At 54.9% G+C, this 57,671-nt stretch carries 40 protein-coding genes (1 of these 40 only partly in view); 18 read left to right on the forward strand and 22 right to left on the reverse strand.

Annotation, left to right across the window (positions count from 1 at the left end; genetic code table 11):
• The 6 genes from C8275_RS00240 to C8275_RS00265 all read left to right on the forward strand — a co-directional run.
• Nucleotides 1-1,231, forward strand: the 3' end of a protein-coding gene (locus C8275_RS00240) for a TonB-dependent receptor (RefSeq protein WP_106483634.1). 1,802 nt of this gene lie to the left of the window's left edge; 1,231 of the gene's 3,033 nt are visible here — the last part of the coding sequence; its start codon lies off the left edge, out of view; it ends in the stop codon at nucleotides 1,229-1,231.
• 24 nt (nucleotides 1,232-1,255) lie between these two features.
• Nucleotides 1,256-2,938: a RagB/SusD family nutrient uptake outer membrane protein gene (locus tag C8275_RS00245; protein WP_106483635.1), complete on the forward strand. Its 1,683-nt coding sequence runs from the start codon at nucleotides 1,256-1,258 to the stop codon at nucleotides 2,936-2,938.
• A gap of 58 nt (nucleotides 2,939-2,996) precedes the next feature.
• Nucleotides 2,997-4,142: a SusF/SusE family outer membrane protein gene (locus C8275_RS00250; RefSeq protein WP_106483636.1), complete on the forward strand. Its 1,146-nt coding sequence runs from the start codon at nucleotides 2,997-2,999 to the stop codon at nucleotides 4,140-4,142.
• Nucleotides 4,143-5,019: 877 nt separating this feature from the next.
• A complete protein-coding gene (locus C8275_RS00255) occupies nucleotides 5,020-7,194 on the forward strand; it encodes a TonB-dependent receptor (RefSeq protein ID WP_106483637.1) in 2,175 nt (724 codons plus the stop codon).
• A 25-nt stretch (nucleotides 7,195-7,219) separates the two neighbouring features.
• Entirely contained in the window at nucleotides 7,220-8,440 is a 1,221-nt protein-coding gene (locus tag C8275_RS00260) for a DUF4374 domain-containing protein (protein WP_369860747.1), read from the forward strand.
• 13 nt (nucleotides 8,441-8,453) lie between these two features.
• Nucleotides 8,454-9,551, forward strand: a complete 1,098-nt coding sequence (locus tag C8275_RS00265; RefSeq protein WP_106483639.1) for a PepSY domain-containing protein — start codon at nucleotides 8,454-8,456, stop codon at nucleotides 9,549-9,551.
• 157 nt (nucleotides 9,552-9,708) lie between these two features.
• Here C8275_RS00265 and C8275_RS00270 read toward each other — a convergent pair whose 3' ends face one another.
• The 4 genes from C8275_RS00270 to C8275_RS00285 all read right to left on the reverse strand — a co-directional run bounded on the left by C8275_RS00270 (nucleotide 9,709) and on the right by C8275_RS00285 (nucleotide 15,667).
• Entirely contained in the window at nucleotides 9,709-10,926 is a 1,218-nt protein-coding gene (locus C8275_RS00270; RefSeq protein ID WP_106483640.1) for a 3-deoxy-D-manno-octulosonic acid transferase, read from the reverse strand.
• A 12-nt stretch (nucleotides 10,927-10,938) separates the two neighbouring features.
• Nucleotides 10,939-12,456: a glutamate--tRNA ligase gene (gene gltX, locus C8275_RS00275; protein WP_022385075.1), complete on the reverse strand. Its 1,518-nt coding sequence runs from the start codon at nucleotides 12,454-12,456 to the stop codon at nucleotides 10,939-10,941.
• A gap of 136 nt (nucleotides 12,457-12,592) precedes the next feature.
• The gene (locus C8275_RS00280; RefSeq protein WP_106483641.1) at nucleotides 12,593-13,210 is read right to left on the reverse strand and encodes a rubredoxin-like domain-containing protein; all 618 of its coding nucleotides are present in this window, start codon (nucleotides 13,208-13,210) and stop codon (nucleotides 12,593-12,595) included.
• 141 nt (nucleotides 13,211-13,351) lie between these two features.
• Nucleotides 13,352-15,667, reverse strand: a complete 2,316-nt coding sequence (locus C8275_RS00285) for an outer membrane beta-barrel family protein (protein WP_157948108.1) — start codon at nucleotides 15,665-15,667, stop codon at nucleotides 13,352-13,354.
• A 257-nt stretch (nucleotides 15,668-15,924) separates the two neighbouring features.
• Here C8275_RS00285 and C8275_RS00290 point away from each other — a divergent pair, with 257 nt between their 5' ends.
• The 5 genes from C8275_RS00290 (at nucleotide 15,925) to C8275_RS00310 (ending at nucleotide 25,302) form a co-directional block, all read left to right on the forward strand.
• Nucleotides 15,925-17,964, forward strand: a complete 2,040-nt coding sequence (locus tag C8275_RS00290; RefSeq protein WP_106483643.1) for an HD family phosphohydrolase — start codon at nucleotides 15,925-15,927, stop codon at nucleotides 17,962-17,964.
• 99 nt (nucleotides 17,965-18,063) lie between these two features.
• Nucleotides 18,064-20,529 (forward strand): primosomal protein N', encoded by a 2,466-nt coding sequence (gene priA / locus C8275_RS00295; protein ID WP_106483644.1) that lies wholly within the window; start codon nucleotides 18,064-18,066, stop codon nucleotides 20,527-20,529.
• Nucleotides 20,530-20,869: 340 nt separating this feature from the next.
• The gene (locus tag C8275_RS00300) at nucleotides 20,870-21,721 is read left to right on the forward strand and encodes an OmpA family protein (protein WP_106625684.1); all 852 of its coding nucleotides are present in this window, start codon (nucleotides 20,870-20,872) and stop codon (nucleotides 21,719-21,721) included.
• On the forward strand, nucleotides 21,718-24,672 hold the full coding sequence (locus tag C8275_RS00305) for a PEP/pyruvate-binding domain-containing protein (protein WP_106483645.1): 2,955 nt from the start codon (nucleotides 21,718-21,720) through the stop codon (nucleotides 24,670-24,672). Before C8275_RS00300 ends, C8275_RS00305 begins: the two co-directional genes overlap by 4 nt.
• A gap of 390 nt (nucleotides 24,673-25,062) precedes the next feature.
• Nucleotides 25,063-25,302: a CD225/dispanin family protein gene (locus tag C8275_RS00310; protein ID WP_234395670.1), complete on the forward strand. Its 240-nt coding sequence runs from the start codon at nucleotides 25,063-25,065 to the stop codon at nucleotides 25,300-25,302.
• Nucleotides 25,303-25,426: 124 nt separating this feature from the next.
• Here C8275_RS00310 and C8275_RS00315 read toward each other — a convergent pair whose 3' ends face one another.
• The gene (locus C8275_RS00315) at nucleotides 25,427-25,900 is read right to left on the reverse strand and encodes a low molecular weight protein-tyrosine-phosphatase (RefSeq protein ID WP_106483646.1); all 474 of its coding nucleotides are present in this window, start codon (nucleotides 25,898-25,900) and stop codon (nucleotides 25,427-25,429) included.
• A 111-nt stretch (nucleotides 25,901-26,011) separates the two neighbouring features.
• Nucleotides 26,012-28,456 (reverse strand): heavy metal translocating P-type ATPase, encoded by a 2,445-nt coding sequence (locus C8275_RS00320; RefSeq protein WP_106483647.1) that lies wholly within the window; start codon nucleotides 28,454-28,456, stop codon nucleotides 26,012-26,014.
• A gap of 157 nt (nucleotides 28,457-28,613) precedes the next feature.
• On the opposite strand from C8275_RS00320, the gene C8275_RS00325 reads away from it, so the two are divergent.
• Nucleotides 28,614-29,015, forward strand: coding sequence for a DUF2752 domain-containing protein (locus tag C8275_RS00325; protein WP_106483648.1), 402 nt, complete (start codon nucleotides 28,614-28,616; stop codon nucleotides 29,013-29,015).
• 111 nt (nucleotides 29,016-29,126) lie between these two features.
• Here the strand turns inward: C8275_RS00325 and C8275_RS00330 are convergent, their stop codons facing one another.
• Nucleotides 29,127-30,659, reverse strand: a complete 1,533-nt coding sequence (locus tag C8275_RS00330; protein WP_106483649.1) for a Fic family protein — start codon at nucleotides 30,657-30,659, stop codon at nucleotides 29,127-29,129.
• A gap of 1,128 nt (nucleotides 30,660-31,787) precedes the next feature.
• On the opposite strand from C8275_RS00330, the gene C8275_RS00335 reads away from it, so the two are divergent.
• A complete protein-coding gene (locus tag C8275_RS00335) occupies nucleotides 31,788-32,213 on the forward strand; it encodes a hypothetical protein (protein WP_022385208.1) in 426 nt (141 codons plus the stop codon).
• A gap of 157 nt (nucleotides 32,214-32,370) precedes the next feature.
• Here C8275_RS00335 and C8275_RS00340 read toward each other — a convergent pair whose 3' ends face one another.
• The 3 genes from C8275_RS00340 to C8275_RS00350 all read right to left on the reverse strand — a co-directional run bounded on the left by C8275_RS00340 (nucleotide 32,371) and on the right by C8275_RS00350 (nucleotide 38,566).
• A complete protein-coding gene (locus C8275_RS00340) occupies nucleotides 32,371-32,910 on the reverse strand; it encodes an AraC family transcriptional regulator (RefSeq protein ID WP_106483651.1) in 540 nt (179 codons plus the stop codon).
• Nucleotides 32,911-32,980: 70 nt separating this feature from the next.
• Nucleotides 32,981-34,294: an acetylxylan esterase gene (locus tag C8275_RS00345; protein WP_022385210.1), complete on the reverse strand. Its 1,314-nt coding sequence runs from the start codon at nucleotides 34,292-34,294 to the stop codon at nucleotides 32,981-32,983.
• Between the two features lie 12 nt (nucleotides 34,295-34,306).
• On the reverse strand, nucleotides 34,307-38,566 hold the full coding sequence (locus tag C8275_RS00350; protein ID WP_199881826.1) for an ATP-binding protein: 4,260 nt from the start codon (nucleotides 38,564-38,566) through the stop codon (nucleotides 34,307-34,309).
• Nucleotides 38,567-39,014: 448 nt separating this feature from the next.
• Between C8275_RS00350 and gdhA the strand changes: the two genes are divergently transcribed.
• Nucleotides 39,015-40,352, forward strand: coding sequence for an NADP-specific glutamate dehydrogenase (gdhA, locus tag C8275_RS00355; RefSeq protein ID WP_022385212.1), 1,338 nt, complete (start codon nucleotides 39,015-39,017; stop codon nucleotides 40,350-40,352).
• A gap of 102 nt (nucleotides 40,353-40,454) precedes the next feature.
• On the opposite strand, the gene C8275_RS00360 is transcribed toward gdhA, so the two are convergent.
• On the reverse strand, nucleotides 40,455-40,886 hold the full coding sequence (locus tag C8275_RS00360) for a thioesterase family protein (protein WP_106483653.1): 432 nt from the start codon (nucleotides 40,884-40,886) through the stop codon (nucleotides 40,455-40,457).
• A gap of 39 nt (nucleotides 40,887-40,925) precedes the next feature.
• Complete coding sequence (locus C8275_RS00365) at nucleotides 40,926-41,930, reverse strand: N-acetylmuramoyl-L-alanine amidase (protein WP_369861201.1); 1,005 nt, start codon at nucleotides 41,928-41,930, stop codon at nucleotides 40,926-40,928.
• Between the two features lie 124 nt (nucleotides 41,931-42,054).
• On the opposite strand from C8275_RS00365, the gene C8275_RS00370 reads away from it, so the two are divergent.
• A complete protein-coding gene (locus C8275_RS00370) occupies nucleotides 42,055-43,335 on the forward strand; it encodes an O-acetylhomoserine aminocarboxypropyltransferase/cysteine synthase family protein (protein ID WP_106483655.1) in 1,281 nt (426 codons plus the stop codon).
• 76 nt (nucleotides 43,336-43,411) lie between these two features.
• Here C8275_RS00370 and C8275_RS00375 read toward each other — a convergent pair whose 3' ends face one another.
• A complete protein-coding gene (locus C8275_RS00375; protein ID WP_106483656.1) occupies nucleotides 43,412-43,867 on the reverse strand; it encodes a cupin domain-containing protein in 456 nt (151 codons plus the stop codon).
• 180 nt (nucleotides 43,868-44,047) lie between these two features.
• On the opposite strand from C8275_RS00375, the gene C8275_RS00380 reads away from it, so the two are divergent.
• On the forward strand, nucleotides 44,048-44,428 hold the full coding sequence (locus tag C8275_RS00380) for a helix-turn-helix domain-containing protein (RefSeq protein ID WP_106483657.1): 381 nt from the start codon (nucleotides 44,048-44,050) through the stop codon (nucleotides 44,426-44,428).
• Nucleotides 44,429-44,766: 338 nt separating this feature from the next.
• On the opposite strand, the gene C8275_RS00385 is transcribed toward C8275_RS00380, so the two are convergent.
• Nucleotides 44,767-45,666, reverse strand: a complete 900-nt coding sequence (locus C8275_RS00385; RefSeq protein WP_022385229.1) for a diaminopimelate dehydrogenase — start codon at nucleotides 45,664-45,666, stop codon at nucleotides 44,767-44,769.
• A 97-nt stretch (nucleotides 45,667-45,763) separates the two neighbouring features.
• Here C8275_RS00385 and ruvA point away from each other — a divergent pair, with 97 nt between their 5' ends.
• Complete coding sequence (gene ruvA, locus C8275_RS00390) at nucleotides 45,764-46,360, forward strand: Holliday junction branch migration protein RuvA (RefSeq protein WP_022385230.1); 597 nt, start codon at nucleotides 45,764-45,766, stop codon at nucleotides 46,358-46,360.
• 10 nt (nucleotides 46,361-46,370) lie between these two features.
• On the opposite strand, the gene C8275_RS00395 is transcribed toward ruvA, so the two are convergent.
• From C8275_RS00395 to C8275_RS00430, 8 genes are all read right to left on the reverse strand, one after another.
• Nucleotides 46,371-46,946: a DNA glycosylase gene (locus tag C8275_RS00395; RefSeq protein ID WP_106483658.1), complete on the reverse strand. Its 576-nt coding sequence runs from the start codon at nucleotides 46,944-46,946 to the stop codon at nucleotides 46,371-46,373.
• Nucleotides 46,947-47,181: 235 nt separating this feature from the next.
• A complete protein-coding gene (locus C8275_RS00400; protein WP_106483659.1) occupies nucleotides 47,182-50,226 on the reverse strand; it encodes a DUF4906 domain-containing protein in 3,045 nt (1,014 codons plus the stop codon).
• A 16-nt stretch (nucleotides 50,227-50,242) separates the two neighbouring features.
• Entirely contained in the window at nucleotides 50,243-51,238 is a 996-nt protein-coding gene (locus C8275_RS00405) for a fimbrial protein (RefSeq protein WP_157948109.1), read from the reverse strand.
• Nucleotides 51,239-51,259: 21 nt separating this feature from the next.
• Nucleotides 51,260-52,198 (reverse strand): FimB/Mfa2 family fimbrial subunit, encoded by a 939-nt coding sequence (locus tag C8275_RS00410; protein ID WP_106483661.1) that lies wholly within the window; start codon nucleotides 52,196-52,198, stop codon nucleotides 51,260-51,262.
• A 135-nt stretch (nucleotides 52,199-52,333) separates the two neighbouring features.
• Nucleotides 52,334-53,443: a hypothetical protein gene (locus C8275_RS00415; protein ID WP_106483662.1), complete on the reverse strand. Its 1,110-nt coding sequence runs from the start codon at nucleotides 53,441-53,443 to the stop codon at nucleotides 52,334-52,336.
• Nucleotides 53,444-53,500: 57 nt separating this feature from the next.
• Nucleotides 53,501-54,955 carry a DUF3868 domain-containing protein gene (locus C8275_RS00420; RefSeq protein WP_106483663.1) on the reverse strand — a complete coding sequence of 485 codons (1,455 nt, stop codon included), beginning with the start codon at nucleotides 54,953-54,955 and terminating at the stop codon, nucleotides 53,501-53,503.
• 14 nt (nucleotides 54,956-54,969) lie between these two features.
• Nucleotides 54,970-55,548, reverse strand: coding sequence for a DUF3575 domain-containing protein (locus C8275_RS00425; RefSeq protein ID WP_106483664.1), 579 nt, complete (start codon nucleotides 55,546-55,548; stop codon nucleotides 54,970-54,972).
• Between the two features lie 1,108 nt (nucleotides 55,549-56,656).
• Nucleotides 56,657-57,148, reverse strand: a complete 492-nt coding sequence (locus tag C8275_RS00430) for a hypothetical protein (protein WP_106483665.1) — start codon at nucleotides 57,146-57,148, stop codon at nucleotides 56,657-56,659.
• A gap of 112 nt (nucleotides 57,149-57,260) precedes the next feature.
• Between C8275_RS00430 and C8275_RS14530 the strand changes: the two genes are divergently transcribed.
• Nucleotides 57,261-57,455, forward strand: coding sequence for a hypothetical protein (locus C8275_RS14530; RefSeq protein WP_199881828.1), 195 nt, complete (start codon nucleotides 57,261-57,263; stop codon nucleotides 57,453-57,455).
• The last annotated feature ends 216 nt before the right edge of the window (nucleotides 57,456-57,671 follow it).

A 57,671-nucleotide genomic window follows, 5' to 3' on the forward strand; every position in this document is an offset into this window, starting at 1 on the left:
TTTCTCGGACGACAACCGCTGGGGCAAGTTCCCCTCGGCAGCCTTTGCATGGAAGATGAAGGAGGAAGGCTTCCTGCGCGACGTCGAGGCCCTCTCCGACCTGAAGCTCCGTCTGGGCTGGGGTATCACCGGGCAACAGGCGGTCGTAGACCAGGACTTCCCGTACCTGCCGACTTATAACATCAGCAACCAGTACTCGCAGTACCTCTTCGGTGACGAGGGTTACAACACCCTGCGCCCCAACGCCTACAACCAGAACCTGAAGTGGGAGCAGACCACCACGTGGAACGCCGGATTCGACTTCGGCTTCCTCAACGGACGCATCTCCGGCAGCCTCGACGGATACTACCGCGAGACCAAGGACCTCATCAACAAGGTGAAGATTCCCGTGGGCACCAACCTCAGCTCCAGCCTCATCAAGAACATCGGTTCGCTGGAGAACTACGGCGTGGAGTTCAGCATCAACACCAAGCCCGTCGTGACCAACGACTTCACGTGGGACCTCTCCTTCAACGCCACCTGGAACCACAACGAAATCACCCGGCTGACCGATGCCGACAACGACTCCTACTACGTGGACAGCGGCGACGACGCCCCGCGCGGCAACGGCAACAAGGCACAGGCACACAAGGTGGGCTACCCTGCCGGCTCGTTCTACGTCTACCAGCAGGTGTATGACGCCGACGGCAAACCCATCCAGGGCATGTTCGTCGACCGCAACGGCAACGGGGAAATCGACCTCGACGACCGCTACATGTACAAGAAACCGGCAGCCGACGTCCTCATGGGCCTCACCTCGAAGATGCTCTGGCGCAACTGGGACTTCAGCTTCGCCCTGCGTGCAAGCCTCAACAACTACGTCTACTACGGACGCCTGGCAGAGAACGCCAACGTGGCAGCCGACGGTCTGTTCGCCAACAACACCTACGTAAACGTCATCAAGGAAGCCATCGACCTGGGCTGGACCGACTTCAGCAACTACCGCTCGGACTACTTCGTGCAGAACGCTTCCTTCCTGCGCTGCGACAACATCACCCTGGGCTACTCGTTCAAGAACCTCTTCAAGAGCATCTACTACGGAGGAGCCACGGGCCGTCTGTATGCCACCGTGCAGAACCCCTTCCTCATCACCAAGTATGACGGACTCGACCCGGAAGTATCCAGCGGCATGGACAAGAACCCCTATCCGCGTGCCACGACCTTCCTGCTCGGTCTGAGCCTGCAATTCTAACCACCCCAAAAGCACATCATGATTATGAAACAAAGGTACTTCAAGCATATCCTTCCGGCTGTCCTCCTTACGGCGGCCGGACTGGGGATGGGCTCCTGCGTCAACGACCTCGACATACAGCCCATCGACCCCCAACAGCCTGCCTACAACATCGACCAGAACTTCGCGTTCGCCTACTCCCTGCTGGGCAGCGAGGGAAACCTGGGACTCAGCTCCGACGAGGACAAGGCAGGCTTCTACCGCACCGTGTTCTCCCTGCAGGAGTATCCTGCCGACGGCGTCATCTGGCAGTGGCAGGAGAATGCCGGCATCCCCGCTCTGACCAACCTCAGCTGGGACAACGGCACGAACATCCCCGAGTGGGCATGGCTCCGCCTCGGATACGACGTGACGCAGTACAACCTCCTGCTCGGCAACCTCGCCGGGAAGGACGATGCCGAGAGCGTGAGACGGCGTGCCGAGGTGCGCTTCCTCCGCGCCCTGCACTACTGGTACAACCTCGACCTCTGGGGCGTGGCTCCGGTGAAGGAGGTCTTTGACAACAACAACCCCGTGCCCAAGGCAGGACAGGAGCTCTTCGACTACATCGTGGCAGAGCTGAAAGCCGTCGAGCCGGACCTCTATGCCCCGGGACAGGCTCCCTTCGGACGCGCCGACCGGTCAGCCTGCTGGCTGCTCCTGGCACGCCTCTACCTGAATGCCGAGGTCTACACCGGTACCGCCCACTGGGCAGAAGCCCGCGAGTATGCCAACAAGGTGCTCACCGACGGCTACCACCACCTGACGAACAACTACAAGGCGCTCTTCATGGCGGACAACGATGTCAACATGGCGGTGCGTCCGGAGATTGTCTTCCCCATCCGTCAGGACGGAACACGGATGAAAGAGGCGAGCAGCGCCGCCAAGTTCCTGGTCTGCGCCTCGCGCGACGGTGCCAAGCCGGTCATGCCCGACCTCAGCTCCAGCACGTGGAACTGCCTCCTGCTGAAGAGCTCGACCCTCCTCAAGTTCTTCCCCACGCTCGACGACGTCCCTTACCTCAAACCCGACGACTTCAAGTCGGACTATGAGAACTTCAGCCGTCAGGAAGTCATAGCCTTCGACCGGGAGCACGGCATCGGCACCGACGACATGGTGGCGAAAGCCGGCGACGACCGCGCCCTCTTCTACGGCGGTGTCGGTGGCGGCAAGCACTCGGTGAGCAACGACCGCAACGGCGCACAGCCGACCGACAACTTTGCCGGCGACAAGGGACTGCGTGTCGTGAAGTGGAGCAACCTCCGCAGCGACGGCAAGCCCGCCAGCGACCCCTCGGACCCCGATACCGACGTACCTCTCTTCCGCACGGCAGAGGCACAGCTCATCGTGGCGGAGACCTACTTCCGCGAGGGCAACAAGGCAGAAGCCGTCAAAGCCATCGCCGCCCTGCAGCAGATGCGCAACCGCAAGGACCTCGTGACGTCCGCCAAGCTCGACGCCGACTACCTGCTCGACGAGTGGTGCCGCGAGTTCTACTGGGAAGGCAGACGCCGCAGCGACCTGCGCCGCTTTGGCAAGTTCACCTCGTCCGACTACCTCTGGGAGTGGAAAGGCGGCGTGAAGGAAGGCCGCGGAGTGGACGACAAGTACAACACCTACCCCATCCCCGCTCAGGACTACAAGGACAATCCCAACTACCAGGGCTTCGGAGGAGTATGGTACAAATAAGCAGGCGGGCGCACAACGCCCCGTCAGCTGAATACTAATCCCTAAAAAACAACAAGCAATGAAACGCATCACACTCTATACCCTGCTCGCGGCAATGACACTGGGCGCACCGCTCTTCACGGCTTGCGACTCCGACCGCGACGACAACCCCATCCTGCGAACGGATGCCACGACCTTCACCGTCGACGAACTGGGCACAGCGCCCTACGTCCTCACGGCTGAAGGCGACAACCAGCTCACCCTGAGCTGCACCCAGCCGGACTATGGCTTCCCGGCTGCCGTTACCTACAGCGTCGACATCTGCCTCAACGACCGGTTTGAGGAAGGCAAGACGCAGGCCCTCGGCGAGTACAAGGGACACAGCTTCACCCTCAAGAACAAGGACCTCAATGCCGCCGTGGTCAAACTCTGGCAGGCTGAAAACGAAGGCGACTATGCCGGGAAGGACGCCACCGTCTACTTCCGCGTGAAGGCACGCCTCTCTGCCAACAACAGCGGCGAGACGACCGGCAACCTCGTGCACGCCACGGTACGGATGTTTGCCATCCCCGTCACCGTCGAGCTGCCCGAAGCGATGTACCTCGTCGGGGCTGACATCGGCACGGCATGGAGCACCTGGCAACCGCTGGTTGCCGTCACCGGACTGCCCGGCGAGTTCTGGGGCATGTTCTACTTCAGCGAAGGCGGCGAGTTCAAGTTCGGCAAGTTCGAAGGCGACTGGACCGGCTACGGCGCCATCAAGAGCCTGAAGGACGAGGCGGACGCCGGCGTGACAGGCTCCGACAACATCAAGGTGGGCAAGGCTGGATGGTACATCGTCTGCATCACTGCCAAGGCGAACGCCACGGGCGACAACCTCGACTACACGATGACCTTCCTCCGTCCGGAAGTCTACCTCATCGCCGCCCCGAACGGCACGTGGGGCTACGACGACGCCTGGAAGTTCACGGTGCCTGCGACCAGGGACGGCGAGTTCGTCTCCCCTGCCCTGGCAGGTCCCGACATGCTGCGCATAGCCGTCAAGGCGGGACAGGACTGGTGGCGCACCGAGTTCACCCTCAAGAGCGGCAAGGAAATCGTGTACCGCGCCAACACCGGCGTGGGCGACAACCTCAGCGAGCTGGGTCCCGAGTATGCTGCCAGCGGAAGCAAGGGCAACAAGGTCTACCTGAACTTTGCCAACGGCACAGGTTCCATCAAATAGCAAATACAACTAAAATTATTCTTTCAATAGGTATTCATTCTATAGATTGACCGACGGAGGGCGAGCGACCGGATGCAGACAACCGGTTGCCGCCCTCCGTCCCTTTTTCCCCCGCACCGTCCGTCCGCTCCTGTCATTTTGTCAAAGTGTCAAACGAAGCCGCCGAGAAGGGCCTTCGTTGCGCCAAAATACGGAGGGATGACCGGGAAGGGAATTCTCAGGCGATTCGTCCGGTGCACCTTGACGGCATTTTCGTCCGTTTCCTGTCCTCCTGCACTGTTTTTCTCTTCCTTCGTTCCCTTCCGTTGGTCTTTTCACACGGACGGGCACAATTTCACACCTGCGGAATCGTGTCCCTCCGGGCGCTGAAAAATGAAAACAGGTCCCTGTTTTCGTACGGACGAACGACTACGACGGTGCGGACACGTCGGTACGGTGGTACGGACGCGTCCGTACGAAGCCAATCACAGGTGCTTTTGACCGTGTGTATGGGTGCGGAAGATGGTTTTTTCGCGTTAGAAAGAGTGTAATTATACAAACGTATGTTTATTCTGATGTGTTCTGACGGACATCTCTTAAAATATTTAACGCGCGTTTTTCTAATTGGGACAAATTTGCAGATTTGTGCGTTACCTGAAAACGTTGAATTGGGGAAATGTGATGTTAAAACCGGGAAAACGGTGCCGTTTTGACAAACGGGGAAAAATCCATTGTCCATTGTCCATTGTCCATTGTCAATTGACAATTGTCGCCCCTACATTCACTGCCCGATGGGTTCGGGCAGAAAATCACCATTTTTAGGTATTTCATACCGTCCTGTACGCCTGTACCTTTGCATCCGCAAAAAAGAACGATTATCAACACACACAAGCTCAATATGGACAACGCATTCAAGCGGATGGTTCCTGCGACGTTCGCCGCAGCCCTCTCCCTCTCCGTGTCAGCGCAGACCGACACGCTCATGTTCGGCAACCAGGAGTTGCAAGCCATCGAGATTGTAGCAAAATCGAAAGCACGCAAGCTACAGGAACAGGCTTACGCCATCTCCGTGGTCGACCTGAAGGCGAACCACGCCACCTCCACCCCGATGAACAAGATTCTCAACACCGTATCCAGCGTCCGCATCCGCGAAGACGGCGGTGTGGGCAGCAATTACACCTTCGCCATGAACGGCTTCTCCGGCAACCAGGTGAAGTTCTTCCTCGACGGTATCCCCATGGACAACTTCGGCTCCAGCTTCAACCTGGCAAACCTCTCGGCAAACCTCGCCGACCGCGTGGAAGTCTACAAGGGCGTGCTGCCCGTCCACCTGGGAGCCGATGCCCTGGGAGGCGCGGTGAACATCGTGTCCCGCATCAACGCCAACTACCTCGACGCCACCTACAGCGTCGGTTCGTTCAACACCCACAAGGCGAGCGTCAACGGGGCGTACACCAACACACGGACGGGATTCACCCTGCGTGCCAACGCCTTCTTCAACTACTCCAAGAACGACTATAAGGTCTTTGCCCCCATCGTCGACCTGTCGACGGGACGGAACCTGGGCGACCGCTGGGTGCGCCGTTTCAACGACGACTACCACTCGGCGGGACTGAAGATGGAGACCGGACTCGTGGGCAGGCCCTGGGCGGACCAGATGCTCGTGGGCGTCATCCTCTCCGAGAACGACAAGCACATCCAGACGGGAGCGACGATGGACGCCGTGTATGGCAAGGTGAAGTCGAGCAGCTTCAGCCTCATACCTACAATTAGGTATAAGAAGACGAACCTGTTCACGCCGGGACTGGACCTGAGCCTCTACGGCACCTACAACGTGGTGAACACGCACAATGTCGACACCGCCGCCGTGGCATACAACTGGCTGGGCGAGTCCGTCCCTGCCACCAGCCGGGGTGAAGGCTACCTGACCGACGCCCTCATCCAGGAGCGCCAGTGGCAGGGGAACGCCAACCTCAACTACGTCATCAGCGACCACCAGAGCGTGACGCTCAACCACGTCGTGACCGCCATGCGGCGCAAGCAGGACGACAGGGAGTATCCCGACTACCCGATGAACGGGCAGGCACAGCACCTCACCAAGAACATCACCGGACTGGGCTACCAACTCCGCTTCGACCGCTGGAACATGAACATCTTCGGCAAGATGTATGCCCTCTACTCCTCGTCGCACAAGCTGCGCGACCAGTTCCTGGAGACCGAGCACTGGGAGCAGGTGTCGGAACGCAAGCGGCAGTTCGGCTACGGGGCGGCGGCGACCTACTTCTTCCTCCCCTTCCTCCAGGCAAAGGTGAGCTTCGAGCAGGCATACCGCATGCCGGAAGCCATCGAGATGTTCGGCGACGGCTTTATCCAGAAGAGCAACCCGGACCTGCAGCCGGAGAACTCGAAGAATCTCAACATCGGCGTGGGACTGGACAAACGCTTTGAGTCGGGGCACCGCGTCACCGCGGAGGTGAACTACATCTACCGCTACACCAAGGACTTCATACTCAAGGGCGTCAGCCTGACGAGCGACCCGACGACCTCCTACGAGAACATCGGCAAGGCAGTCACCCATGGCATCGAGGCGACCGCCCGCTACGACTACGACGACCGCTTCCACGTGGGCGGCAGCCTGACGTACCAGGACATCACCGACCGCGAGAAGACGGCGCGTACCACCGACAGCTACGTCGAACAAGGCTCGACGGAGAACGTCTCGTACGGGCAGCGGATGCCGAACATCCCCTACTTCTTCGTCAATGGCGACGCGGGCTACAGCTTCCGCGACGTCCTGGCGCGCGGCAACACGCTCTCCATCGACTACTCGTGCGACTATGTCTACAAGTACTACCTGAGCTTTGCCGGTCTGGGACGGCCGACGAGCAAGAAGTATATTCCGACCCAGTTCGCACACAATGCCTCGGTGAGCTACACGATGCACGACGGACGCTACAGCGTCAGCCTGGAGTGTACCAACCTCACCAACGAGAAGCTCTACGACAACTACCGCCTGCAGAAGCCCGGACGCGCCTTCAACGTGAAGTTCCGCCTGTATTTGTCCAACCTCTAACCCCCTTTCCACACACATGAACGCAATGAAACCATTCAGACTACAGATAGCCGGCTGGGCACTCGCCTGCACGGCACTCGCCGCAACCTTCACCGCTTGCGACGACGACATGGGGAGCCTCGAAGTCCCCAACGAACCCTATGTACTCTCGCTCGGCATCACCTCGGGCAACACGACCACCTACTACGTCGTCACCACCGACGACCTCATGGGCGAGCGGCCCATCAACGCCTACAGCAAGGGCATCGAGCAGAACGGCTACCGCGACTACCAGCAGGCGGAGCAGACGGTCTTCTCCATAGGCGGACTGGGTGTGACCAGCGCCACGGGCATTCAACGGGATGCCGAGGGCTACCTGCAGGAGACGGGCGACTTCGTGTTCGACAACACACCCATCGGCTTCTGTCAGGTGGACGGGGAGAAGATGGCGGCACTGGAACTGCCCAAGTCACCAGGCAAGGGTCAGAACCTGACGTTCTACACGGTCAACATCCGTACCCTGGAGCTGGAGAGCCGCGTCACCACCACTCCCGTGGCACCGCTGGACGCAGTTGACTGGCCGTCGGTCACCGGCATGACGTATGCAGGAGGAAACCTCTACGTGAGCTACGTCCCCATGAACCCGAACACGTTTGCCACCCCGGCGGTGGACACGGCCTACGTGGCGGTGTACAGCTATCCGGACTTCCGCTTCAAGACGCTCATCAAGGACACGCGACTGGGAAACATCGGCAGCTGGAACGCCTTTAACGGCTTTCAGAAGGACGAGCAGGGCGACGTCATCGCCATGTCGAACACGAGCCTGACGAACGGGTTCTCACAGAGCAACGGCAAGTCCGGCTTCCTGAAAATCAAGGCGGGCGACACGCAGTTTGCCGACGACTACTTCTTCGACTACGAGGCACTGACGGGCTACAAGGTCGCCCACTGGCTCTACGTCGGCGACGGCAAGGTGTATGCCGAGGTGTCGACCAACCAGCAGGCAGGTGCCTGGAGCGATGCCGAGGACCTGAGCGTACTCATCGACCTGAACAAGAAGAGCCACACCGTCATCCAGGAAATCCCGCTGCACAGCGGACAGGGCGGACGCCGCTTCGTCGCCTACGCGGAAGGAGGCTACGTCTATGCCCCGATAGCCACCGCGGACGGCGTGTACATCTACCGCACGGAGATTGCCACGGGAAAGGCGGTGCGCGGCGCCAAGATTTCAGCCACCTTCGTAGGCGGACTCTTCCGCCTCGACTAACCGCCTGCCGACCATGAAGAGACTATTCAGCCTTCTGCACCGCTGGCTCGGACTCGTGTCGGGCCTCATCGTGATGGTCGTGTGCCTCACGGGCAGTCTCTATGTGTTCAGGGACGAGGTGGAGGCAGTGTGCGAGCCTTGGCGACGGGTGCCCGTCCGCGACGCGGAGATGCTTCCCCCTTCGGCGCTGCTGAAGGCTGCGGGCGATGCTTCCGCCCTCACGCTGGGCACTGCCGGCGAAGCGGCACGGCTCGACGCCTATGCCCCACAAGGCACGACAACGACCTATGCAGACCCCTACACGGGAGAAGTCCTGAAGGTCATCCGGCGCGAGCCGGGCGATGCAGGTTTCTTCGCCTTCCTGCTCGACGGTCACCGTAACCTCTGGCTGCCGCGCTCCATCGGCGGTCCGTTGGTGTCCTATGCCGTCCTCGTCTTCTTCCTGGCACTGGTCACGGGGCTGGTCGTCTCCTGGCCGAAACGTTGGAACCGGAAGGCGGTGCAGAGCCACTTCACCTTCCACCGTCCACTGCGAGCCGCCCGTTTCCGCCTTGACCTGCACAACGTGTTGGGCTTTTATGCCACGCTGCCCCTGCTCGTCCTCTGCCTGACGGGGCTGCTCTTCGGACTATCATGGTTCTCCGGAGGGCTCTATCGCCTGGTGTCGGGCGGACAGGTCATGCAGGGTTACAGCCTGCCGTCGTCCGACAGCACGAACGCCGGAGCGGACACCCCCTCCATCGACCTCCTGCACGCCCGCCTGAAAGCGGAGGAGCCCGATGCCGTGCAGTTCTACTACGCGCTGCCGCAAACCGCGTCCGGGGTCTACCGTGTGAGCATCGTCCACGAACGGGGCAGCTACTACAAGCAGGACAACCGCTTCTTCGACCGGTACACCCTCCGCGAGCTGCAAGGCACCGGCCCGTGGGCAGGCAGATACACCGACGCCTCCCCCGCCGACAAGATGATGCGCATGAACCTCGACATTCACGAGGGCCGTATCTGGGGTATATGGGGCAAGATGCTGATGTGTCTGGCATCGCTCGTCGGTGCCAGCCTTCCCGTGACGGGATATATCTTGTGGTGGAAAAAGAGACGGAGGAAAGCCTAAGGAACAGTTCTCCCGGCCGTGTATCCTGGAACCGGAAAACACATGGCGGTCACTGCCGCCTCCTGAAACAAACAAAGCGCGGATGATGCCGATTCTCACATCGACATCATCCGCGCTTGCTATACCTTATATATAAGGTGAATCGGACACCGGCTACTTACAGCCCGACCGCCTGCAGCACCTTGTCGGACGCCCCGGCACGACTGTGCACGTACTCTCCCGAACGCCTGCCGCAGTCAGACAGGTAGGCGGCGTCGGTCAGGAAGCGGTCCATCCGACTGTCGAACGACGCGGCGTCGGTGACCTCAAAGCTACCTCCTGTGGCAAGCAGCTGACGTGCCTCCTGGAAGCGTTGGTTGTTCGGACCGAACAGGACGGGAACACCGTAGACTGCCGCCTCCAGCACATTGTGGATGCCCACGCCGAAACCGCCGCCCACGTATGCCATCTCGCCGTAACGGTAGATGGACGACAGCAGGCCGAAGCAGTCGACAATCAGGCAGTCGGCAGCGGCTGCCGTCTCAGGCGTTGCCTGGGTGTAGCGGACGCAGGGACGGCGGAGCTTCCCAATAATCTCCGTGAGGTGACTCTCCCCGATGACGTGCGGAGCGATGATGAGCTTCATCTCCGGATGCGCGTTGAAGTAGGGGATGAAGATATCCTCGTCGGGGTGCCACGAACTGCCGGCAACGAGCACGGGACGGCCCTGCTTGAACGCCTCGACGAGGGGAAGCTGCTTCGCCTGCTCGAAAATCTCGATGACGCGGTCAAAGCGCGTGTCGCCCACGACGGTCACGTTGTGGATGCCGAGTGTGGCAAGAAGCTCCCTGGACACTTCGTTCTGCACGAAGAGATGGGTGAAGCGCGTCAGTACCTTATAGTACCGTCCGCCGTACCAGCGGAAGAACACCTGGTTCTTGCGGAAGATGGACGACACGCTGTAGGTGGGGACACCGCGGCGCTGCAGCCCCTTGAGGTAGTTCTGCCAGAATTCGTACTTGATGAAGAACGCCATGCAGGGATGTGCCAGCTTCAGGAACCGGCGGACGTTGCGCGGCGTGTCAAAGGGCAGGTAGCAGATGACATCGGCCCCGGCATAGTTCTTGCGCACCTCATACCCCGAGGGGGAAAAGAAGGTGAGCAGAATCTTATACTCCGGATGGTCGCGCCGGATGCGTTCCATGAGCGGACGCCCCTGCTCGAACTCTCCCAGCGAGGCGGCATGGAACCAGATGTACTGCGCATCCGGCTCAATGTGCTCACGGAGTATCCGGAAGACCTGTGCGTGGCCGCGCACCATGAGCCGCACCTTCTTGTTAAAGAGCGACACCAGCTTGACAGCCATCAGATAGATGCAGATAACGAAACTATACATGGGCGCGGACGGTTATTTCAGGACTTCAATGGCGCGGCGCATGCGGGCGATGGTCTCCTCCTTGCCCAGCACGGAAGAGATGTCGAACATGTGGGGACCCTTGCCTTCGCCCACGAGCGTGAGCCGGAAGGCGTTCATGATGTTGCCCGTGTGATAGCCGTTGTCTTCAATCCACTTCATGACCACCTGTTCCTGGTGTTCCAGCGAGAAGTCGTCGAGGCTCTCCAGCAGGTCGGCAAGACGGGTCATCATCTCGGCGGAGTCCTCCTTCCAGCGTTTCTGCACGGTCTTGGGGTCGTATTCCGTCGGGGCTACGAAGAAGAACTTGCAGGTCTCCCACAGTTCCTTGACGAAGTTGACGCGGCCCTTCATCATGCCGACGATTGTGACCACCTTGTCCATCGGGGCGTCGATACCGTGCTCGCGGAGGATGGGCATGAACTGTTCCGCCACTTTCTCATCGCTCATCTTCAGGATGTACTCGTGGTTGAACCAGATTCCCTTGACGTAGTCGAACCGGGCGCCAGCCTTGCTGCAACGGCGGATGTCGAAGAGCTGCACCATCTCGTCGAGCGTCATCAGCTCCTGGTCATTGCCGGGGTTCCAGCCCAGCAGGGCGAGGAAGTTGAGGACGGCTTCGGGCAGGTAACCGGACTCACGGTAGCCCGAGGAGACTTCGCCGGTCTTGGGGTCGTGCCACTCGAGCGGGAAGACGGGGAAGCCAAGGCGGTCTCCGTCGCGCTTGCTGAGCTTGCCCTTGCCGTCAGGTTTCAGCAGGAGCGGCAGGTGGGCGAACTCGGGCATGGTGTCTGCCCAGCCGAAGGCACGGTAGAGCAGGACGTGGAGCGGGGCGGACGGCAGCCACTCTTCTCCGCGGATGACGTGGGTGACCTCCATCAGGTGGTCGTCGACAATGTTCGCCAGGTGGTAGGTAGGCAGCTCGTCGGCAGACTTGTAAAGCACCTTGTCGTCTAGGATTGAGGAGTTGATGACTACATCACCGCGGATGAGGTCATTGACGTGTACGTCTTCATTCGGCTCAATCTTGAAGCGGACGACGTACTGCTGCCCTTCGGCGATGAGTCGGTCCACTTCCTCCTTGGGCAGGGTCAGGGAGTTGCGCATCGTGCCACGGGTGTGGGCGTCGTATTGGAAATTGGGGATCTCGGCGCGCTTGGCTTCCAGTTCGGCAGGCGTGTCAAAGGCGATGTAAGCCTTGCCTGCGTCGAGCAGCTGCTGCACGTATTTCTTGTAGATGTCCCGGCGCTCCGACTGGCGGTATGGTCCGTGGCTTCCACCGAAACTGACGCCCTCGTCAAACTGGATGCCGAGCCACTTGAATGATTCGATGATATAGTCCTCCGCCCCGGGAACAAAGCGGTTGGAGTCAGTGTCTTCAATGCGGAAGATGAGGTCGCCCCCGTGTTGACGGGCGAACAAATAGTTGTATAATGCGGTTCGGACACCTCCGATATGCAACGCCCCCGTAGGACTGGGAGCGAAGCGCACTCTTACTTTTCTTTCTGCCATGCTATAAGTATTATGTAATTAATGCGGCAAAAGTACGACATTTTTTTGGAAGAAGGGTAGTAGCAGCGGACGAAAAAGCCCCGCCGTGCAGGGAGCAGAGCGGGGCGCAATCAGTTCAAGTTGAAGGACGGACCGGTCAGCCGGCGACGTACGGCCCGAATTTTCCGGCAAACAGGTGGGAACCCATCTTGCCCAGCACACTGGCGAGCACACTGGATGCCACACCCAGGAGCACCACCAGCAGGGCATTGCCGCTGCTCACCCCGTAGGCGTAGGCGACGTAGCACTGGAGGAGGGTCACGATGAAGTAGAGGACACTCAACACGATCTTCTGCTTCAGGATGGGTGCCTTCACGGTCTTGTAGCGCAGCTTGCCGCCGACATAGCCGGTCACGGCGCCCAGGATGGACAGCAACGGCAGGACCAGACTGATCATCCAGGTCGCGTCGTACAGACGGTCGTCGAACGTGTCGGGCAGGAAGGTCAGGAAAGGAACAATCAGTGCCACCACGGGCAGGACAAAGGTCATGACGCTGCCGACGATGGGGAAGTGTACGGCAATGGGGTGAATGTGCAAGTCGAGCAACTTGCGGCGGGTTTCATTGATCCGTCGGGGTTTGTATTCCATCCATACGGTCTTCGGATAACCGCAGGCGGGGCATACCTGGTCAATCTTATCGGCTGTGTCAATATAACCACATACACGACAAATGATGTACCCACTCTTCTTGGCTTCAGGTTTTGGCTCTTCCATATGATTCGTTTATTTGTTAGTTGTTAAGGTTTCGTGCAAAAGTACGCTGAATCTGATTCATAGCCAAAGAAGCCACCGACTTTTTATCATCCTTCCGCTCTTCCGGTACCTGCAACGGCACGGGGCGAGGGTAATCGGGTTCTACATACGCTCGATTTCCGAGTTGCCGGCTCCCTTACCTTTATATTTGTTTTTGGCAGCATTGAACTTATAGCGGAGGGTGACGGTGCACTGACGGCTGTTGATGCGGTTCAGCTGGTCGACGAACAACCGATCGGCACGGACGACGCTCTTCTCTTCTGACCGGAGCAGGTCCCGTCCGCGCAACTCCACACTCAGTGCATCCCCCATCCACGACTTCCGGAGCATGAGGTCAATGCCGTAGACGTTACGCCCCGCATGGACGTTCTGGTAGTAGCCTTTTCCCCGGAAGGAGAGGTCGATGCCCAGCCGCCACTTGCGGGGAAAGGCGAACACATTGCCCCATTGGACGGTAGGCATGAGCTTGTCCATCGCACAACGCCCGGTGGAGGTGTCCAGGGTCAGCCATTGCCTGCGGACACCCACCATGATGTTGGGATTCCACCAGCCCACGACGGGAGTAGCACCGATGTATGCCGCCAGCACGGGAAGGACGGCAATGTTCTTGTTCCTCACCATGGTGACGGCGGAATTGTCGGCGAGCGGCTCGCTCCAGTAAAGGATGTCATCACGCCGCCGCTGGTAGCTCACCATGGCGGTGAAGAACTTCCACGCTGCCGTGAGCGAGACATCGTGTACCACCGCAGGTTTCAGTGCCGGATTGCCGGTCTGGTAGGTGAAGCGGTTTATATAGCCCACGTTGTTGCTCAGAGACTGATAGTCGGGACGTTCGGTCTTGGCCGTATAGGATGCCTGCAACTGGAGGTCGCCCAGAGCGAGGCTATAGGACACGTTGGGGAACCAGTCGTCATAGTTGCGGCACTGGTCATCCATGCGACGACCGTTCTGAAAGTAGTCAAAGCCGACATGCTCGAAACGCAGTCCGGCGGTGAGCATGCCGAGGGGAAGGGCGTGGCTGTATTCCACATAGGCAGCCACGTTCTGTTCACGGATACGGCTGCGGGACGTAGGCAACACCTCGTTCTCGCTCAGGTAGTCATCGTGCCGGCGTGTGTAGGCATACTCGCCCCCGAAAGCCAGCGTCCCGCCTGCCAGCGGATGGGAAAGTGCCAGCTTCGTCGCCCAGAGGCGGTTGTCCACGTGATTGGCAGAATTGACATCCCGGTCGTCCTGTGCCTGACTGTCCTCATGGGTCGTGGAGTGGCTGTCGTTCCGGTTCGTGTAGTAGTCGGCATCCCAGTCGACGGAGAGATTGCCGAACCTGCCGCTATAATAGACGTTCAGGCGGTGAGCGGGTCGGTAGTCTCTTTCGTTACGCATTTGCGACTTCCACCGGTCGTAAAAGGCATCGTTTTCCCAGACATCGCTGCCTGTCTGCGCATGTGTCCAGGCATGGGGAGTCGCCTGCATACTGTAGCGCGCACCGGCTGAGTGGTCCTCGGAGAATACGTAATTCAACCCCGTCTCGGCATCAATCCGCTTGTTCCGGTTCGTGATGGTCATATCATTCACCTGCTGCCACACACTGCCGGAGTGGGTCGTCTGTGCGATGCGGGACTCCTGTACATGGTAAGTGTCACGGAACGTCAGCTTCCCGAACACGTCGAGACCGTCATGTCGGTAGTTCAGGTTCGCCTGTTCGTGCCACTGGCTGCGGTCGGCATACGTGTACGTGGAACGGAGGTCGAAGCCGAATCCGTCCCCCTTCTGACGACGTGTACGAATGCGGATGACGGACTTCACCGAGGCGTCGTAACGTGCCCCGGGATTGGTGACCAGCTCCACCCGGCGAATATCGGAGGAGTTAAGCTGCTCCAGTTCGTCGACGTCGCGCACTTGCCGTCCGTTGATGTAAATCGTCGGCGTCCCTTTGCCAAAGACTTCGAAATTCTCGTCCTTCCGGGTCACAGCCGGGATGTGCTCCAGCACGTCGCCTGCCGAACCAGCCTCGGCAAGCAGGGTGCCCTCGACCGTCGTGACAAAGGCGTCGCCCTGAATGCGTGTCTTGGGCAGCCGGCTCATCACCACCACTTCGTCCAGCAGACGGGCATCATGCACCAGCATCAGGACGCCCAAGTCGGAGTATGACGGCAGACGCCGATACAGAGTCGTATATCCGACCGACGAGATGCGCAACAGGCTGCCGCGCAACGTGTCTGCCGCCAGAGAGAAACCTCCGTCAGAGCGGGAGACGGTTCCCGTGACAAACGTGGAGTCGGGAAGGGAGAGCAGGGCTACATTGGCGTAAGGGAGGGGATTATGCCGTTCGTCGACCAGTCGTCCGGTAATGGTTTGCGCCGGCAACGGGAGCGACAATGCGGCGCAGAGCAGGGAAAGGATGTGTACGTGTTTCATAGATTGTGTTTTAACAGGAGGTTTACAAGCTGTCCGTCGGGTTCTGCTACCCGGTCTGCCTGACGGCATCCATACGGGGAAACAGTTGACGGACATTTCTATAGACGGAATAACGGCCCGTTTTGTTGCGTCAAAGCCTCCCAAAAAAGCAAAAGGAGAGCTTTCCACCGCACATTTCTTCATTCTCTGCGCCTCATCCTTCACCGTGTACGACTTTTTGTCTATATTCGCGCCTACTAACCTACAACTTATCAAGTATGCAACTAAAGACCTCTTCGTACAAGGATATCCTCTACAAGTGCATTGTCTACCTTGCCGCCGTCGTCCTCATCGTGTCATTTATGCCAAGCGACGGGCGGTTCAACTACCAGTTCGACAAAGGGAAGCCCTGGCGATACGGGCAACTGGTGGCAACGTTCGACTTCCCCATCTACAAGGATGAAGCGCGCGTGAAGCAGGAGGAGGACAGCGTGCTGCGCCAGCTCCAGCCCTACTTTGACCTGGATGCGTCGGTGGCCGACCAGCAGCTGCTGAAGCTGAACTCCAACAACGGCTACGCCTTCCGCCTGCCCACCACCGCCTACCTGCGCCACATCGAGCGCACACTCCGGGACATCTACCAGCACGGAGTCATCTCCAACGCCGACGCGTCGCGACTCGCCGAAATGCAGGTCAGTCAGGTGCAACTGGTCGAGAAGAACCTGGCACGTGTCATGGAGGCTGACAGGCTCCTCACCGTCAAGGCGGCGTATGAGTACCTTGTCAACGCCGACACACTGCGCTACAACAAGTCCGTCCTCCAGCAGTGCAACCTCAACGACTACATTGTCCCCAACCTCACCTACGACGAGGAGAAGTCCGAGACCGCCCGGCAGGAACTCCTGGGCAGCATATCCGCCGCACAGGGCATGGTGCTCCGCGAGGAGAAAATCGTGGACCGCGGCGAGATTGTGACCGATGACATCTACAACAAGCTGCTCTCCTACGAGAAGGAGTCGCTCAAGCGCAGCGACACGACGAACCAGCAACGGCTCATCTGGCTGGGGCAGTTCCTCTTCGTGGGCATCTTCATGGGCGCCCTCTTCATCTTCCTGGAACTGTTCCGCCGGGACTACTTCGCCAACCGGCGCAGCCTGCTGCTGCTCATCTCCCTCGTGTCGCTCTTCCCCATCCTCACCTCGCTGATGATGGAGTACAACCTCCTGAGCGTCTATATCCTCCCCATCGCACTGCTCCCCATCACCATCCGTGTGTTCATGGACTCACGGACCGCCTTCATGGCACACATGGTGAGCATCCTGATGTGCTCCATCGTCCTGCGCTATCCCTATGAGTTCCTCCTTCTGCAGACCGTGGCGGGACTGACCGCCATCCACAGCCTGCGCGAACTGTCGCAACGCTCGCAGCTCTTCCGCACCGCCTTCTACATCACCCTGCTCTACTGCCTGACGTACTTCTCCTATGAACTCATCACGGAGAACGACCTCTCGAAGCTCAATGCGGCGATGTATGTCAACTTCCTCATCAACGGTGTCCTGCTGCTCTTCACCTACCCCTTCCTCTTCGTGGTGGAGAAGATGTTCGGCTTCACCTCCAACGTCACGCTCGTCGAGCTGTCGAACATCAACCATCCGCTGCTCAGACAGCTGTCCGAGGTGGCGCCCGGCACGTTCCAGCACACCATGCAGGTGGCAAACCTTGCCGCCGAAGCTGCCAACAAGATTGGCGCCAAGAGCCAGCTCGTGCGTACGGGGGCACTCTACCATGACATCGGGAAGATGGGCAACCCGGTCTTCTTCACCGAGAACCAGAACGGTGTGAACCCACACAAGAACCTCACCTACGAACAGAGTGCGCAGGTGGTCATCAACCACGTGACCTACGGCATGAAGCTCGCCGAGAAGCACAACCTGCCCAAGGTGATACGCGACTTCATCACCACCCACCACGGTGCCGGAAAGACGAAGTACTTCTACATATCTTATATGAACGAGCATCCCGGCGAACCCATCGACGAGAGCATCTTCACCTACCCGGGACCGAACCCGTGGACGCGGGAACAGGCCATCCTGATGATGGCAGACTCCGTCGAGGCGGCGTCACACAGCCTGAAGGAGTACACCGAGGAGAGCATCAACGGACTGGTCGATAAAATCATCGACTCCCAGATGGCGGACGGCTTCTTCCGCGAATGCCCCATCACCTTCAAGGACATTGCCACCATCAAGGCGCTCTTCAAGGAGAAGCTGAAGGCGGTCTACCACACCCGCATCAGCTACCCCGAGCTCAAGAAATAGGAACGGATGGGGACCGCCTCGCCGACAAGCCACCGGCAGCGGTCCTCCGTCATGCCGTCCGCCTGTCTCCCCCTTCACAAAAACGATTCCCTTTTGCCCATGCTTTACGTCGATGTCATCCTGCCTTTGCCCCTGGCAAACCGCTACACCTATTCCCTTCCCGAAGCACTTGAAGGACAAGTCGCCGAGGGCAGCCGCGTCATTGTGCCCTTCGGACGCAAGAAGTTCTACACGGCACTCGTCGCACGCATCCACAGCGACCCGCCCGCCGGCTATGAGATAAAGGACGTCGTGGAGGTGCTCGACCCCCACCCCATCCTCCTGCCGGGACAGTTCCGTCTGTGGGAGTGGATTGCCTCTTACTATCTCTGCACACCCGGCGACGTCTACAAGGCGGCACTTCCGTCGGGCATGAAGCTGGAGAGCGAGACCATCGTGACCCTCAACACCGACTACGAGGCGGACATCCCCCTCTCCGTCCGCGAACAACAGGTGCTCGACCAGCTGACGGCAGACCCCGAACAGTGCATCACCCAGCTGGAGAAACACGCCGAACCGGGGCGCAACCTCCTTCCGGTGGTCAACAGCCTGCTTGCCAAAGGGGCGATACACATCAAGGAGGAGCTGAAACGCAGCTACAAGCCCAAGACCGAGGCACGGGTGAAGCTCGGCAAAGGATTTGACACGGAGGAGCGCATCCGTCCGCTGTTCGACGAACTGGCACGCGCCCCCAAGCAGCTCGCCCTGCTGATGAAGTACCTGGAGCTGTCGGGCTTCTTCAACAACGCCTCTACCCTCCGCGAGGTCAGCAGGAAGGAGCTGCTGGCACGCGCCGACGCCACCCCTGCCGCCTTTACCGGACTGGCGGAGAAGGGCATCTTCGAGACGTACCAGTATGAAGTGGGGCGGCTGGACAAGGCGCACACCGCCACCATCGACATCAATCCGCTCAACGAGGCACAGCAGGCAGCCTTCGACGCCATCACCGCCTGCTTCCGCGAAAAGAACGTCTGCCTGCTCCACGGCGTCACGTCGAGCGGCAAGACGGAAATCTACATCCACCTCATCCGCCGCACCATCGAGGCGGGGCGTCAGGTGCTCTACCTCCTGCCCGAAATCGCCCTCACCACCCAGATTACCGAACGCCTACGCCGCGTCTTCGGCAATCGCATCGGCATCTATCACTCCAAGTTCCCCGATGCCGAACGGGTGGAAATCTGGCAGAAGCAGCTGAAGCCCGAAGGACACTACGACATCATCCTCGGCGTCCGCTCGTCGGTCTTCCTCCCGTTCCACAACCTGGGGCTGGTCATCGTCGACGAGGAACATGAGACCACCTACAAGCAGCAGGACCCGGCACCGCGCTACCACGCCCGCGACACCGCCATTGTCCTTGCCGGGATGCACGGTGCGAAGGTGCTCCTGGGAACTGCCACGCCAAGCATCGACACCTATCACAACGCCCTCGCCGGGAAATACGGACTGGTGCAACTGGGCGAACGCTACAAGGACATGCAGCTGCCCGACATCCGCATCGTCGACATCAAGGAGCTGGCACGAAAGAAGATGATGAACGGGCCGTTCTCTCCCGACCTGCTCGCCGAGGTGCGCCGCGCCTTGGAACAGCACGAGCAGGTCATCCTCTTCCAGAACCGCCGCGGCTTTGCACCGATGGTGGAGTGCCGCGTCTGCGGCTGGGTGCCCAAGTGCAAGAACTGTGACGTCAGCCTGACGTACCACAAGGGACTCAACCAGATGACCTGCCACTACTGCGGCGCCACGTATGACGTCCCGCACCTCTGTCCTGCCTGCGGCAGCGTCGAGCTGGTCAACCGGGGCTTCGGCACGGAGAAAATCGAAGACCACATCCGCGCCGTCTTCCCCGATGCCAAGGTGGCACGCATGGACCTCGACACGACCCGCAGCCGCTCGGCATACGAGCGCATCATCTCCGACTTCCAGTCGGGGCGCACCCACATCCTCATCGGCACGCAGATGGTCAGCAAGGGACTGGACTTCGACCACGTCAGTGTCGTGGGCATCCTCAACGCCGACACCATGCTCAACTATCCCGACTTCCGTGCCCACGAACGTGCCTTCCAGCTCATGGCGCAGGTGGCAGGGCGCGCCGGCCGGCGGGACAAGCGCGGACTGGTCATTCTCCAGACGAAGTCACCCGAGCTGCCCGTCATCCGTCAGGTCGTCGCCAACGACTACCGCGCCATGTACGACGAGCAGACCGGCGAGCGCACCGTCTTCCACTACCCGCCCTTCTGCCGCCTCATCTACGTCTACCTCAAGCACCGCAAGGAGGAGGTGGCTGCCCAGGCGGCAAACATCCTGGCGGCATGGATCCGCACCGCCTTTGGCGAACGGGTGCTCGGCCCCGACAAGCCGCCCGTGGGACGGGTCCAGCTGCTCTTCATCAAAAAGATTGTCATCAAGCTTGACCTCGGCATGTCCGGCAGCAAGGTACGCGACTACCTGCTCACCGCCCAGCAGCGTCTGCTCGCCGACGAGCGTTTCCATTCGCTGACGGTCTACTACGACGTCGACCCCATGTAGGCGCGCGCACCCTTTTCCTCTCCCCTCAGCCGAGCCTTGCCGTACCCATCTTGCCCGACTGACGGACGATGACGCAGGAACAGACAAGTGCCTGACAAACCGGGCACTTGCCTTCAACGTGCCACCTGCCTGCCTTCAGCGAGCGACAAGCCTGCCCTTAATGGACCAAAGTATTATACTTAGGGGGTCTAAGTATTATACTTAGGCAGGCAAAGTATTATACTTTGGTCCCTGTATCCCGTGCTTGTACGTTCAACCGGGCGCAACATTCACGACCTGAACCTTTGTGGAAAAGACGGAAGTTGATTATTTTCGCCGTCAGAACCAATCCATCACATCCATGAAACCGATTCTATTACCATTGGCTGCGGCAGCGCTCCTGCTGTCCGTGTCTTCCTGTGTGACAAAAGAGAAATACATGCTTGCCGAGAACGGACGGCTGGAGGCCTTGGCACGTGCCGACCGGCTGGGCAGTGAGTTGAACCTTGCCCGGACGGACATCAGCCGTCTGTCTGACCAGGTGACGCGCCTGGTGCAGGACACCACCCGACTGGGGAACAGTCTCCGTGCCTACCAGCAGATGCTTGCCGGCAACGTTGATTCACAAGAGAAGCTCACCGCCATGCTCAACAAGAAGATGGAACAGCTCGCCGAACGCGAGAATACCATCAACGAGCTGCAAAGCATGATTAACGCCCAACAGGAGAAGGTACAGGCGCTGCTGAACAGCGTGAAGGATGCCCTGCTGGGCTTCAACAGCGACGAACTGACCGTCCGCGAAGAGAACGGCAAGGTATACGTGGCGATGAGCGACAAGCTGCTCTTCGAGTCGGGCAGCGCCCGGGTGGACAAGCGCGGCAAGGAGGCACTCGCCAAGCTCGCCAACGTGCTCAACCAGCAGACGAACATCGACGTCTACATCGAGGGGCACACCGACAGCAAGCCCATTCACACCACACAGTTCAAGGACAACTGGGACCTGAGTGTCGTCCGTGCCACATCCGTCGTCCGCATCCTGACCGAAGAGTATGAGGTCAATCCCCTGCAGATTCTGCCCTGCGGACGGGGCGAGCACATGCCCGTCGCCGACAACGAGACCGCCGAGGGACGTGCACGCAACCGCCGCACCGAAATCATCATGGCGCCGAAGCTCGACGAGCTTTACAAACTGCTTAATACCACCGACGAATGATAAACAAACTCAAACAGCGGCTGAACCAACTCTACTTCAAGGACACTTCGTTCGTCGACCTGATGACGAAGCGCATCTATAACATCCTGTTGGTAGCCAACCCCTACGACGCGTTCATGCTCGAAGACGACGGACGCATCGACGAGAAGGTGTTCAACGAGTACATGAACCTGAGCCTCCGCTACCCGCCGCGCTTCACGCAGGTGTCGACCATGGAGGAGGCGTGGCAGCGGCTCGACAAGATGGGCTACGACCTGGTCATCTGCATGCCGGGCAGCGACAACAGCGACGCGTTCGACATTGCCCACAGCATCAAGAAGCGTTACCCGTACATCCCGCTCGTCGTGCTCACCCCGTTCTCGCACGGCATCACCGCCCGCATGGAACATGAGGACCTGAGCATCTTCGAGTATGTCTTCTGCTGGCTGGGCAATACCGACCTGCTGCTCTCCATCATCAAGCTCATCGAGGACAAGATGAACCTGGCACACGACGTCAAGGAGGTCGGAGTACAGATGATTCTCGTGGTGGAGGACTCCATCCGCTTCTACTCGTCCGTGCTGCCCAACCTCTACCGCTTCGTGCTGGAGCAGAGCAAGGAGTTCGCCACCGAGGCACTCAACGGCCACCAACGGACGCTGCGTATGCGTGGACGTCCGAAAATCGTGCTGGCACGCACCTACGAGGAGGCAATGACCCTCTACGAGCAGTACCAGGACAACATCCTCGGGGTCATCTCCGACGCCTCCTTCCCCCGTGAGGGAAAGAAAGACCCTCAGGCAGGCGCCCGTCTGCTGGGCGAGATACGTGCCCGCGACCCGTACATGCCGCTCATCATGGAGTCGTCGGAGACGGCGAACCGTGACGTAGCCCACCTCTGCGGGGCAAGTTTCGTCGACAAGAACTCCAAGAAGATGGGGGTCGACCTGCGCGACGCCGTCTCACAGAACTTCGGCTTCGGCGACTTCATCTTCCGGGACCCCGCGACGATGAAGGAGATAGCCCGCGTGCACAACCTGAAAGAGTTGCAGAACATCATCTTCACCATTCCCCGCGAATCGCTCTACTACCACATCACGCGCAACCACATCTCGCGCTGGCTCTACTCGCGCGCCATGTTCCCCGTGGCGGAGTTCCTGAAGAGCATTACCTGCGACTCCTACGAGGACATCGACGCCCACCGGCAAATCATATTCGACGCCATCGTCAAGTACCGCCGGATGAAGAACCGGGGCGTCGTGGCGGAGTTCATCAAGGAACGCTTCGACAGCTACTCCAACTTCGCCCGCATCGGGGAAGGCTCGCTGGGCGGCAAGGGACGCGGACTGGCATTCATCGACAATCTCGTGAAGCGTCACGTGGAGTTCGAGTCGTTCGAGAATGCCACGGTGACCATCCCCAAGACCGTGGTCCTCTGCACCGACCTCTTCGACGAGTTCATGGACACAAACAACCTGTACCAGCTCGCGCTGAGCGACGTGCCCGACGAGGTCATCCTGCGCCACTTCCTGCGTGCCAAGCTGCCCGACCGGCTCATCGACGACTTCTTCGCGTTCTTCGAGGCGGTGAAGGCGCCCATTGCCATACGCTCGTCGAGCCTGCTCGAGGACTCGCACTACCAGCCCTTTGCAGGCATCTACTCCACCTACATGATACCCTACCTGGACGACAAGTACGAGATGCTGCGCATGCTGAGCGACGCCATCAAGGGTGTGTACGCGTCAGTCTACTACAAGGACAGCAAGGCGTACATGCAGGCGACGAGCAACGTCATCGACCAGGAGAAGATGGCAGTCATCCTCCAGGAGGTGGTGGGCACACAGCACGGCGACCGCTACTACCCGACGCTCTCGGGCGTGGCGCGTTCGCTCAACTATTACCCCATCGGGGAGGAAAAGGCGGAAGAGGGCGTGGTCAGCCTCGCACTGGGACTGGGCAAGTACATCGTCGACGGCGGACTGACCCTGCGCGTCTGTCCCTACCACCCCAACAAGGTGCTTCAGACGAGCGAGCTGGAACTTGCCCTGCGCGAGACACAGACGCAGTTCTACGCCCTCGACACGAAGAACATCGGCGAGAACTTCTCGGTCGACGACGGGTTCAACATCCTCAAACTGCCCGTCAAGGAGGCGGAAGCGGACGGTGCGCTCACCTACATCGCGTCGACCTACGACCCGTATGACATGGTTATCCGCGACGGCATCTATCCGGGCGGACGCAAGGTTATCACCTTCGCCAACGTGTTACAGCACGACGTGTTTCCGCTGGCAGACATCCTGCGTCTGGCACAACAGTACGGTCAGGGCGAGATGCGCCGTCCGGTGGAAATCGAGTTCGCTGCCAACCTGAACGACGACCGCACGGGCACATTCTACCTGTTGCAGATACGCCCCATCGTCGACTGCAAGAAGATGCTGGAAGAGGACCTCTCCACCATCCCCGACGAGGACGTCATCATCCGTTCGAACAACTCGCTGGGGCACGGCATCATGGACGAGATGCAGGACCTGGTCTATGTGAAGACCGACGGCTATTCGGCATCCAACAACCAGCTCATCGCCTACGACATCGAGAAGCTGAACGCGGAGTTCCTGCGCGAAGGGAAGAACTACATCCTCGTGGGCCCCGGCCGTTGGGGAAGCAGCGACACGTGGCTGGGCATCCCCGTGAAGTGGCCGCACATCTCGGCAGCGCGCGTCATTGTCGAGGCAGGTCTGACGAACTACCGCGTCGACCCCAGCCAGGGGACGCACTTCTTCCAGAACCTGACGTCCTTCGGCGTGGGCTACTTCACCGTCAATGCCTACCGCAACGACGGCATCTACGACCAGGCATACCTCGACTCACTGCCCGCAGTGCACGAGACGAAGTTCCTCCGCCACATCCACTTCGACCGTCCGCTGGTGGTCAAGATGGACGGCAAGAAGAACATCGGGGTCGTCATGAAGTGAGCCGGAGCACCCGTCCTCCAGGACAGGTCCCTACATAAAGACACGGAAGCACAGCCTTTCAAAGCAGCCTGCGCTTCCGTGTCTTTCTATTCATTGTTGTAAGGCTCTGACGTGAATAAGCAAGCTATTCGCGTCAAAATATGACGAGAATAGAACCGCTAATCTCGTCATGGCTTCCTCCGGACAACCGGACCGGACCATCCATGGATACGTGACGATGAAAGAAAAATGCGACCATGCACGCAAATTCCTTTCCCTGCATGACGCATTGTTCGCTCAAATCCCTATATTTGCGAAGAGATTAATATTTACCAATTCCTAACCCTTAATCACATCATCACCATGGATTACAATCCCCTAGATTCTAAACCCGAGTGTCCGAAAACATGGATGGTCGAATCCGTCCTTGCCACCATCTTCTGTTGCCTTCCCTTTGGTATTGTCGGCATCATCAATGCCTCCAAGGTAAGCTCACTCTACGCCTCCGGTCGTTACGACGAGGCTCAACAAGCCAGCAAGGACGCCGGCAAATGGACCAAGATTGCAGCAGGAGTCGGCATCGTAGGCGGCATCCTGTATCTGCTCTTTCTCCTGATTTTCGGCTTCAGCGGCATGGCAGACCAACTCTGACCTGTCTGAAACAGACTGTGCCTGCATCGGTTCACATACAGAGGCACAAACCTACAGGACGGATATTCCCGGGAAACGACCGGGGACTCCATTCTGTATGTTTGTGCCTCTGCTGTTGTTTATGCTAGCGCACCTTTCCTTCCCGGATTGCCTCCAGCAGTCCGGCACAGGCATCCTCCAGGATGTCGAGCACGTTCTCGAAACCGGATGCTCCGCCATAGTACGGGTCAGGCACGTAGTCCACCACCTTATGGACACAGTAGTCAGCCATGCGGCGTATCTTGGCTTCTTCCTCCACGCCGGGAGCACGTTCGCGCAAGTCATCCACGTTGCGATCGTCCATCCCGATAATCAGGTCGAAGTCATAGAAATCGTCCGTCGTCACCGGACGCGAACGGTGCGTCAGCGTGTAACCGCGCCGTGCGGCATGCGCCCGCATCCGTGGGTCGGGCAGTTCGCCCTGATGATAACTCAGGATACCTGCCGAGTCGACAGCAATCTCCTTTTCCATTCCTGCACGGCGCACCAAGGTGCGCATAATCTCTTCTGCCGACGACGAGCGGCAGATGTTCCCTAAACAAACGAATAACAGTTTCATGCCGCAAAGATAAACAAGCAACGGACAACTGGCAATGCCCGGAAGGTCTCATTGCCCAATTGCCCATTGCTTATTGCTCATTGTCAATCGTCAATTGTCAATTGTCAATTGTCAATTGATAGAGTATCCCGCTTCCTCCACTGCCTTGCGCAGTGTCTCCAGCGGAAGTTCCTCACCGGCAAACTCTACCGTGGCAACGGGAGGGTCAAGTGTGACGGTAGCCGTCACGCCGGGGATGCTGTTCAGTGCTTTCTCTACGTGCATGCGGCAGTGGTTGCACATCATGCCGCCAATGGTGTATTGCTTCTTCATAACTTCTGGTTGTTTTATAGGTTCAACATCATTTGTTTCCATCAATTTCTTTCCCTTCAGCCGCAGGCTGTTCGTCACGACACTGACACTGCTCATCGCCATCGCTGCTCCGGCAATCATCGGGTTCAGCAAGAATCCCGTGAAAGGATAGAGCACGCCGGCAGCCACGGGCACCCCGATGAGGTTGTAGATGAATGCCCAGAACAGGTTCTGACGGATGGTGCGCACGGTCTGTGCCGACAGTCGGATGGCTGCGGGCAACTTGAGCAAGTCCGACGAGATGATGGTCATCTTCGCCACGTCCATCGCGATGTCACTGCCCTGTCCCATGGCAATGCCCAGGTCTGCCTGTGCCAACGCCGCACTGTCGTTGATGCCGTCGCCCACCATTGCCACCCGGTGACCTTCCGTCTGCAACTGCTTCACGAACGCTGCCTTCCGGTCGGGAAGCACCCCGGCACGGTAATGACTGATGCCTGCCTGACGTGCCACGGCGGCTGCCGTGCTCTCGTTGTCACCGGTGAGCATGTATACGGTCACGCCCAGCTTCTCCAACTCCTGCACTGCTTTCGGCGACGAAGCCTTCAGCCGGTCTGCCACGGCAAGCACAGCCCACACGCGCTCCTCGTCGGCAAACCAGACTACGGTCTTCGCCTCGGCTGCGTATGCCTCGGCACGCTGCAACAGCTCTGCGGGGATGTCCACCCGGTGCTCATCGAGCAGGCGGCGGTTGCCTGCCAGGTAGAGCCTGCCGTCGACACGTCCCTTCACACCTCGTCCCGTCAGGCTCTCGAAGCCTTCCACCGGACGGACCGCCTCATCGACCGACGCCGCCACTGCCTCAGCCAGCGGATGTTCGGACAATGCCTCCAGACTACGCAGGGCTGCACGCACCCGTTCATAACCCAGCTGTGCACTGACGTCGGTCACCACCGGACGCCCTTCGGTAAGCGTTCCCGTCTTGTCTAACACCACGGCATCCACCCGTCGTGCCACCTCCAGGCTCTCGGCGTCCTTGATGAGGATGCCGTGTTCAGCCCCCTTGCCGATGCCCACCATGATTGCCGTCGGTGTGGCAAGCCCCAGCGCACAGGGGCAGGCGATGATGAGCACCGTGACGGCTGCCAGCAGTCCGTGTGTAAATCCGTCGCCAGGAGCCAGTCCCCACCAAAGCAGGAACGCCAGCAGGGCAAGGCTCATGATGGTAGGCACGAAGATGGCGGCAATACGGTCGACCAGCTTCTGCACGGGAGCCTTGCTGCCCTGTGCGTCCTGCACGAGCCGGATGATGTGCGACAGCATCGTGTCGGCTCCCACCTTCTCGGCTGTGAAACGGAAGCTGCCCCGCTGGTTGACCGTCCCGGCATACACCTTCGCTCCGGCTTCCTTGCGCACCGCCATCGGCTCTCCGCTGAGCATGCTCTCGTCCACGTAAGAGCTGCCTTCAGCCACTGTCCCGTCGACGGCAATCCGTTCGCCGGGCTTCACCAGCAGGACATGCCCGGGCAGCACGTCGGCAATGGGGCACTCACGCAGGCTTCCGTCCGTCATCACCCGGGTGACCTGACGGGGTTGCAGCCCCATGAGCTTGCGGATGGCGGTCGAGGTGTTGCCCTTCGCCCGTTCCTCCAGCAGACGCCCCAGCAAGATGAAGGCGATGATGACGCTCGACGCCTCAAAGTAGACATGAGGCTCCAGTCCGCGTGACAACCAGAACGAGGGGAAGAGCATGTTGAAAAGGCTGAACACGTAAGCGATGCCCGTGCTCACTGCCACCAGCGTATCCATGTTTGCCGTACGGTGACGGAACTGCCTCCAGGCATTGACGTAGAAGTCACGTCCCAACCAGCCGACGACCGGGGTGGCAAACGCCCACATGAGAACGTTGGCATAAGGCATGTCCATGAAGAACATCCCGATGACAGCGACGGGGAGTGACAGCACGACCGCCCATGTGGTGCGGAACTTCAGCCGGCGGTACTTCGCCTCGTGGGCATCCTCCACCAGCCGGTCACGGTCTGCACTCTTGTCGACCAGCAGGTCATATCCCTCCTCCACCACTGCCTGCTTCAACTCCTGGGGCGAACACTCGTCCGCGTCATACTCCACCGTAGCCGTAGCTGCGGCATAGTTCACCCCGACGTCTTTCACTCCATGCTGCCGACGCAGGGTCTTGTCAACCCGTGCCGCGCAGGCAGCGCAACTCATCCCCAGCACGGGGAACGTATCTTTCTGCATACTCATAGCTTGATTCTCCTGTTTTAGGTTTACGGAGGCAAAGGTACGGGGTTTTCCCGTCGTCCGCGTTACAGAATTATGGATGGGAGTTATAAGATTTCCGTTGCAAACCGCTAACTTTGGAGCGGCAGATGAGGCCAACAACTGAAGCAACGACCTGAACATGAAAACGAACCACAAACCATTCCTGTCCATCCGCCTGCGGACGGTCCTCCTCGGCGGCATCGTCGTCCTGCTGGCAGGCATCCTCTATTTCGCCTACAATCCTGCCACGTCCGCCTTCTTTCCCCGCTGTCCGTTTCTGATGGCTACCGGACTGAAATGTCCGGGTTGCGGCTCCCAACGGGCATTGCACAGCCTGCTTCATCTGGACTTCATGCAGGCTTTCCACTACAATGCCTTCCTGGTGCTTTCCCTTCCCCTGCTCCTCCTGTTGCTCTTTGCGGAAGCCATCCGCACCCGTTACCCCGCCTTCTATGCAGCCGTCCAACGTCCGGCATACCTCCTGACCTACCTGGCACTGGTCATCAGTTGGACCATCGTCCGCAATCTCTTCGGCTTCTGATGCACGGACGGGAGGTTAAGAAATGATTTTTGCAAGAAATTTGCCAAAGTGCAGGAAAAAGACAGGCAACTTACCATGTTCCAATTCATCTTGAACTCACGTTATATTATCTTATTGCATCTTGGTATGGGCAGAATTACCCTTTTTCCATGCTATAGCCGATTCTGTTAGTCTATATCTTTGCTTTGGATGATTGGGCTGTTCAGGATACATTGGCTCAATTGCACCATCTTCCAACGTTGGCTGAAAATAGTTTTTCCGGAATGATGTACGATGTTTGAAGCCCATATTTGACATTATTTCATTCATAGTCATATAGTCTTCACTCATTGAAAGAATCATTTCTTGAACTTGAGGAGTACTTGGTCGGTAGTTGAGCGGTACTTGGTCAGTAGTTGAGCGGTACTTGGCCTCTTTGGTTGCTTGCTTATCCTCCTTGTCTGTCTTTATTGTGCCGTATGCGAAATCGGGGCGCTTGAACGTGATAGTTACAAAACCACCATTGGAAGACCATGTAGGAGCTTCCACTCCTTGTACCTGACAAGCATCCATGATACGCTTTGCACCGCTCCCCCAGTTTTCCAGATAAGTCATCCGATAAAGAGCTTCCGCCACTTTCAGGTTATGTGGATACGACTCATGAGGTTCCTTGATGTTCTCTGGAGTTATCTGTGGTGGGAACATACCGGGACTTGCTATTTCTATGCGGTCGTCATAAATTGCAAGACTGATTGTCAAATTATATTTCTCCCAATGGCGATGACAAAGCGCATTGACAAGAGCTTCCCTTAACGCATGATAAGGCACTTCAAGCTGTTCCTCCCGCTCCAAACTATGATTCGTGATTCTACCACTGAGAGAAAGATGCTTGAAACAGAACGCAACTCCGGCATCTAAAAGTTGGAAGAAATTACCCTCAGCACGTTGATTGTCTCGGAACATGTTTTTATTCGTACCCACAAACCGCGCCATTCTTAGCGCAAATTGTGGATACTCGTCTATGTTATTGGAGAATAACAATACCGCACCATTAGTCGGCACGCCATTCTTAAGCAACTTCCATTTTGAAAGAATATCTCCGGTCGGTTCATACAATGCCGACTCAGGAATACGTCCACCGTCAATACCTCGACGGATGCAGTTGCGAATCAGGTTTTCATCAAGATCTGCCAATGCTACACCGTCAGCTACCAACCTTTCCCACGCATACATCTGTGGTTGATGAGCGCGGATTCGTTCATCATACATGTCCTGTGGCATGACTTTCGTGGTACTTTCAACTTTGTAATACGGACAGCCATGGAATGTATGCGGACGCTCACCCCACACCCATCCGTCAAAGTGCATGGCAATAACCTTATGTCCGGCATACTCCGGCACATCAACATATACCACTTTTACATCTACAGCAGGTTCCAATCCTGCCAAAGCCTGAGCAATCTCCTGCTGTGTCCTGTCGGTTACTTCCTGTCCGATTATTTTTAGCGATTTCGGTGCAACACCAAAAATCAGCCAACCGCCTTCTGTATTTAGAAACGCACACGCTGAGTGCATAGCGTCTTTCAATTCGCCGGTACTCTTCTTCAGCTCTAAAGTCCGAGACTCATCGACTGAGACAAGATTCTTTATATCTTCAATTGTCATTATCTCATTACTTTTTAGTGTAATCGTTATCAATCTACGCAGAAAGGCAATATTCAAGAGTGCCCAAGCCTCACAAGCATATCAAGAGAGTAAACAACCTTCAATCCATTGATTTTTTTTTAATTCCAGATCTCTTAAATTGCCTGTTAATCACAACACTTTGATTTATAATGCAAATCTAGCCATAATATTTGGGAATATCGCTTTAGCCTGCAGAAAAAAGAACAGAAGGAAACTTCAATGCACATGACATCAATTATGCATTATATTATAGTCAAAAGAATCCTCCACTAACAAAATGACAAAACGTCAAACGAATCGCCTGAGAAGGGCCTTCCTTGGAATAAAACATGAGTTGGTGACCGGGAAGGGCCTTCTCAGGCGATTCGCAAAATACATGATGACACTCTTCTGACCATTCTTATATCCTTCTGCCTTGATTCGAAGAAAAAGCAGTTCTTTCATCCACTAAAACGAAGGAGAAGCCTGCAATTTCATAATTTGAGAAACGAACACTGCACACGCAAACTAGAGGTAAAAGAAGGTGAAATTCGGTATATTGTTGTTATCTGTCGAGAAAATCAAATGTTCGACTCGCGAAACAATATTGTTTGGCGAGTCAAACAATATTGTTGGAGATGGCAAACACAAGTGTTTGATGCGTGAAACAATATTGTTTGAAGGTATAAACATGCAAGTTTCAGCGTTAAATGGAATGTTTATGCGTCCAAAAGCGCATATCTATTCCTAAAAAAACCTACTTTACCCGTTTTTCCCAAAATACACGTTAGCCGGAAAAGGCAGAAATGCCAATTCTGTCAAGCAAATCCCATCTTTTGCTTTCTTTCCGTTTTGTGGAATCTTTACATCAGGGGAGAGGCTGTTCGCTCATCTCTCCTATTGCTTTTTTCCAAAAAGGAAAATAACTTCCGGTTATCTTTACCAGACACGGAAGAGAACTCGTACATTTACAAAATATCCCTGTGAAGAATACGGAAATTTATGCAATTCCAATCCTGTTTCCTTCACGATTCATTCTCAATTCATAAAGACTTTATCCGGCGCGATACAGTGTAATCTATTTTTATTTATATTTGCGGACAAGATAACCATTCACAATTCATCATCATGAAAATCTTATCACAAATCACCCTGTTGCTTTGCCTTCTTTTCGCTGTAGGGTGCAGCGATGACGATCCCCAATACTCTATTCGTCCGTATCACCTCGATGAGGATGTCCGTCTGCAAGCCGTTCAAAAGGAACTGGTGACCATCAACGATGAAGCTTCCTTCAAGGCGCTGTTTGAGTCCAATGCTCCGGAATCCGGCATTGACTTCAGCAATTCTTCCCTTGTATTCGTGTGGGGAGAGACCTCGGGTGAACTGGTTGATGTGTTCAAGGAAGTGCTTCCGCGTGCCGAAAACTACCTCCTGAATGTATCCGTAACGACCAGCAGCCATGTTTCTGCAACACGCACCTGGTTCGTCGGCTACATCGTCCCGAAATTCAAGGCTGCCAACTTCACACTGCAGCTGTCTGAACACAGCCTCTGAGAATGTGACGGACGGCTGACAAGGGAACAAGTTCCGCCAACTTGTTCCGATTCATAATAAAAGAAGAAGGAAGTACCTGAGCCCCTGTGGCATCCGGTTCTTCCTTCTTCTTTTTTTGCACATCTGCTTCCATCAACTGACGGCAAGTGAATCGTCATCAGACTGCATCCAACGGCTTGCGCAGGTTCTTCTTCTCCTGTTTGAAGCGGCTGGGAGTCATTCCCGTGACACTCTTGAACTGTGCACTCAGGTGGGCAGTGCTCGAATAGTTCAGCAGGTCGGCAATCTGACTAAGCGACAGTTCGTCATAGACCAGCAGCTCCTTCACGCGCTCGATTTTCTGGGCGATGAAATATTTCTCGATGGTCGTCCCTGTCACCTCCGAAAAGAGCTTGCTCAAGGCACTGTAATCATGGTGCAGATGCTCCGTCAGGTAGTCTGACAGGTTGGTGCGGAGTGCACTGTTCTTGTGATGCACCAGGTCAATGACCAGATGGCGCACCTGCTCGATGAGCTGCATCCGTCGGTCATCCAGCAACTCGAAGCCCAATGTCTCCAGCTCCCGACGCAACTGTTCCACCGATGTCTCGTCGGGCATCTCGCCAACCACCGCCTTCCCCAGTTCCACATGGAGCACGGTGAAGTGCAACCGTCCCAACAGCTGTTCCACAGCCATGATGCAACGGTTGCACACCATATTCTTTATGTAAAAGGTTGTTCCCTGCATACGCTTTCTGTCCGGAGAGGTTGTGCCTCTGCCGCCTTTCCTATTTCAAGTGTTTCTTTATCCAGTCCAGGTGTCCGCGCTCAGTGGCGTCGGAGGTCCAATGTTCGTTGATGGGTGTGACGAGTGCCTCCTTGGGAGCCGTGATGACGTTGTAGACCGCATAGCTGGTAGTCGGCGGACAGGTGTTGTCGTTGTATCCCCACGTCATGTAGGTCGGCACGGTCAGCAGACGGGCAAAGTTCACCACGTCGTAGTAAGCCATGGTCTTCTCCTTCTCCGGCGTGTCCATGCCTGTGAATTTGGTCTTGAAGTGCGGATACCCTCCGGTGCGTCCGGCTCGGTAGCCTGCCATGTCGCTCAGTGCCGGATGGTTTGCCACACAGGCAGTCACCTTCTTGTTCAGGGCAGCCGTCACGATGGCAAGTGCGCCACCCTGACTGCCTCCCTGGAGGACAGCGTTCTTGCCGTCCCACTGTGGCAGCGACGTCAGGAAGTCAATGCAGCGCGAACAAGCCAGATAGACCCGTTTCATGTAGTAGCTGTCGCGGTCGTCCAGCCCGTTGCAGAGGTAGCTGTTGTTCTTGGAGCCGAAGGCATTGCTGACTTCCTTGTAGGCATCGGCGCCCAGGTCGGGGCGTATGCCGTGAATCTCAATCTCCAGGCGGATGCAACCCTCCTCGGCATAGTAACGGTGGCGCGTCGGGTCCTTGATGGGTTTGATACCTGCCCCCGGCGGACAGAGCACCACGGGGTATTTGCCTTCCGCCTTCGGAATGAACAGGTAGCCGTAAACGTAGTTCCCCGGACGGACACACTGTAGCTTCAGGAGGTAACAGTCCACCTTGTCGTTGGCATACTCGGGTGCAGGAGTCAGCGAATGAACCATCGGACAACGCTCCGCCTCGTCCAGTGCCTGCTGCCAGAACTCACGGAAGTCGGCAGGCAGCTGGGTGTACGGCTCAATCTTCTCGGGGGAAAAACCCACCTTGACATGATGACGGTAAGTCACTCCGTCCACCTTCGCCGTGAGACGGCAGTCACGGAAGCCGGGAGTCTTCATGGTGCCCATGTCGATGGTGGCACGACCGTTCTTCAGCGTGACGGTCCCTGTCTTGTCGGCAGGCATAAGGTCGCCTCCCAACTCATATTCCACCACCACGCCATCCCGGGGAATGCCGTACTTGTAAAACTGCACCTCTACCTTCGCCTTTTCCCCCGTCCGGTATACCCAGTCGGCATGGTCGGGGACCGTGACCCAAAGGACATCGCTACGATAAGGATAATTCTCTGCTCTCAGCGCCGGAGCGCACCAGAACGCGATGGAGAGCAACACCGCAAACAAGATTTTCGTCATAATAGTGTGTGTTTATTTAGTTAGATTGGGTTGTATCCGTTCCCTGTACTCGGTCGGTGAGCAGTCCATGATTTTGCGGAAGGTCCGACTGAAGAACTTCGGGTCTTTGAAGCCGGTCATGAACGCCACCTGCTGGATGGTGTAACTCCCCGACTCAATCAGCTGACAGGCACGCTTGATGCGTATGTCGCGGAGGAAGTCGATGGGCGACAGCCCCGCAATGGTCTTCAGCTTGTTGTAGAATGCCGCACGGCTCAGATTCATCGAGTCGGCTATCTGTTCCACCTTCAGGTCCGTGTTGCTCATGTTCGTCTCGATGAACGCCATCAGGCGTTCCATGAAGTCGCGGTCATAGGAGGTCAGGTGCAGCTCCGACGGCTGGAAGTCCGCCTGCTCTCTCTTCATCAACTCCGTACGCACCAGCTCCTGCCACTGCTTCCGCTTAAGCAGGAGGTTCTGTATTTTTGCCTTCAGGTAAGAGGCGCTGAATGGTTTTGTCACATAGTCGTCGATGCCCTGCTCCAGTCCCGTGATGCAGTCCTCCGGAGCAGACTTCGCCGTGAGCAGGATGATGGGTGTGTGACAGAGCGACGGGTCCTCCTTGATGTGACGCACCATCTCCATGCCATCCATGACAGGCATCATCACATCGCTCACAATCAGGTCGGGCGACTGGGCACGTGTCTGCTCCAGTCCTTCACGTCCGTCGGCTGCCAGCCAGACCCGGTAGTTCTCCGAGAGGATGCTGTTCAGGAACAGACGGAGTTCTTCGTTATCCTCGACCACCAACACCGACAGGGTGTCGTCCTCGGATTGCCCTTCCGGTTCTTCCTTTTCAGCCGACGCCTCCTCACCGGCAGGTGTCACTGCACGGTCCGGCAGGCTGTCCGTCAGGAGGAACTCGGTGTGCCCGTCCTTCTCCAGATGGGCCCGTCCCTTCAGCAGGTGGACAGTAAACACCGACCCTTCGCCCGGCTTACTCTTCACCTCGATGGTCCCGTGATGCAACTCCACGAACTCCTTGACCAGCGACAGCCCGATGCCCGACGAAGGTTGCGACCAGCTGCGACTCGCCAAGGTCTCGAAGCGTTCGAATAGATGGGACAGCTTTTCTTCCGAGATGCCTGTCCCGGTATCGCTCACCGAGAGGTCCACGGTCTTTTGTGTCTCCGTCAGCCGAAGCACGACAGTGCCTCCATCGTCCGTGTACTTGAACGCATTCGACAGAAGGTTGTAGCATATCTTCTCCAGCTTGTCACGGTCCACCCACAGACGCAGTCCGGGCATGTCGTGCTCGAAGCGGTACGTCATCCGGTGTTCTCCTGCCAGCAGACGGAACGAGTCGGCAACCCGTGCGAGCAGGGAGACCACGTCCGTCTCCTCGACCACCAGCTTCATCTTCCGGCTCTGAATCTTGCGGAAGTCCAGCAACTGGTTCACGAGCCTCAACATGCGCTTCACGTTCCGCTGCACCAGTTCCAGGTGGGCACGTGAAGTGGCGGACAAGCCGTCTTCATGCTCCAGCACCTCATCCACCGGACTGACAATGAGTGTGAGCGGTGTACGCAGTTCATGGGAAATGTCTGTGAAGAATCGCAGCTTCACCTCCGCCAGCTGTTGCTCCACGTCGACCTTATGCCGCAGGCGGTAGATGTAGAACAGGATATAGGCCACCAGCAAGGCAGCCAGGATAAACAGCACCACATACAGCACCATCGCCCAGGGAGTCTCCCAGAACGTCGGTTCGATGATGACCTCCAGACGTTTCACCTGCGACGTCCATACCCCGTCGCTGTTGGTGGAGCGGAGTTCGAACACATAGTTGCCCGGCGGCAGGTTGTTGTAGTTTGCCGAACGGAGTGTCCCACAGTAGTTCCAGTCCTTGTCCAGCCCATCAAGGCGGTAAGCATACTGGATGTCGGAAGCGTTTGCATAGTCCAAAGCTGCAAAATAGAAGGTCAGCGAACGTTCGTCGGGGGACAGGCGGATGTGGTTGATGTTGTCGAGGGATATGGACTTGGACTGTCCCCGGATGCGCAGTCCCGTAAAGACCAGCGGCGGTGTATAGGTCTGTTCACGCAGACGGTCGGGAGCTATCACCAGCACGCCGTAGTCGGTAGTGCCAAAGAGCAGGCGTCCGTCGGACAAACAGACCGGTGCCGCCTCGGAAAAGAACACCTCGTTGTGGAAGAACGAACTGCCGTAATACTCCTGCTGTCCACTCCCGCGATTGCTGCGTATGAGGTAGTTCTCGGTGACAAACCAGGTGTCGCCTCCGGGCACGCCCAACGACGAGAGTGCCAGGTCGGACATCCACCCGTCGCGTACTCCCATCGCACGGAAACGGAGTGTATCTGCCAGCAACTGTCCCGACATCACCCGGTTGAAGCCTCCGGTAGAAGTGGCGATGTAGACACTGTCACCGGAGGCACCGACCTGCATCACTTCGGTACAGGTCATTCCGTCGGTACGGTCATACTCGGCGGTATGCAGACGGAACTTGATGGCCTCGGGACGGTCAAAGTCCGACGAGAATGCCAGCAGTCCTTCGGAAGCTCCTGCAAGCAGGACGCCACCCGGCATTTCGGTAATGGAACGAATCTTGGACTTTGCATACGGATAGGGATAGTTGCGCAGGCGGTTGCCTCCGTGGATGAAACGATAGCGGTCGCCATCCTGTTCCAACAGATTCAGTCCGCCCTGGTAGGCTCCCGCCCAGATATGTCCCTTCCGGTCCTGACAGAGCGCATAGATATCATTGCTGCTCAAGCTGTATTCGTCATCGGGACGGGACAGGAAACGCCGCAAGGCATAAGCTTCCCCTGCGGGGACTGCACGCACCAGTCCCTGTCCTCGCGTACCCAGCCACAGCGTTCCACCGGCATCCTGCATCATGCAGTAGACATTGCCGATGAACTTGGACGGAGCTGTGGTCAACCGTCCGGTCGTCGTCAGGTAGAGAGGCGGAAGGTCCAGCCGTTCCCCACGATACATACGCAGGTAACCGTCCTTGGTGCCGACCCACAGGTTCCGTTCCCGGTCAGTAAAGAGGCAACGTGCCTCGACTGTCCCCAAGCCAGGCAGATAGTCCACGTTGTCATGGAAGAAAGTCACGTGATACAGGTTACGCGGTCCCCCGTACCAGATGTTTTTCTGACGGTCGACGAGGTACACACGGACTGTATTGGTCAATAAAGAGCCATCGGGATTGGTATAAGGTCTGAGTTGCCGGGCCTCCGGGTCATAACAGGACAGATAGCCTCCCCGGGGATATACACGCACCAGTCCCCTCTCATCCTCATAGACAAAAGGATGCGCAGTCTCGGACAAGTCCCGGGACACGGACGGAAGCAGGGTCGTACAGCGTCCGTCGGTCAGCTCATACATCACCACGCCGGCTGAAGGGGTGAACATCCACAACCGCCTGGAGGAGTCCTTGAACACCGACAGAACGTCAGCGACGGGCTGAGCCGCCGAACGGATGTCGACCATCTTCATCTTCCCGTCGGGAATACGTACGAGCAGTAGCCCGGCATCCGTTCCCACCGTCAGCAGGGTGTCGGAGATGGCTTTCATCTGATACACACGGCTCACTCCCGGAGCACGGTCCATGAAGCGCACTCCCTTTGCCGTGAACTCTGCAAGCTGACCATCGGACGAGATGAGCCATTTGCGCCCGATCTTCTCGGTCATGTAGCGGAAGGGGAAATCGCATTCAATCCGTTTCTTGCCAATCAGGTTGATGCCCTTGTCCGTGAGCACCCACTCATCACCGTCGCTGTCGGCCTTCACTTGCGAGACAGCACCGGCATGCCACCCCTTGGTATCGGCATCATAGACACGGATGGCCTGTTCCGTCCCCAACTGTTTTTCATCCACCCGCACACACACTTCCCCGTCGCCCGAAAGCAACCAGGTGACGCCGGTAGGCAGGCAGACAATCTTATCGAAATGCAGCGAGGGGATATCTTTCAGGTAGGGACCCAGCACGTCGATGAACGTCGAAGTCTGGATGTCGAACAAATAAGCACAATGTTCCTGCGTCAGGCACCAGATGTCACCCGACGCGCTCTCCTTCAGCTCCACGAAACGGTTGCTGGACAACACGGCTCCCTCCCCCGGATGCGACTTAAAGGAGGTGAACACATACCCGTCATACTTGTTCAATCCGTTCCAGGTGGAAAACCAGATGTATCCGTTGCGGTCCTGGATAATGTCCTGCACAATGCCCTGCGACAGTCCGTCGTTGACCGAGAAACAACGCTCGCTCATGTTGTCCTGCGCCCGAACAGCTGCCGCAACAAAAAGACACCACACATATATTATATAAGGTAGGAGTCGGTTCATGCTATACTCTTTATGTTAAGAGCACAAATTTAAGAAAGATTCTCGGTGCGGGTATTTCTTTCCTCCAAAAACTTCCGGAGGAGATACACTGCTCCTCAGCCGCGAATCAGGACAGGCAGCTTCCGGCACATCGGCTGACAAAGAAATGAGCCGAATGAAGCCCTCGCTTCAGTGCTCCCTGTACACCCATTCCACCGGAAACGCGGAAATCCATTTATAAAACAGTGTTATAAAACAGCTTTATCGACCCAAACTAACATTTTATCAAAAAAGAGAGAAATTTCAGGCAAAAAGTTTTGGTTCATTCCCAACAAGCCCTATATTTGCAGACGTAATGATTACATTTTATCATTAACCTATAAACAGAACTACCATGAATATTGAAAACATCATGGCTTCCTTGGAAGCCAAACACCCGGGCGAATTGGAATATCTGCAAGCCGTGAGAGAAGTGCTCATGTCTATCGAAGATATCTACAACCAACATCCTGAATTTGAAAAAGTGAGCCTTATCGAACGCTTAGTGGAACCCGATCGCATTTTCACCTTCAGAGTTCCTTGGGTAGACGATAATGGTAAAGTTCAAGTAAACCTCGGTTACCGCGTTCAGTTCAACAACGCCATTGGCCCGTACAAAGGCGGTATCCGTTTCCACGCATCTGTCAATTTGTCAATTCTGAAGTTCTTGGGCTTCGAACAAACCTTCAAGAATGCCTTGACCACATTGCCTATGGGCGGTGGCAAGGGTGGCTCAGACTTCTCTCCGCGCGGTAAGAGCGACGCTGAAGTAATGCGTTTCTGCCAAGCCTTCATCCTCGAATTGTGGCGTCACCTCGGTCCTGACATGGACGTTCCCGCCGGCGACATCGGCGTAGGCGGTCGCGAAGTGGGCTATATGTTCGGTATGTACAAGAAGCTGACCCGCGAATTTACAGGTACATTCACCGGTAAGGGATTGGAATTCGGTGGTTCGCTGATTCGTCCTGAAGCAACCGGTTTCGGCGGCTTGTATTTCGTAAACCACATGCTGCAAACCAAAGGCATTGACATCAAAGGCAAGACTGTTGCCATCTCCGGTTTCGGTAACGTGGCTTGGGGTGCTGCAACCAAGGCAACCCAACTCGGTGCCAAAGTAGTCACCATCTCCGGTCCTGACGGTTATGTATATGACCCGGACGGCATCAGTGGCGAAAAGATTGACTATATGCTCGAACTCCGTGCTTCGGGTAACGATATCGTAGCTCCCTACGCAGAGAAATATCCGAATGCCAAATTCGTAGCCGGACGTCGTCCTTGGGAAGTGAAAGTGGACATCGCTCTGCCTTGCGCAACCCAGAACGAACTGAATGGAGAAGACGCCAAAGCCTTAATCAATAACAATGTGACTTGTGTAGGTGAGATTTCCAACATGGGATGTACGCCGGAAGCTATCGACGCTTTCATCGAGCATAAGATCCTCTACGCTCCGGGTAAGGCAGTCAATGCCGGTGGTGTTGCCACCTCGGGCTTGGAAATGAGCCAAAACGCAATGCATATCAGCTGGACTGCTGAAGAAGTAGACCGCAGACTTCACGAAATTATGGGTAACATCCACGCACAGTGCGTGAAGTATGGTACACAACCTGACGGTTACATTAATTACGTGAAGGGTGCAAACATTGCAGGCTTCATGAAAGTGGCTCATGCAATGATGGCACAAGGAATCGTTTAATAATAGAATCTCGTTTAGTTGTATTTGTATTTTGTATTGTAACATGCTGCCCATCGCCTGCGAAGGTCATGGGCAGCATTTTTTATGTTCATCATTCACTGCTCATCGTTCATCGGACAACGCCTCTACCGTCGTCCCCTCAAAACGGGCAATCGCCTCCTTCCATGCCTGCGGAATGGGGATGGCCTGCTGCGTCTCGACATCGAAAGCGACCATCACCGTGCGGCATTCGCATTTCACTTCCCCACTGTCTTCACATACGGCACGTTGCCACAACACAAAGCTCTTGTTGCCCAGATGGACCGTCGAGGTTTCAATCGCCAGCCGGTCGGTAAAGAATACGGGAGCAAAGAAGTTGGCATTCAGGTTGGCAACGACCATCGACGTACGGCGATAATCCACACGTTCGCCCAGGACATCGCGCATATAGGCAGTCTTGCCCAAATCATACAGGGAGAAATAAACGGAATTGTTCACGTGCCCCAGCTGGTCCACATCACTGAAGCGGAGTTGTACGGGATAAGTATGTTTCATTGTTCTTTTCTTTAATCAGAAGTGAGGAGTTGCAGGAGGCTATTGCTTCACGTCTTTCACAAATCCGTCCTTCAACCACTTGGCAAGGGCTTCCCGGTTGGAACTGTCAATCAGACGGCGCAAGTCAAACTGGTTCTGTATGTTTCCCAGTTCCACAAAGACAGAGACCGGCGTGGTGTTCCGCAGCACATACAGTCCGCGTTCACTCACCGTCCCCGTAAATCCGCGGTTCGGCTGATGGATGCCATACTTGGTCTTGAACGTGGAACGCATGGACGTGGCCAGCCGTTTGCCCAACTTGCTTCCAGCGGAATGATAGAAATAGACATCCATCTGCTTGCCCTTTCCCTGACTGTCGACATGGATGAAGATGGCACGGCAATAGCTGTACTTCTTACGGTCGCGGGCATAGAGTGCATTGATTTTGTCACAACGCTGTTGCAACCGGCGCACCTGGTTGAGAGGAATCGGGTCGCCCATGCACGTCTCCCGTTTGCTGTTCGACAAGTAGGCATCGTTGCGTATGCCGTCCTTCGCATCGCGGATGATGATACGCACGTCCGCCCCTTCCTGCAACAGGTAACGCGCCAGACGCAGAGCGATGTCGTAGGCATATTCATCCTCATGGAGTTCATGTTTCCCTACGCGTCCGATGGCACCGGGGTCAGGACCGCCATGACCGCTCACCACATAGAAACAGCAGCCTGCCAGGCGGTTGGAAGTGACCTTCACGTCATCAAAACGCTTGCCGAACAACGGCTCGTTGACATACGAACGGCGCGACTTCCGCTTCCCTTCCGCTGCACTCTCCAACGGAGGAATGACATAAGAGACACCCAGACGAAGCTCCCGGCTGCGCCCCAGCTTGTCGCGGTTCAGTTCTATAAAAGCAGCATAATACTTGCGAGGCGAACGCCCGTGACGCTGGAGAAAAGTGGTGATGCCTTCCCCCCGACGGGGCACATCCTTCTGTTGCGCCTGCACGGTCATCGCCGGAAAGCACAGCAACAGCAGGAAAAGGGCACGGACGAGATAACGGTTCAAAGCTTCCATCAACTAAGGTTTTCGGTGTCTTTTAAATTTATACCGCGGCAAAATTACAATATTTTCCCTACTTTTGCACCATTCAACTTCATTTAGAGAGTCAAAATATAAAACCGATAACATTATGACAAAGCAAACTAAACGCGGCACACTGTGTGTCCAGGCAGGATGGACACCCAAGAACGGAGAGCCTCGTGTACTCCCCATCTACCAAAGCACCACCTTCAAATATAGCAGCAGCGAAGAGATGGCACGCCTCTTCGACCTGGAAGAGAACGGCTATTTCTATACCCGTCTGCAGAACCCTACCAACGACGCCGTGGCAGCCAAGATTGCCGCACTCGAAGGCGGAGTGGGCGCCATGCTGACCTCCTCGGGACAGGCAGCCAACTTCTATGCCGTCTACAACATCTGTGAAGCCGGCGACCACCTCGTCTGTGCCACGGCAATCTATGGCGGCACGTTCAACCTCTTCGGTGTCACTCTCAAAAAGATGGGCATCGACTGCACCTTCATCGACGCTGATGCCAGCGAAGAGGAAATCAGCAAGGCCTTCCGTCCGAACACCAAAGCCCTCTTCGGCGAGACCATCTCCAACCCGGGCATACAGGTGCTCGACATCGAGAAGTTCGCACGCATCGCCCACAGCCACGGGGTACCCCTGATTGTCGACAACACGTTCGCTACCCCGATCAACTGCCGTCCGTTTGAATGGGGAGCCGACATCGTGACCCACTCCACGACCAAGTATATGGATGGACACGCCGTGTGTGTGGGCGGAGCAGTCGTCGACAGCGGCAATTTCGACTGGGACGCACATGCCGACAAGTTCCCCGGACTGACCCAACCCGACCCCTCGTACCACGGGCTGGCCTACACGAAGGCATTCGGCAAGATGGCATACATCACCAAGGCTACGGCACAGCTGATGCGCGACCTCGGTTCCATCCAGTCGCCGCAAAACGCGTTCCTGCTCAATCTCGGACTGGAGACCCTCCATCTGCGTGTCCCCCAGCACTGCCGCAACGCCCAGACGGTGGCTGAATATCTGGAGAAGCATCCGCGTGTAGCCTGGGTACACTATTGCGGGCTAAAGAGCAACAAGTACTACGAACTGGCGCAGAAATACCTCCCCAACGGCTCGTGCGGCGTCATTGCCTTCGGACTGAAAGGCACACGCGAGGATGCCATCCACTTCATGGACAGCCTGAAGATGATCAGCATCGTGACGCACGTGGCGGACGCGCGCACCTGTGTGCTCCACCCTGCCAGCCACACGCACCGTCAGCTGAGCGACGAGCAACTGAAGGAGGCAGGCATCGCTCCGGACCTGATACGCCTCTCCGTCGGCATCGAAGATGTGGAAGACATCCTGGCGGACATCGAGCAGGCGCTGACACGCTAAACAGATAAAGAACAGGAGGATGCATCCGTTCCACAAAGAGCCGGATACATCCTCCTGAACATGTCGGGCACTTCTGTCAGTCGCCCCACTCCACGCGTTCGGACAGGATATTGCCATCCTGGGCATCGTCCGCCGTGAAGGTTCCACCCCGGTATTGCACACAGAGCATCACGAGCGGAGCAGTCCCGTTGTTACGCACGGAACGGCGTCCTGCCGGAGCGACACGGACCACGCTCCCCTCTCCTACGGGGAACACCTGTCCGTCCACCTGAAATTCCCCTTTTCCGCTGAGGAAGAAGTAGAGCTCCTCATGCTGCTTGTGCGTATGCAGGAAACCGGTCTCAGTCCCGGGCTGGAACAGCTGGAAAGAGAACTCTCCGCCGGTGGCATGCACCGCCGCGCCTCCGAAAACCTTGCCGGGAACCTTGACATCCGGTCCCAGTTCCAGCACATAGTCACTCAGTTCACTCAACTTGCCAACCTCTACAGCCGTGAAGTTGGCAGCTTCTGCAATTTGCTTCATCTGTTTCATACGTCTACTGTTTTTTCTTGTCTGTGGTTGTTTCATGCCGATGATTCACTACCTTTGCAGCGTCTGAAGTTCCCTCATCGACAGTGCAAAGGTAACAGTCATTCCGCTTACAGACAATACGTTACCTGAAGGGAAGCTAGTTACCTCCAACTCACTTTTACTGTAAAACAAACCTTTGTCATGGCAAAAAATCTAGAAAAATATTCCATCATCGAGATTTGCCCCATCCGCAACGTGGTGTCACGGTTCGGCAACAAGTGGTCTTTCCTCATCATCCTGTTGCTCAGTGAAAACGGAAGCACCCGTTTCGGGCAGCTGGGCAAGCTCATCCCCGACATTTCCACCAAGGTGTTGTCGAACACGTTGCGCGTTCTCGAAGCGGACGGTCTGCTGAAGCGGACGGTCTTCCCGGAAGTTCCCGTCCGGGTAGAGTATGAGCTGACGGACACCGGGCGCAGCCTGGTCCCCATCATTCTTTCCCTGACGGAATGGGCGCAGAGCCACATGGCATCCATCATGCAGCACCGGAAGGATTTTGAGGGCAAAGAGGGACAAAGCTGATGCCCGACGGATGACATGCCGATGGGAATTTCAGTTCCACGCCGTGGGAATGACAGTTCCACGCCGTGGGACTCATAGTCCCAGGCTTTGGGACTCACAGTTCCACGCTTTGGGACTCGCAGTCCCAAGCCCTGGAACTCGAAGTCCCAAGCCGTATAGGACTAAATGCCTTGCTGAAGGGACGGAAAGGGCTCAAGCAAGAAGGGGGATGTCTGAACGGCTTGCGGGTGTGAACGAGGTGGAAAAGAAACAAAGATGTGACACGCATCTACACAGCAAGTCCCGGAGCCAAAGCCCCGGGACTTGCCCTATACTCATACATTCTAATAGCCGTATGCTTATACCAGATGAGCGATCAGCTCTTCACGGTCACCCGGCAACATGTCGATGACAGGAATCTCAATCATCGTGTAGCAACCCGGTTGCTGCTTCATGGCGGCACGCGCCACATTCACCAGTACCTGAGCGGTCAACGCCGGATTGTTGATGTGCATGTTGAACTCGAAGAGCTGGTTCTGTGTCTTGCCCGACACGCCCTTGCGCACCAGGTTCACACCGTGACCCATATCCTTCAAATCGTCCACACAGGCAACCTGCATCACGTGTGTCTCATCATGGGCGAAATACGGGTCGGCCTTGATGGCAGCTGTCACTTCGGCGAGCGTATGTCCGTCCTCGATTTCCACATAAACCATGCGGCGGTGGATACCGGTACCGACGGGAATGGTCATTGACAGGGCAGCCTTCACACCCTTGATGGCTTTCACTGCCACGGTGTGCCCCATGCTCATGCCCGGACCGAAATTGGTATAGCTGATTCCCTTGGGAGCAAGGCTCTGCATCAAGGTGCGGACGATGGAGTCGCTTCCCGGATCCCATCCGGCAGAAATGATGGAGACTGCCTGATGCTCCTTAGCCACCTTGTCAAGCGAACGGCGGAGGTCGACAATCTGCGTATGAATGTCAAAGCTGTCCACCGTATTGATGCCCAACGCCAGGCACTCCTTGGCATGCTCCTCGACGCTGCGGGTCGGTGTTGCCAGAATAGCCACATCCACATCGGAAAGTTCCTTAATGCTCTTCACTACCGGATAGGGTTCCAACTCTGCCGGCTTGTTTTCTGCACCATGACGACGGACGATGCCTGCGATCTCAAAATCGGGAGCCACTTGCAGTGCTTCCAACGTAAAATGTCCGATATTTCCATATCCGACAATGGCAGCTCTAATCTTTTTCATTTTTCTTTCCTGATTACAATTTTCTACTAAATGTGGTGCAAAAGTAGACAAAGCTCACTATATTTGCAATGAACATCTAGCAAATAAGTCAAAAAAGATGATAGAATACATCAAAGGTGATATTACGGAACTGACGCCTGCCACCGCAGTCATCGAGTGTGGAGGCGTAGGCTATGAAGCCAACATCTCCCTCAACACGTTCTCGGCGATACAGAACCTGAGCCGCACGAAACTCTACATTTATGAGGCCATCCGCGAAGATGCACACGTGCTCTACGGGTTTGCCGACAAGCAGGAGCGCGAACTGTTCCTGCTGCTCATCTCCGTGTCGGGCATCGGCGGAAACACCGCACGCATGATTCTCTCCGCACTGACGCCCGCGGAGCTGTGCAACGTAATCAGCAGCGGGAACGACAAGCTGCTCAAGACGGTGAAAGGCATCGGCCTGAAAACCGCCCAACGTATCATCGTCGACCTGAAAGACAAGATTGCCGCGCTCGGTCTGGGCAATGCGTCCGGAGCGGCAGAGCTTCCGATGAACCTGCAAAACGAGATTGTGGACGAAGCGGTAGCTGCATTGACCATGCTCGGATTCCCGGCCGCCGCCTCGCAGAAGGTAGTCCACGCCATCCTGAAAGAGGAACCGGACAGCCCCGTGGAGAAAGTCATCAAGCTTGCCTTGAAGCGGCTCTGAAGATTCCCGTTCACACCATCCCCAGGTCGGCAAACATCGCCGCATAGAACACCGCCTTCTTCTCCAGCGACAACGGATAGGCGCGTGAAGACGACGGCATGCGGTAGAGCCTCATCGGACGTTCCTCCAACTGAAAAGGCGAATAACTGCCTACCGTCGGCGCCTGTACGTCAAAGGTCTCGCACAGGGTGTCGGTGGCTTTCTGTCCCGTCGTGACAATTGCCCGGCAATGGGGAATCTGCCGCAACAGTCCTCTCACGTCGGTAGATTCCACCACTTCCAGGTATTTATCGGAAGCGTTGTCCTGCAGACGGCGTATGCTGGTGGCTGTATCGTACAGTGCGATGCCGCGTTCGTTCAGGAAGTCCACAATCATCTCTTTCCTGAAGCGTTTCGCCGCCACATCCACGAAGTGATTGCGGTCACCGAAAAAGACTTGCCCCACGATGCGCCACATGTCGTTGATGAAATTGGGGTAATAGAAGTCCATGCACCAACGTTTCTGTTGGGGCGGAAAGCTGCCTAGCATCAGCAGACGGGCATTAGCCGGAAGGAAAGGTTTCAGCGGGTGTTGTTCTACATTCATAATTCTCCTGTATCCAATGGTTCTGTGCGTGCAAAGGTAAGGAGAATACCGGCAAACTGGGAGGAATGAGGATAGGAAAATGGGATACTCCTCTCTTATCAAACGCTGAAGGCGGCCCCAAAGAGGTCGCCTCCAGACATTCGTGATAAATTATCAAATAAAGTTCGTCATCCCGACGAATATGTTCTCTGCTCAGTTCGTCACATCACGGACGCAACCAGATCATCCAACTCTCTTACCAAGCTCTTGCTTCCTGTAAGTCAGCCTCTGTTGCATCCCTAACACAACGGACATAGCCTCTTCCAAGTTCATTATCACTTGCTGTTATTATTTTTGATGTATTAAAATAGAAGCCCTTTCGTACGTTAGTATTGGAGAATTGAGTCCTCGAATAAGAATTTGTCTTCATGTTAATCTGATCGTTCGCAGTGGACATAACCATCAATTCATTCAAACTTGGCGTTCTCCAATATCCTCTGTCGCTACGATCGCTCTTCTCATAATAAGAAGAACAGGGATCATCTCCATAACTCCAAACACCATTCGTATAAATACCAAAGGCTATCTGATAATTTGAGACCTCAATATCCTTACTTGCAACCACAAAAGCTCCTGGCAGCATCATCTGATCTACATCTTCTTCGTTATGAGGTTCGTAAGGTTCTCGCTGAGGAGTCTCACTCGGTCTAAAAATAGACTCGACCAACCTGTCACCGAAATCAAAAACAGCATTTTTAGTATTTCCCTGACCAATTGCCTTCAATTCGCCATAGACAGGTTCAGCCAAAGCTTCAGTACCCACAAGCCTCTCTTCATCCATACCGGCATCATTAACAAGAGTCTTCTTGGGCAAGTTACGTACACATCGTATCATCGCCTTACCACCCATCGTTGGAGAACCATAGGCTCCAACCTCAACAGCCCAATATAATGTATAGTCATAGTCATTATTGGGTGGATTGCTCGTATTGACATAATATAAAGCTCCATCTTCCAAATAATTGTCCGGATATGATGCACCTATCATTGTTGACTTGTCACCAACATACAGCCGTGTTTCACTGGGTAAAGCCTTTACTCCAATGCCAATCCGCAGATACTGGGACAAAGCCGGTAAATACCAACGGACTTCATCCTTATCTATTTTTCCATCACCATTCAAGTCACGGTTACGTGCCATACAGGCTTTTACAGCTGCATTATATTTTAAACCGGAATAGTTCCAAACATTGCCCGAACTTGAATTATCATCGGTGTACCCGACCTGTGTAAAGTCTATATAAGAACGCCAGTCCTGCACACCTGACGACACTATACCCAAATTGGTCAACATATTATCACGACCATTAGACCAGTCATCAGAACTTCTGTTAGGATCTCCAAATCCCTGAATCACACCATTCTCATTGTATGTTTCCAATCCCAAAGCATTGGTTGTTCCAGAGGCTTCCGGCTTATAGAACGTTGCAATCGAATGTTGCGTAATATAAGTCTGTGCTGTAGAATATGTACTATTATGGTCTTCGCTGATTTGCATATTGCTTGCAATCATCATCGTACGTGCTTCTTTACCTGTAAAAGCATCCCATGCCACAAGTTGATGCGCCAGATTCTCCCTATAAAAATACTCATCAATAAATATCGTAAAACGAGCTTTCCAATCACCGTTCTCTTGTATCAAGATCAAGCCGTTATCCGAAGATGGCTGCTGTTTCATGTAAAGCTGATAAATGGCATCTCCCATCATCCGGCATATTTCGTAAGGAGAATAAAGTTCGTCACTATTCTCTCCCGGATAGAGAGATATGGTTTCATCCTCTTTCTGTGGATAAAATTCAATCCATCTATAATCAATTCCAGCCATATCCTTTTCTTCATATCCTGAATTATCCGGGTCATAAGGCAGTCGTAGTTCTTCAGTTGAAGAAACAGTGTTCATTGGCGAATGAATCGCCAAAAGGAAATGGTTGGCAATGTTTTTTTTTACCTTGTTTTCTGTAGCACTCTCAGAGTTTGGATTAAGTTCTTGTACCTTACGCAAAATATCAGACAAGTTATATTCTACAAATACTTGCTCATAATGGGCATCCAGACTGAAGATTTTTGAAGCATCTCCCATTTCTATGACATTCCCTTCGGCTCCATTCTGGTATTCCTCCGGAGTCTTCTCTGCTTCTACTTTAATCTTTTCCAATCCATGCACCTTTACCGTATATGTGTAGATATTATTACGCTCAACAGAAAAATTATCCATACTACCTGTTTTTTCGCTGAAATCTCCCAGATGAATCGTATATTCCACATCACCATAACGTGTCAACTTACCATCAGTGATTTCCTTACAAATACCTTTCAGGACCACGTAAGTAGCCTTATCCGGCGCATAAACCCACTTCTTATCAGAGCCTGTACCCTCGAAACTTTCACGGTCATCATAATCACCACACCCTTCAACCTTCACACTCTGCAGGTTTTCCGGGATATGTACATCAAATTCCGCAATATGGTCATCACCTGCGCTTGCAATATTTACCGGATTTGCATGATAGACGTCCTTAGCAACATCAGCTGTCTCCGTATTCAACACAGAAGATTGTGCTGCTATATTATAAAATGCATAGCTACTTGGTTCAAACGTAACCTCTTTATTTCCTTCTTTATAGGATGTATAAATCACAAATTTAATTTGTGCAACCAGACGCTTTAATTTTACATTACCCTCCGGCTGACCATCCTGAACCTTCACTTTACCATAACCAGACAATGGCATATAGCCACTGGCAAAATTAGGATATGTCTTACCGTCCACTATAACATTGGATAACGTATACAAGACTTCTTCAAATCTGTCACGCCCTTCCTTGGCTGCATTCTCCAATTTTGTCAGTGTATCATTTTCCCACAAGCCCGTTGATGTATTACCCACAGCATAAACATATTGCTCACCTTCATAGAGGGTTAGGTTTTTCACAGTGTAATACTGTCCATCTTCGCCTCTTCCTCCTTTCACCAAGGTGGCATCATCTGTAGATACCGTTTGGGAAGATAAAAAGTCATTTTCAGAAAATACGTAAATTTGAGCATTATACATACCTGAGCGCGTATTATCCGCCCTCGTGACTTCCACCTGCATGGAGTTTGGAACAGCAAATTTCAGGTCTACCTGAACTGGCTTATTCACGTCGGCACCTTCTGACGTACGGTTCATCAAGTCATCTTGACAAGCCGTGATGCCCATGACGCAAAGCATCGTGTATATAATATATCTTATCGTTTTCATAATGACTGCTTTTTAATCAAATGAACGGTGGAACTTCTATATTCTTTACACCCCAGGGAACAACCAAGATATCAAGGTCTGTCTCCACTTCTTTGTGGATGTTTACAGTAGCACGGATTTCTACCTGGTCATTCCGATTGATGTAATTCCTTCCTGCTTCATCGAAATGGATAGTAACCGGAGTCGCCAATGCTTCAAATCCTGTCGTATTGGACATCAGCGAGAGTGTGAAACAGTTAGTCTTCTGTACTCCTGTTTCGTAAATATAGCCGGTAAATACCGCTTCATCCTTGTCCGGTGTAACTTTAACATTTTCAGCATCCAGTGATATTTCATTGAATTGCACGCCAACAGGCAATTGCTGGGACTTGTCAAAGAGATAAGTACGGTCGGCAATAAACGGACCGAACTTCACTTGTTGCAAAGTAAAAGGTTCACCCGACTGGTTGTCGACATAAAGTACCACCTTCGCCACTGCATGCACGATTTCAATCTCGATTTGCTGATTCTCCTCTCCCTTAACCTGTACACCTTCTTTCATGCCTGTGATGGGCAGACCGGAGGTACTGATCTGGCTGCGCGTCTTCGGGAAATAGGGAGCATCGGACGGATTGGTGATGACCCGGTTCAGGAAATTCTCGTCAACCGTACTGACGTCATCCAGGTCAGTCAAGCCTACGCTCGCCTCGTTGGCAATGACATAGAAGTTCTTTGTTCCTACGGGGACGCCGAGGATGGTCAGTGTTGTTTGCGAAACATCATTAAAATTTTGGACTGTATTGATTTCCACCTTATCTTTATCATCGGTAATCAATACGCGGAGTGTCTTGATGCCTTCATTCTCATCAACATCGGCTGTACCCTGTCCGTCGGCACGGGTACTGAACACGAGATTGACCGTTGCGGTCTCGTCGGTGGAGCCTGCATAGTCTTCCTTGATACAGGAGGACAGAAGAAACGTGAGCCACACGAGTGGCAGCAGGCATCTATATAATCGGTTCGTCTTTTTCATACGCATTGGTTTTCATGTCAGTTAATTCCATTCGGGCTTGCCGTCCACGATAACCCATTCGGGCAGTTCGATGGAGACGTTCACGCCGTGGAAAGTGATGGATATCGGCAGTGCTGCCTCTTGAAGAGTCACATCAATTTCATCGTCGTAGTACTGCAGGTAGTTGTAGATATTGCCACGCACGAGCTCTTTGCCGGTGGCTTTCTCGGTCAATACCAGCGTATGTTCGCAACAGTCTTCCGACAGGATACCGTCGCAGTCCATGCGGAACACCGCCAGGTCGTCCGTGCGATAACACTGCTCCGTGTCATCCCACACGAGGTCGGGATAGAGCGTTCCCTTCTCGTCCTGATTGACAGCATTATTGAACGACGTCTGTGCGTTGGAGTTTTCAAGGCTCAACTGATAAGCGATGCCATCGGCACGTGTTCCCGGTGCAGGCAGTCCGTGTATTTCCACCTGCATGTCGATGTGCGAACTGTAGAGGGTCACTGTGTCGCGATACATCACCCCTTCGCCTCCGGGAAGGAAAAATTCCTTCTGACCCATGTAGTTGTGGTCATGCGACGTCACCGGATCGCCGCTTCCCCAGTTGGGATGCTGGATAAAGATGTCATCGAAGCTGGTAGCCTGCAGGTTCACCACCTCCGTTGCATCGTAGGCATTGCCAACCGCCACCACCTTATAACGTTTTCCGACAGGCAACTTAAACGACGGTTTGGCTGCAAAGTGTGAGAGTTCGTCCTGGTTGTAATGGCCGACGCCGAGGATGTGTCCGCCTTCATCGAAAACATACAGGTCTACCTTACTCATGTATTGATAAAGTACATCCGTATCGCCGTCCGCCAGATATTGGAAGTAGATGGTCACGTTGTCGCAATCATCATAGTCTTCTTTGATGCAGCCGGTAGCCAGGACGAGTGCCACCAGCATCAGCATTATGTTTCTTATTTGTTTCATATACTCATCCGTGTTTATTTGTTGACAAGGATCAAACTGTATGTTTATTCCGTAAGAGGGAGGGAAAAGAGAGCAAGGCGGAGCGGTTTGCAGTGCTCCGCCTTGCCATGATACGTGTTTATGATTATTGGGGGATTAGTTCCACTCTACACTACCGGTCGCAATGGTCCAAGCTTTCACAGTGACAACGGCATAGATATGCACATCTTCACCTCCCTGCCAGCCTTGGCCGATAGCCTCATCAGGAATTTCAAGCGACTCCACCTTATAGATGTATCCTGCCGGGAATTTGGTAATCACATTGTCATCACCTGCACCAAATGCTTCTTTATAAGCAGCAGATGCCTCATCCAGTTTGTAGTTTTTCACCGTAGCGTATCCAAAACCATTTGTCGGCCAGATGGTTCCAGCGTAATCGGTCGTATTGATGGAGATGTTGCTAAAGCATACCTTCAATGTCGGCAATTCACCACTGGTGACGGGAGCTATATTGAAGGCATAGCATTGGTTATTTGCAGGCCATACAGGGGACTGTATCTCTTCATTGTATTTCGCAAAGTCCTCATTGATTGCAGGGCTACTCATCAGGTTGTTGACATCCCAAGCTTCTGCCTCAGCCACCCCTGCAACTCCATCGAGCATCACGCCATCAATCTTGATGGTATTGAACATACACTTCTTACCAGCTGTGTCCACGTGTTTGATGCCACCGAATTCCAGACGGGCCATTGTGTGCTCAGGCTCCAGTGCCACTTCATATTCCGTGATACCATCCTCGTCCTTATCACCCTTATTCACAAATTTTGTGGCAACTTCCGAATCATACAACGGTTCTGCCAGACCAGCATTGACAAATTCTTCGGGCGTCCAACCGCTGGACTTTTCAGTATTGATAAAGACCTCCATTTTTGACGGGTTACGTACGCCGGTGAACTGGAACTCCTTAACAGCCTCCAACATGGCTTGACGGGGATTCTCCTCTTCTGCAAAATCAGCAAGGTTGAACACCTTGTCTGTACCACCCTGTTGAGCAGTCAGCACCAGCTTGATAGAGTTCAAGGTCACCTCTTCGGAAGTAGTATAATCTGCTACCGGAATGGCTCTGCTCAATGCCGGTTCGGCAATATTCACACGAATGGTTGCTTCTCCTTCAATGGCTGCACTTGTGCCAAAATCTTCTTCATTACTGCAAGCAGCAAATGCCAGTGCTGCTGCTGAGAACATAATAAAACTTCTTAGTTTCATACTCTTTAATTTTAAATTAAACAATCAGTTAATATGTAGGTTCTTACACTTCGTGACTTACAGTTGCTCCATCACCTTCAGCAGTTGTTCCAGGTTGGTGCGTGCGTCGGTGTTGCCCTCATTTGTCGACGCTTCAAGCAGGGCTTTTGCCTTGGCATACTCACCGGCTTTGGCGTATGCCACACCCAGGGTGTTTTTTGCGGAAGCATCGAGTTGCTTGCCTTCCAGCAGGGCAATGGCGGCACGCACCTCGTTCTGCTCCAGCTTCGTCACTGCCGCATTGCCTAGTGCCACGGGATTCTCGGGATAGGTGCGGGCGGCAATGTCCATCGCCTCATTGTATTCCGCCGTTCCCTTGCCGTAGCTGCCGGCAACCTGATACATCTCATTTAGGCTCAGGAGCTTCGGACTTTTCCGGAGGAGTTGCCGCGCTTCCTCCAGGTTGAAGTTGCGCACGTTGTACTCGATGCGGTATTCGTTGCGGCGCAACGGACCGTACATCTCATTGAGCAACCGCTCGTAAATCTGTGGCGGAACCAATGCCTTCAGCTGTTCCTCGCAGGCATCCCGGTCACCGTCGCAACCGTCGATGATGGCAAGTACTTCATCTATTTTCAACAGACGGGGATGCTTCTGCACTTCTTCGCGCAGCCCTTCCCAGTCTTCTCCCTTCCAGTCTACGTGCCACAGCGAAGCGGGGATACCGGTGTTCTGTTTCTTCACATAATCTGTAAAGGTCTTTGCCCGTCGTTCGGAGAGCTTCAGGTTGTAAGCCACCGTACCTTCGGGAGAGGCATATCCCGTGACGTAGATACCCGTTATGGTGAGGTCCTTATTGTCCTTCACGGCATCGATGGAGGCTTGCACGTCGGCGAGTTCACGGGCATTGTCCTTGAACTTCGGGTCAGTCGTGTAGCTGTCCTGACGGTATTGCAGACGGGCACTGCGCACCTCGTCACGCCGTTTCACCGGTTCGGGCACCGGCTCTTGCAAGGTCAGCCGATAGTCGGGTACAAAACGTGCCAATACCAGCGGATCGAGCGTCGATGTCTCACCGCCCTCGCCACAGTCGGCACAACCCGTCACCGCCTCGCGCACCTCCAGCCGGCTGTCATACATCCAGCGTGCAAAGGGTGCCGTGGCTTCATAACTGACGGTCTGCGCCTCGCCGTTCTTCCGACGGACGGTAGTCTGTACATGCTCATACACAGGCTTTCCCGTCAGTGCCTCCTGACGCCGGATGGCGCGGTTGCGGATGCGTCCGTTGACCACCACCGACGGGAGTTCCAGTTCGTTGCGTCCGTCTTTTGACACCAGTACAGGCACCAGCTGTGTGGTGTGCTGACGCTTCATCTTCACGTCGCTCAGGTCGAAGCGCATCGTCACACGCACCTCGTCGCCCACACGCCGCACCTCGCGGCCGCTCACCTCGATGTCCTTCATATAGCCCGTCTGGGCAAAGGCGCTCATGCCCGCCAGGAGCATGGTTGCCAGGAGAATATGTCTTTTCATAGTTGCCCTCCTCGTTACTTGATGATGTAGATGATTGACAGAGCCGCCTTCGTCAGCCCCAGGTAGTTCTTGTGTCCGCGCCCCAGCATTTCTCCGCAGTGGCCGCACTCATAACGCTTGTAGTTGGCATGGATGAACCCTAATCCCAGTTCGGCCTCCAGGCTCCAGCGGTTGCCGAGTATCCAGTGATAGCCGTAGCCCACACCGCCTCCGGCAAACCAGCCTTGTGCGCGTGAGTTTTCCAGTGCGCTGAACGTGCCGAAGGGCAAGTCAAGGTTCGAGAGGTTGAACTCTCCGCCCAGGGCATGGAGTGCAAAGAAGTGTCCGTTGAAGCGCTCGCAGAGCCAGTAGCGTCCTTCGGGCTGCACCATCCAGTGCTTCAGCTTCTTGTCGTCAGAGAAAGTCCAGGGATTGTAGTTGCCGGACACATCGAGTGTCCATTTCGGCGCCAAGCCGACTTCCACGCCCAGATTGAGTGTCGTGGTGGCATCATAGAGCAGGTTGCTCTTGACCGCCCACCTTTGGGCGTGCAGCGGAGCTGCGAATAGGAGGAAAAGCCCCGCCGTCAACAGATACAGGAGTCTGCGTTTCATATTGTAGATATTTAGTAGTTATCATTGTCTCTTTTCCACTCAGGGGAGCCGGATTCTGACAAAGGATCGCTCTCTTTAATGACCCTCGACTCCGGGTGCTCCGGCAACATCCGGTTGATTATCTCGTCTGCAAATATAAATTATTTTTCCAATAGATTGTATCCAAATTTTATTCCTGTTTTTACAATACAGGACTATCTGCACATTTGCTCCCGACGGCAAGAATCTCCAGAATTGAGACCGCATCGTCCTTCATTCAGCCTTCAAAATATAAATATTTATTACCTATCTGTTTCCTCATGTACCTTACAGACCCGTTTACCACACGCCATTTACTAAAATACTCATTTTCAAAATTTAAAATTCAGGACAATTTAGACCAAAAGAAACGAATAAATATCCGACATTTATCCGCCCTGCACCTTTAATTATATACGCAACTTGCTTTACCATCAAAACGTATATATTTATTACCTGCATCCGGAATCCTTCACCACACTTATCCCTACAGCAAACCCAACAAAACGCCTTCTTATTTTCCCAAAATTCATTTACATTTCCGATAATAATTTAACCCTTTCATTAACTTTTTTAACCCTCATCTTCCAGTCTTCTTTCCAGGCATGCAACTGGAAATCCGCTTCGGTTGGAACAGGAACGGACGGGATTCAAACCTGGAAAGGAAGGCTCAGCCAAACCCAATAAGGACGTGAGAGTACAGGAAAAGTACTTGTTCCTTTCTATCCTATTGATACCAAAAACGCCTCTATCGCTGACACATTTACGCAAATCAAGGTTTTCAGCTAACGCACACTTTGAGAAAATCGGGCAAAGCAGGTTATTTTAAGAATATCCATGCAGTTCAAAGCGCATAGTTATCCAAAAGCAGGGGTAAAAGCGAATATTTATACCGCGAAACAATATTGTTTGAGAGGTCAAACACTTGTGTTTGGTGCGTGAAACAATATTGTTTGACGACCCAAACAATATTGTTTCGTCCGTCGAACAAAAGTGTCAGCACTGCGAAATACTCATTTTTAAGTTCATAAACACTATTTCAGCTTCATTCACCTCTAGTTTGTTCGGGAGAGTGTTCAATCAGGAAGTATCACGATGCACATTCTCTTGCACTTTCAGCATTCAGACAGCTTCCATACGCTCCCCAATACATCCAAAAGCATCCATAATCTGCCCTCATTCTGACAATGTGTATTTCACCAAACGGCTGAGAATGCAAAAAAACGGAGGTTGCCCGTCCTTGGATGCAAAGAAGGGCATTCTGGAGGGCTTCGTTTGACGTTTTGTCATTTTGACAGACGTCGTTCGACAGCCAGACACGGCTTCCTGCAACAGGATGCAGGGCTTCTCCGACAAAAATATCCGGGAAATCTTTGTAGTTTTCGGAATTTATCCTTTCCTTTGTGAACGAACCAAAAAAGATATCAGCAAGAGACAGACACAAGGATTTAAAGACATATTTCAAGCGACTTGTAGACAAGTTATTTGGCTTTAGTAAATCTGGAAAATTGAAAAGAGCCCCAAATAATAAGTCGAAAGGTAGGTTTGTACCCTGCAAAGGGCACAGCCTGCTTTTCCTCATTTGGGCCAAAGGTTTTACCAGAACCTACTAAAGCAAATGAACGAAAAGACAAGGCAGTGTCCTTTTTTCTTTTGCTTCTTGCAGAATGGGTCTAAACCTTAAAAGCACAAATATGGATTACCAAATGAATTGCCTGAAACGTCCGTCAGCCTATCCAGGCTGGCACCGACACCGACAGCACAGCAACCTCGCGAACGTTGCTGACCGACCTGCTACCGGACAAACACCGGGTGAGCGTGTCCACGTACTTTTCACTCATCCCCTCCTCTACATCTTCAGGAACATCCCCGAACCCTTTCATCACTAATTGCACCTCCCGGTGTCCTGCCGCGGACTTCCGTGTAACAGCTTTGAACAGGTTTTGCGCGCGAGTACCTTATATAAAAGGAACCGTTGCGACAGAAAGGCTGCATCCCTCTGCTCGGATATTTCAAATGTTAAAAGCGTTTGTGCTCCCTTAGATTCTTCTAAGTATTATTTGCAGTTTTCACACACTTATACGTATCTTTGGGCACTTCAATTA

This window comes from Bacteroides sp. Marseille-P3684 (assembly GCF_900291465.1).
GTDB lineage: Bacteria > Bacteroidota > Bacteroidia > Bacteroidales > Bacteroidaceae > Phocaeicola_A.

What these genes read in the sequence shown, in the direction of transcription:
- C8275_RS00280 (WP_106483641.1), bottom strand. Translation starts at nt 13,210, where the DNA reads ATGGAAGAGCCAAAACCTGAAGCCAAGAAGAGTGGGTACATCATTTGT.
- C8275_RS14530 (WP_199881828.1), top strand. Translation starts at nt 57,261, where the DNA reads ATGGATTACCAAATGAATTGCCTGAAACGTCCGTCAGCCTATCCAGGC.
- C8275_RS00260 (WP_369860747.1), top strand. Translation starts at nt 7,220, where the DNA reads ATGAAACCATTCAGACTACAGATAGCCGGCTGGGCACTCGCCTGCACG.
- C8275_RS00360 (WP_106483653.1), bottom strand. Translation starts at nt 40,886, where the DNA reads ATGAAACATACTTATCCCGTACAACTCCGCTTCAGTGATGTGGACCAG.
- priA (WP_106483644.1), top strand. Translation starts at nt 18,064, where the DNA reads ATGCTTTACGTCGATGTCATCCTGCCTTTGCCCCTGGCAAACCGCTAC.
- ruvA (WP_022385230.1), top strand. Translation starts at nt 45,764, where the DNA reads ATGATAGAATACATCAAAGGTGATATTACGGAACTGACGCCTGCCACC.
- C8275_RS00255 (WP_106483637.1), top strand. Translation starts at nt 5,020, where the DNA reads ATGGACAACGCATTCAAGCGGATGGTTCCTGCGACGTTCGCCGCAGCC.
- C8275_RS00315 (WP_106483646.1), bottom strand. Translation starts at nt 25,900, where the DNA reads ATGAAACTGTTATTCGTTTGTTTAGGGAACATCTGCCGCTCGTCGTCG.
- C8275_RS00370 (WP_106483655.1), top strand. Translation starts at nt 42,055, where the DNA reads ATGACAAAGCAAACTAAACGCGGCACACTGTGTGTCCAGGCAGGATGG.
- C8275_RS00345 (WP_022385210.1), bottom strand. Translation starts at nt 34,294, where the DNA reads ATGACGAAAATCTTGTTTGCGGTGTTGCTCTCCATCGCGTTCTGGTGC.
- C8275_RS00405 (WP_157948109.1), bottom strand. Translation starts at nt 51,238, where the DNA reads ATGAAAAAGACGAACCGATTATATAGATGCCTGCTGCCACTCGTGTGG.
- C8275_RS00385 (WP_022385229.1), bottom strand. Translation starts at nt 45,666, where the DNA reads ATGAAAAAGATTAGAGCTGCCATTGTCGGATATGGAAATATCGGACAT.
- gdhA (WP_022385212.1), top strand. Translation starts at nt 39,015, where the DNA reads ATGAATATTGAAAACATCATGGCTTCCTTGGAAGCCAAACACCCGGGC.
- gltX (WP_022385075.1), bottom strand. Translation starts at nt 12,456, where the DNA reads ATGGCAGAAAGAAAAGTAAGAGTGCGCTTCGCTCCCAGTCCTACGGGG.
- C8275_RS00305 (WP_106483645.1), top strand. Translation starts at nt 21,718, where the DNA reads ATGATAAACAAACTCAAACAGCGGCTGAACCAACTCTACTTCAAGGAC.
- C8275_RS00420 (WP_106483663.1), bottom strand. Translation starts at nt 54,955, where the DNA reads ATGAAAAGACATATTCTCCTGGCAACCATGCTCCTGGCGGGCATGAGC.
- C8275_RS00340 (WP_106483651.1), bottom strand. Translation starts at nt 32,910, where the DNA reads ATGGTGTGCAACCGTTGCATCATGGCTGTGGAACAGCTGTTGGGACGG.
- C8275_RS00395 (WP_106483658.1), bottom strand. Translation starts at nt 46,946, where the DNA reads ATGAATGTAGAACAACACCCGCTGAAACCTTTCCTTCCGGCTAATGCC.
- C8275_RS00245 (WP_106483635.1), top strand. Translation starts at nt 1,256, where the DNA reads ATGAAACAAAGGTACTTCAAGCATATCCTTCCGGCTGTCCTCCTTACG.
- C8275_RS00250 (WP_106483636.1), top strand. Translation starts at nt 2,997, where the DNA reads ATGAAACGCATCACACTCTATACCCTGCTCGCGGCAATGACACTGGGC.
- C8275_RS00310 (WP_234395670.1), top strand. Translation starts at nt 25,063, where the DNA reads ATGGTCGAATCCGTCCTTGCCACCATCTTCTGTTGCCTTCCCTTTGGT.
- C8275_RS00325 (WP_106483648.1), top strand. Translation starts at nt 28,614, where the DNA reads ATGAAAACGAACCACAAACCATTCCTGTCCATCCGCCTGCGGACGGTC.
- C8275_RS00265 (WP_106483639.1), top strand. Translation starts at nt 8,454, where the DNA reads ATGAAGAGACTATTCAGCCTTCTGCACCGCTGGCTCGGACTCGTGTCG.
- C8275_RS00380 (WP_106483657.1), top strand. Translation starts at nt 44,048, where the DNA reads ATGGCAAAAAATCTAGAAAAATATTCCATCATCGAGATTTGCCCCATC.
- C8275_RS00375 (WP_106483656.1), bottom strand. Translation starts at nt 43,867, where the DNA reads ATGAAACAGATGAAGCAAATTGCAGAAGCTGCCAACTTCACGGCTGTA.
- C8275_RS00415 (WP_106483662.1), bottom strand. Translation starts at nt 53,443, where the DNA reads ATGAAACTAAGAAGTTTTATTATGTTCTCAGCAGCAGCACTGGCATTT.
- C8275_RS00430 (WP_106483665.1), bottom strand. Translation starts at nt 57,148, where the DNA reads ATGAGGAAAAGCAGGCTGTGCCCTTTGCAGGGTACAAACCTACCTTTC.
- C8275_RS00300 (WP_106625684.1), top strand. Translation starts at nt 20,870, where the DNA reads ATGAAACCGATTCTATTACCATTGGCTGCGGCAGCGCTCCTGCTGTCC.
- C8275_RS00270 (WP_106483640.1), bottom strand. Translation starts at nt 10,926, where the DNA reads ATGTATAGTTTCGTTATCTGCATCTATCTGATGGCTGTCAAGCTGGTG.
- C8275_RS00425 (WP_106483664.1), bottom strand. Translation starts at nt 55,548, where the DNA reads ATGAAACGCAGACTCCTGTATCTGTTGACGGCGGGGCTTTTCCTCCTA.
- C8275_RS00290 (WP_106483643.1), top strand. Translation starts at nt 15,925, where the DNA reads ATGCAACTAAAGACCTCTTCGTACAAGGATATCCTCTACAAGTGCATT.
- C8275_RS00335 (WP_022385208.1), top strand. Translation starts at nt 31,788, where the DNA reads ATGAAAATCTTATCACAAATCACCCTGTTGCTTTGCCTTCTTTTCGCT.
- C8275_RS00330 (WP_106483649.1), bottom strand. Translation starts at nt 30,659, where the DNA reads ATGACAATTGAAGATATAAAGAATCTTGTCTCAGTCGATGAGTCTCGG.
- C8275_RS00350 (WP_199881826.1), bottom strand. Translation starts at nt 38,566, where the DNA reads ATGAGCGAGCGTTGTTTCTCGGTCAACGACGGACTGTCGCAGGGCATT.
- C8275_RS00400 (WP_106483659.1), bottom strand. Translation starts at nt 50,226, where the DNA reads ATGAAAACGATAAGATATATTATATACACGATGCTTTGCGTCATGGGC.
- C8275_RS00410 (WP_106483661.1), bottom strand. Translation starts at nt 52,198, where the DNA reads ATGAAACAAATAAGAAACATAATGCTGATGCTGGTGGCACTCGTCCTG.
- C8275_RS00285 (WP_157948108.1), bottom strand. Translation starts at nt 15,667, where the DNA reads ATGAAACACGTACACATCCTTTCCCTGCTCTGCGCCGCATTGTCGCTC.
- C8275_RS00320 (WP_106483647.1), bottom strand. Translation starts at nt 28,456, where the DNA reads ATGAGTATGCAGAAAGATACGTTCCCCGTGCTGGGGATGAGTTGCGCT.